48 protein-coding genes, 1 pseudogene and 1 riboswitch (2 of these 50 cut by a window edge) are annotated in these 57,315 nt (G+C 71.8%); of the genes and pseudogenes, 34 read left to right on the top strand and 15 right to left on the bottom strand.

The window, feature by feature from the left end:
* The 6 genes from ACZ7LY_RS01935 to ACZ7LY_RS01910 all read left to right on the top strand — a co-directional run.
* A protein-coding gene (locus ACZ7LY_RS01935; RefSeq protein ID WP_471622505.1) for a glycogen debranching N-terminal domain-containing protein crosses the window boundary here: on the top strand, positions 1 to 590 show its 3' portion. 1,348 nt of this gene lie to the left of the window's left edge; the window shows 590 of its 1,938 coding nt (coding positions 1,349-1,938); the start codon falls outside the window, past its left edge; it ends in the stop codon at positions 588 to 590.
* A 384-nt stretch (positions 591 to 974) separates the two neighbouring features.
* Positions 975 to 1,736, top strand: a complete 762-nt coding sequence (locus ACZ7LY_RS01930) for an NUDIX hydrolase (RefSeq protein WP_471622504.1) — start codon at positions 975 to 977, stop codon at positions 1,734 to 1,736.
* Between the two features lie 232 nt (positions 1,737 to 1,968).
* Entirely contained in the window at positions 1,969 to 4,122 is a 2,154-nt protein-coding gene (locus ACZ7LY_RS01925) for an ABC transporter ATP-binding protein (RefSeq protein WP_471622503.1), read from the top strand.
* Positions 4,123 to 4,285: 163 nt separating this feature from the next.
* Entirely contained in the window at positions 4,286 to 5,170 is an 885-nt protein-coding gene (locus ACZ7LY_RS01920) for a FadR/GntR family transcriptional regulator (protein ID WP_471622502.1), read from the top strand.
* A gap of 427 nt (positions 5,171 to 5,597) precedes the next feature.
* On the top strand, positions 5,598 to 7,139 hold the full coding sequence (locus tag ACZ7LY_RS01915; RefSeq protein ID WP_471622501.1) for an RNA polymerase sigma factor: 1,542 nt from the start codon (positions 5,598 to 5,600) through the stop codon (positions 7,137 to 7,139).
* Positions 7,140 to 7,418: 279 nt separating this feature from the next.
* Entirely contained in the window at positions 7,419 to 8,249 is an 831-nt protein-coding gene (locus ACZ7LY_RS01910; protein WP_471622500.1) for a S1 family peptidase, read from the top strand.
* 137 nt (positions 8,250 to 8,386) lie between these two features.
* Here the strand turns inward: ACZ7LY_RS01910 and ACZ7LY_RS01905 are convergent, their stop codons facing one another.
* Positions 8,387 to 8,617: a DUF7455 domain-containing protein gene (locus ACZ7LY_RS01905; protein ID WP_255970357.1), complete on the bottom strand. Its 231-nt coding sequence runs from the start codon at positions 8,615 to 8,617 to the stop codon at positions 8,387 to 8,389.
* A gap of 441 nt (positions 8,618 to 9,058) precedes the next feature.
* On the opposite strand from ACZ7LY_RS01905, the gene ACZ7LY_RS01900 reads away from it, so the two are divergent.
* The 6 genes and pseudogenes from ACZ7LY_RS01900 (at position 9,059) to ACZ7LY_RS01875 (ending at position 16,802) form a co-directional block, all read left to right on the top strand.
* On the top strand, positions 9,059 to 11,182 hold the full coding sequence (locus ACZ7LY_RS01900; protein ID WP_471622499.1) for a DNA gyrase/topoisomerase IV subunit B: 2,124 nt from the start codon (positions 9,059 to 9,061) through the stop codon (positions 11,180 to 11,182).
* A 325-nt stretch (positions 11,183 to 11,507) separates the two neighbouring features.
* Positions 11,508 to 12,014, top strand: a complete 507-nt coding sequence (locus tag ACZ7LY_RS01895) for a DUF1453 domain-containing protein (protein WP_471622498.1) — start codon at positions 11,508 to 11,510, stop codon at positions 12,012 to 12,014.
* A complete protein-coding gene (locus ACZ7LY_RS01890; RefSeq protein WP_471622497.1) occupies positions 12,011 to 13,168 on the top strand; it encodes a sensor histidine kinase in 1,158 nt (385 codons plus the stop codon). The genes ACZ7LY_RS01895 and ACZ7LY_RS01890 overlap by 4 nt, the downstream gene beginning before the upstream one ends.
* Complete coding sequence (locus ACZ7LY_RS01885; RefSeq protein WP_471622496.1) at positions 13,165 to 13,896, top strand: response regulator transcription factor; 732 nt, start codon at positions 13,165 to 13,167, stop codon at positions 13,894 to 13,896. Before ACZ7LY_RS01890 ends, ACZ7LY_RS01885 begins: the two co-directional genes overlap by 4 nt.
* A gap of 93 nt (positions 13,897 to 13,989) precedes the next feature.
* Positions 13,990 to 14,469: pseudogene (locus tag ACZ7LY_RS01880) on the top strand (DUF485 domain-containing protein); the annotation flags it as partial.
* 722 nt (positions 14,470 to 15,191) lie between these two features.
* Entirely contained in the window at positions 15,192 to 16,802 is a 1,611-nt protein-coding gene (locus ACZ7LY_RS01875; RefSeq protein WP_471622495.1) for a solute symporter family protein, read from the top strand.
* 10 nt (positions 16,803 to 16,812) lie between these two features.
* Here ACZ7LY_RS01875 and ACZ7LY_RS01870 read toward each other — a convergent pair whose 3' ends face one another.
* From ACZ7LY_RS01870 to ACZ7LY_RS01855, 4 genes are all read right to left on the bottom strand, one after another.
* Complete coding sequence (locus tag ACZ7LY_RS01870; RefSeq protein ID WP_471622494.1) at positions 16,813 to 17,490, bottom strand: response regulator; 678 nt, start codon at positions 17,488 to 17,490, stop codon at positions 16,813 to 16,815.
* Entirely contained in the window at positions 17,487 to 19,130 is a 1,644-nt protein-coding gene (locus tag ACZ7LY_RS01865; RefSeq protein ID WP_471622625.1) for a sensor histidine kinase, read from the bottom strand. The genes ACZ7LY_RS01870 and ACZ7LY_RS01865 overlap by 4 nt, the downstream gene beginning before the upstream one ends.
* A gap of 102 nt (positions 19,131 to 19,232) precedes the next feature.
* Positions 19,233 to 20,204 (bottom strand): sucrase ferredoxin, encoded by a 972-nt coding sequence (locus ACZ7LY_RS01860; RefSeq protein ID WP_471622493.1) that lies wholly within the window; start codon positions 20,202 to 20,204, stop codon positions 19,233 to 19,235.
* Between the two features lie 10 nt (positions 20,205 to 20,214).
* Entirely contained in the window at positions 20,215 to 21,492 is a 1,278-nt protein-coding gene (locus ACZ7LY_RS01855) for a citrate/2-methylcitrate synthase (RefSeq protein ID WP_471622492.1), read from the bottom strand.
* Between the two features lie 97 nt (positions 21,493 to 21,589).
* On the opposite strand from ACZ7LY_RS01855, the gene ACZ7LY_RS01850 reads away from it, so the two are divergent.
* Entirely contained in the window at positions 21,590 to 22,759 is a 1,170-nt protein-coding gene (locus ACZ7LY_RS01850) for a citrate synthase (protein WP_471622491.1), read from the top strand.
* Between the two features lie 116 nt (positions 22,760 to 22,875).
* Here the strand turns inward: ACZ7LY_RS01850 and ACZ7LY_RS01845 are convergent, their stop codons facing one another.
* Together ACZ7LY_RS01845 and ACZ7LY_RS01840 are read right to left on the bottom strand one after the other, a co-directional pair.
* The gene (locus ACZ7LY_RS01845; RefSeq protein ID WP_471622490.1) at positions 22,876 to 23,112 is read right to left on the bottom strand and encodes a hypothetical protein; all 237 of its coding nucleotides are present in this window, start codon (positions 23,110 to 23,112) and stop codon (positions 22,876 to 22,878) included.
* A 145-nt stretch (positions 23,113 to 23,257) separates the two neighbouring features.
* Positions 23,258 to 23,770, bottom strand: coding sequence for a DUF6082 family protein (locus ACZ7LY_RS01840; RefSeq protein ID WP_471622489.1), 513 nt, complete (start codon positions 23,768 to 23,770; stop codon positions 23,258 to 23,260).
* Positions 23,771 to 24,122: 352 nt separating this feature from the next.
* Here ACZ7LY_RS01840 and ACZ7LY_RS01835 point away from each other — a divergent pair, with 352 nt between their 5' ends.
* Complete coding sequence (locus ACZ7LY_RS01835) at positions 24,123 to 25,340, top strand: CobW family GTP-binding protein (RefSeq protein WP_471622488.1); 1,218 nt, start codon at positions 24,123 to 24,125, stop codon at positions 25,338 to 25,340.
* A gap of 66 nt (positions 25,341 to 25,406) precedes the next feature.
* Here the strand turns inward: ACZ7LY_RS01835 and ACZ7LY_RS01830 are convergent, their stop codons facing one another.
* On the bottom strand, positions 25,407 to 27,863 hold the full coding sequence (locus tag ACZ7LY_RS01830) for a DNA gyrase/topoisomerase IV subunit A (RefSeq protein WP_471622487.1): 2,457 nt from the start codon (positions 27,861 to 27,863) through the stop codon (positions 25,407 to 25,409).
* A 295-nt stretch (positions 27,864 to 28,158) separates the two neighbouring features.
* Here ACZ7LY_RS01830 and ACZ7LY_RS01825 point away from each other — a divergent pair, with 295 nt between their 5' ends.
* The 4 genes from ACZ7LY_RS01825 to ACZ7LY_RS01810 all read left to right on the top strand — a co-directional run bounded on the left by ACZ7LY_RS01825 (position 28,159) and on the right by ACZ7LY_RS01810 (position 33,243).
* Positions 28,159 to 29,514, top strand: coding sequence for a M16 family metallopeptidase (locus ACZ7LY_RS01825; RefSeq protein ID WP_471622486.1), 1,356 nt, complete (start codon positions 28,159 to 28,161; stop codon positions 29,512 to 29,514).
* Positions 29,515 to 29,531: 17 nt separating this feature from the next.
* Positions 29,532 to 30,899 (top strand): M16 family metallopeptidase, encoded by a 1,368-nt coding sequence (locus ACZ7LY_RS01820; protein WP_471622624.1) that lies wholly within the window; start codon positions 29,532 to 29,534, stop codon positions 30,897 to 30,899.
* Between the two features lie 335 nt (positions 30,900 to 31,234).
* Positions 31,235 to 31,399: riboswitch (cyclic di-AMP (ydaO/yuaA leader) on the top strand.
* 13 nt (positions 31,400 to 31,412) lie between these two features.
* Positions 31,413 to 32,225: a M23 family metallopeptidase gene (locus ACZ7LY_RS01815; RefSeq protein ID WP_471622485.1), complete on the top strand. Its 813-nt coding sequence runs from the start codon at positions 31,413 to 31,415 to the stop codon at positions 32,223 to 32,225.
* 331 nt (positions 32,226 to 32,556) lie between these two features.
* Positions 32,557 to 33,243, top strand: coding sequence for a GntR family transcriptional regulator (locus tag ACZ7LY_RS01810; RefSeq protein WP_471622484.1), 687 nt, complete (start codon positions 32,557 to 32,559; stop codon positions 33,241 to 33,243).
* A 350-nt stretch (positions 33,244 to 33,593) separates the two neighbouring features.
* On the opposite strand, the gene ACZ7LY_RS01805 is transcribed toward ACZ7LY_RS01810, so the two are convergent.
* On the bottom strand, positions 33,594 to 33,875 hold the full coding sequence (locus ACZ7LY_RS01805) for an HPr family phosphocarrier protein (protein ID WP_003993478.1): 282 nt from the start codon (positions 33,873 to 33,875) through the stop codon (positions 33,594 to 33,596).
* 188 nt (positions 33,876 to 34,063) lie between these two features.
* Here ACZ7LY_RS01805 and ACZ7LY_RS01800 point away from each other — a divergent pair, with 188 nt between their 5' ends.
* From ACZ7LY_RS01800 to ACZ7LY_RS01785, 4 genes are all read left to right on the top strand, one after another.
* Positions 34,064 to 36,982, top strand: coding sequence for a bifunctional acetate--CoA ligase family protein/GNAT family N-acetyltransferase (locus ACZ7LY_RS01800; protein WP_471622483.1), 2,919 nt, complete (start codon positions 34,064 to 34,066; stop codon positions 36,980 to 36,982).
* Positions 36,983 to 37,105: 123 nt separating this feature from the next.
* Positions 37,106 to 37,693 (top strand): DUF5998 family protein, encoded by a 588-nt coding sequence (locus tag ACZ7LY_RS01795; RefSeq protein WP_471622482.1) that lies wholly within the window; start codon positions 37,106 to 37,108, stop codon positions 37,691 to 37,693.
* Positions 37,693 to 38,880, top strand: a complete 1,188-nt coding sequence (locus ACZ7LY_RS01790) for an alkaline phosphatase family protein (protein WP_471622481.1) — start codon at positions 37,693 to 37,695, stop codon at positions 38,878 to 38,880. The genes ACZ7LY_RS01795 and ACZ7LY_RS01790 overlap by 1 nt, the downstream gene beginning before the upstream one ends.
* A gap of 106 nt (positions 38,881 to 38,986) precedes the next feature.
* Positions 38,987 to 39,631 (top strand): thymidine kinase, encoded by a 645-nt coding sequence (locus tag ACZ7LY_RS01785; protein WP_471622480.1) that lies wholly within the window; start codon positions 38,987 to 38,989, stop codon positions 39,629 to 39,631.
* A 142-nt stretch (positions 39,632 to 39,773) separates the two neighbouring features.
* Here ACZ7LY_RS01785 and ACZ7LY_RS01780 read toward each other — a convergent pair whose 3' ends face one another.
* Positions 39,774 to 40,550, bottom strand: a complete 777-nt coding sequence (locus ACZ7LY_RS01780; protein WP_471622479.1) for a VOC family protein — start codon at positions 40,548 to 40,550, stop codon at positions 39,774 to 39,776.
* 275 nt (positions 40,551 to 40,825) lie between these two features.
* On the opposite strand from ACZ7LY_RS01780, the gene ACZ7LY_RS01775 reads away from it, so the two are divergent.
* Positions 40,826 to 41,692 (top strand): sulfurtransferase, encoded by an 867-nt coding sequence (locus ACZ7LY_RS01775; RefSeq protein ID WP_471622478.1) that lies wholly within the window; start codon positions 40,826 to 40,828, stop codon positions 41,690 to 41,692.
* Between the two features lie 263 nt (positions 41,693 to 41,955).
* Here ACZ7LY_RS01775 and sepH read toward each other — a convergent pair whose 3' ends face one another.
* The gene (gene sepH / locus ACZ7LY_RS01770) at positions 41,956 to 43,035 is read right to left on the bottom strand and encodes a septation protein SepH (protein ID WP_471622477.1); all 1,080 of its coding nucleotides are present in this window, start codon (positions 43,033 to 43,035) and stop codon (positions 41,956 to 41,958) included.
* Positions 43,036 to 43,563: 528 nt separating this feature from the next.
* Here sepH and ACZ7LY_RS01765 point away from each other — a divergent pair.
* Positions 43,564 to 45,171: a hypothetical protein gene (locus tag ACZ7LY_RS01765; protein WP_471622476.1), complete on the top strand. Its 1,608-nt coding sequence runs from the start codon at positions 43,564 to 43,566 to the stop codon at positions 45,169 to 45,171.
* Between the two features lie 40 nt (positions 45,172 to 45,211).
* Here the strand turns inward: ACZ7LY_RS01765 and ACZ7LY_RS01760 are convergent, their stop codons facing one another.
* Both ACZ7LY_RS01760 and ACZ7LY_RS01755 read right to left on the bottom strand, forming a co-directional pair.
* Positions 45,212 to 46,540 (bottom strand): D-arabinono-1,4-lactone oxidase, encoded by a 1,329-nt coding sequence (locus ACZ7LY_RS01760; protein ID WP_471622475.1) that lies wholly within the window; start codon positions 46,538 to 46,540, stop codon positions 45,212 to 45,214.
* Positions 46,491 to 47,744 carry an MFS transporter gene (locus ACZ7LY_RS01755; protein ID WP_471622474.1) on the bottom strand — a complete coding sequence of 418 codons (1,254 nt, stop codon included), beginning with the start codon at positions 47,742 to 47,744 and terminating at the stop codon, positions 46,491 to 46,493. The genes ACZ7LY_RS01760 and ACZ7LY_RS01755 overlap by 50 nt, the downstream gene beginning before the upstream one ends.
* A 125-nt stretch (positions 47,745 to 47,869) precedes the next feature.
* Between ACZ7LY_RS01755 and ACZ7LY_RS01750 the strand changes: the two genes are divergently transcribed.
* Entirely contained in the window at positions 47,870 to 49,009 is a 1,140-nt protein-coding gene (locus ACZ7LY_RS01750) for a ferrochelatase (protein WP_471622473.1), read from the top strand.
* A gap of 88 nt (positions 49,010 to 49,097) precedes the next feature.
* Positions 49,098 to 49,874, top strand: a complete 777-nt coding sequence (locus ACZ7LY_RS01745) for an inositol monophosphatase family protein (protein WP_471622623.1) — start codon at positions 49,098 to 49,100, stop codon at positions 49,872 to 49,874.
* A 160-nt stretch (positions 49,875 to 50,034) separates the two neighbouring features.
* Here ACZ7LY_RS01745 and ACZ7LY_RS01740 read toward each other — a convergent pair whose 3' ends face one another.
* On the bottom strand, positions 50,035 to 50,208 hold the full coding sequence (locus ACZ7LY_RS01740) for a hypothetical protein (RefSeq protein WP_471622472.1): 174 nt from the start codon (positions 50,206 to 50,208) through the stop codon (positions 50,035 to 50,037).
* Between the two features lie 326 nt (positions 50,209 to 50,534).
* On the opposite strand from ACZ7LY_RS01740, the gene ACZ7LY_RS01735 reads away from it, so the two are divergent.
* The 4 genes from ACZ7LY_RS01735 (at position 50,535) to ACZ7LY_RS01720 (ending at position 54,180) form a co-directional block, all read left to right on the top strand.
* On the top strand, positions 50,535 to 51,188 hold the full coding sequence (locus tag ACZ7LY_RS01735; protein WP_018535991.1) for a response regulator transcription factor: 654 nt from the start codon (positions 50,535 to 50,537) through the stop codon (positions 51,186 to 51,188).
* A gap of 7 nt (positions 51,189 to 51,195) precedes the next feature.
* Positions 51,196 to 52,437: a sensor histidine kinase gene (locus ACZ7LY_RS01730; protein ID WP_471622471.1), complete on the top strand. Its 1,242-nt coding sequence runs from the start codon at positions 51,196 to 51,198 to the stop codon at positions 52,435 to 52,437.
* A 461-nt stretch (positions 52,438 to 52,898) separates the two neighbouring features.
* Entirely contained in the window at positions 52,899 to 53,195 is a 297-nt protein-coding gene (locus ACZ7LY_RS01725; protein WP_018535993.1) for a DUF4193 domain-containing protein, read from the top strand.
* Positions 53,196 to 53,208: 13 nt separating this feature from the next.
* Complete coding sequence (locus ACZ7LY_RS01720; protein ID WP_471622470.1) at positions 53,209 to 54,180, top strand: hypothetical protein; 972 nt, start codon at positions 53,209 to 53,211, stop codon at positions 54,178 to 54,180.
* A gap of 93 nt (positions 54,181 to 54,273) precedes the next feature.
* Here ACZ7LY_RS01720 and ACZ7LY_RS01715 read toward each other — a convergent pair whose 3' ends face one another.
* Positions 54,274 to 54,801 (bottom strand): DUF3093 domain-containing protein, encoded by a 528-nt coding sequence (locus ACZ7LY_RS01715; RefSeq protein WP_471622469.1) that lies wholly within the window; start codon positions 54,799 to 54,801, stop codon positions 54,274 to 54,276.
* Positions 54,802 to 54,859: 58 nt separating this feature from the next.
* Here ACZ7LY_RS01715 and ACZ7LY_RS01710 point away from each other — a divergent pair, with 58 nt between their 5' ends.
* The 4 genes from ACZ7LY_RS01710 to ACZ7LY_RS01695 form a co-directional block, all read left to right on the top strand.
* Positions 54,860 to 55,444, top strand: coding sequence for a PaaI family thioesterase (locus ACZ7LY_RS01710; protein WP_471622468.1), 585 nt, complete (start codon positions 54,860 to 54,862; stop codon positions 55,442 to 55,444).
* Entirely contained in the window at positions 55,441 to 55,968 is a 528-nt protein-coding gene (gene dut, locus ACZ7LY_RS01705) for a dUTP diphosphatase (RefSeq protein WP_471622467.1), read from the top strand. Before ACZ7LY_RS01710 ends, dut begins: the two co-directional genes overlap by 4 nt.
* A gap of 1 nt (position 55,969) precedes the next feature.
* A complete protein-coding gene (locus ACZ7LY_RS01700) occupies positions 55,970 to 56,740 on the top strand; it encodes a DUF3710 domain-containing protein (protein ID WP_471622466.1) in 771 nt (256 codons plus the stop codon).
* Positions 56,741 to 57,156: 416 nt separating this feature from the next.
* Positions 57,157 to 57,315 carry the start of an ABC transporter ATP-binding protein gene (locus tag ACZ7LY_RS01695; protein ID WP_471622465.1) on the top strand. The gene runs 567 nt beyond the window's last position, so 159 of the gene's 726 nt are visible here — the first part of the coding sequence; the start codon lies at positions 57,157 to 57,159; its stop codon lies beyond the right edge, outside the window.

Genomic DNA, 57,315 nt, shown 5'->3' with positions numbered 1-57,315 from the left:
ACACCGGACTGCTCGGCGGAGGAACCGTAGCCCCCGGCCTCTTGGACAAGGTGCAGACCGAGCAACTGGCACGCCTGTTCGGAGGGCCCGGCCTGGACTCGGGGTGGGGGTTGCGGACGCTGGGCGCGAAGGAGGCGCGTTACAACCCGTTCGGGCATCGCGCGGGTGCCGTCCGGGTGTACGAGACCGCTGTCGCCGTCACCGGTCTCGCCCGCGCGGGCTACGAGAAGGAGGTGACGCTGCTGCTGAGCGGAGTGTTCTCCGCGGCCGAGGCGTTCGACCACCGGCTGCCCGAGATGTACGCGGGGGAGCAGCGGACCGAGGGCGGTGTTCCGTTGCCCCACCCGGCGGCGTGCAGACCGGCCGCTGTCGCCGCTGCGGCCGGCGTTCAGTTGCTGGTCACGCTTGTGGGAATCCGGCCCGATGTACCGGCGCGCACCGTCACGTTGTCCCCGATGCGGGGCGCGCCGCTCGGGGAGGTCGGGATGACGGGACTGAGAGTCGCAGGTCAGGCGTTCTCGGTGCGGGTCAGTCGGCTGGGCCTCGCGATGGTGGAGGAGGCGGCTGACGAACTGCAGTTGGGGGTGTGATGGGGGTGTGAGCCGGGTGCGGGGTGTTCTGGTGCCAGCGGCGCCAGTTCCTGGCACATTCGAGGCGGACCTCGGTGTTCGGGACAAACCTCGGTGTTCGCGGCGGCCGCGTCCGGAGTTCCCTGCGTTGAATGCATGCAACGCAGGCGGGCATGCGGGCGGGCGTATGGCTTGGCCTCGGGCACACGGCGCACGTCCGACACCCGCGCACACAGCCCCCTGTGACTACACCCCGTGACGGACGGCACGGTCAGAGGACTCCCGCGCGCCCCTGAGGAAGCCGTTCGGGGTTCGCACGTGAACGGGTTCGAAAGCCCGGTGATCAAGTCTGACGACAACGGCGAAGGGAGTGTTTATCGTCAGGCAGACGACTATCATCGTTCCATGTCGCCCTACGACCCGTCGGCCTTTCCGCCTTTCGCTGTCACTGTCGATCTGGTCGTGCTGACCGTGCGCCGCCACGCTCTGTGCGCGCTGGCGGTCCGTCGCGGGGAGCCTCCGTTCCAGGGCCGTTGGGCGCTGCCGGGCGGCTTCGTACGGGACGACGAGGACCTGACGGAAGCAGCGGCCCGCGAGTTGGCCGAGGAGACGGGGCTGTCCGCTCACGACGCGGACACGCCCGCCAAGGACAACGGGGCGCATCTGGAACAGTTGGCGACCTACGGCGATCCCCAGCGTGACCCGCGCATGCGCGTGGTGAGTGTCGCCCACCTGGCGCTCGCCCCGGACCTGCCCGCGCCGCGCCCGGGCGGTGACGCGCACAGCGCTCGCTGGGCGCCCGTCGAAGAACTGCTCCACCACAGCGGCTACGGACGAGACGGAGAGCTCGCCGCGCCGCTCGCCTTCGACCACACGCAGATCCTTGCCGACGGGGTCGAGCGGGCCCGATCGAAGATCGAGTACTCGTCACTGGCCACGGCGTTCTGCCCGCCGGAATTCACCGTCGGGGAACTGCGCCGGGTCTACGAAGCCGTGTGGGGCGTCGCGCTGGACCCGCGCAACTTCCACCGCAAGGTGACCGGCACGCCCGGCTTCCTGGTCCCCACCGGCGGTACCACCACGCGCCAGGGCGGGCGCCCCGCTCAACTCTTCCGCGCGGGCGGGGCCACTCTGCTGAACCCGCCGATGCTCCGGCCCGAGGTCTGAGCAACTCCCGGCGGAAGTCGGCCTGTCGGGTCCGGGCGCGCCTGGGTTCGCGTCGTCGAGGCCCTCGCATAGGCGGTTCCCGTATGCCATGTCGCGTACGGCCACGCCCGCACGATGCCCGAAAAGGCTCAAATGTCGCGTTATCTTGCTGGGGTACCCACGGGGTTCGGCGCCACCTCGGTAGCGCTCGCGCTCCGGCCGCCGGGCGGTCGCCCATCCTGCGAGAGAAGCGATGATCCAGGCCATCGGACTGACCAGCAACGCCCGTAAGGAGCGCCCGTCCGCGGTCGACGACGTGTCCTTCGACGCGCACCCGGGCCGCGTCACCGCACTTCTCGGTCCTGCGGGTGCCGGCAAGACCACCACGCTGCGGCTCATGCTCGAACTTCAACAGGGCCGTGGCATCACCTACTTCAGAGGCCGACCGCTGCACCGCATCGCCCACCCTGCCCGCGAGGTGGGCGTCCTGCTCGGCGATGTGCCGGGGCATCCTGGGCGCACGGTACGGGGGCACCTGCGGATGCTCTGCGCCGCCGCGGGCGTCTCCGCCGAGCGCGCCGACGAAGTGCTCGAAGTGGTCGGCCTGGTGAGCCTGCGTGACCAGCGGCTCGGCACACTCTCCCGGGGCATGGACCGCCGTCTCGGCCTGGCCTGCGCGCTGCTCGCGGATCCGCACACGCTGGTCCTCGACGCCCCCGCGAACGGTCTGGCGCACCGCGAGAGCGTCTGGCTGCACAGCATCCTGCGCGCGCACGCGACGCTCGGTGGCACGGTCCTGTTCACCACCGACGACCCCAAGGAGGCGGCGCGGACCGCCGACCATGTCGTGGCGCTCGACCAGGGCCGAGTCGTCGCGGACCAGGAGGCGACCGCGTTCGCCCGGACGAGGCTGCGGCCCCGCGTCGCCGTCCGCACGCCGTACGCCGCGCGCCTCGGCGCCTTGTTGACCAAAGAGGCGCGCACGGACAGACGTTCCGTCGAGGTCGTCGCCGAAGGCGGCAGCCGGCTGTCGGTGTACGGCAGTAGCTGCGCCGACGTGGGGGAGGCCGCCTTCCGGCACGGCATCGTCGTACACCGGCTCGCCGACGAAGTCGGAGCCTCGGCGCCGGACGCCGCACCGTCGGCAGCTCCGCACGAGGGCGGGGCGGTGGCCCCCGGAGGCGGGGACGCGCAGGCGAGGCGGGGCGCCAGGCTTGCCCGGGACCCCGGATCCCCCCACGGTGACGAGGTAGCCGACACGTCTTACCTCGCAGGCGTCGCCGAAGACGGCAAGGGTCGCCCCGCATCCGCGCGGGCCGCCGACAGCGGGGCCACGCCCGCAGGAGACTTCTCGGTCCCCTCGTCCCCAGTCGCGGACTCCCCGGCCGACGGCGCGTCGCCCGCAGGAGACTCCCTGGCCCCTGCGCCCCTGGCCCCTGCGCCCCCGGGCGCCACCCCACCGCCCCCCGGCGCCCCCGCAGGCAGCGTCTACGTACCCCTGATGAGTGACACCGTGCCGCTGCCCGCCGTCACCGAATCGCAGCCCACCGGCGCCGCCGCCCGATCTGCCGGCTCCGGCCGCCGCGGCTCCCTGCGCGAGCCGTCGCTGCTGCCGCCCCCCGTCCTCGTGCAGACCGCCCGCAGCCCGCTCCGGCCCGTGCGCTACGAGGTGCGCCGGGTCACGGGCGTCGCCACGGCCTACCTCACTGCCGCCCTCGTCGTCGCCGTCTCCGCGCTCCTCTCCGTCGCCCTCGCCCGCGCCGGGCACACCGCGCAGGCCCGCCTGCTCGCCGCTTGGCCTGCGGAGCTGCCCCTCCCGCCCGCCGCGCTGGGCGCGGGACTGCTCGGCGCGTTCGCCTTCGGCGACGAGTTCCGGCACCCCGCCCTGGCCGCCGACCGTGGCACCGTCCCTCGCAGACTGTCCCTGCTCACCGCGAAGCTGCTGGTCGAAGCCGCGATCGCCGTCCTGATGGCCGCCCTCGTCATCGGGTGCGACGCCGCGCTGCTCCACCTCGTATACGGCCCGGAGCTCACAGAAGTTCCCGCCGACTGGCCCGCCCTCGTAGCGAGTTGGTTCGGGCTCGTCGTCGCGTGCGCGTGGGCGGGCGTGCTCGCCTCCGGTGTCTTCCGGTCGACGGCCGCCGGACTGGCCGCCGTGATCGCCGTACCGATCATCATCGTTCCGTTCGTACAAAAACTCGCGGCGGGCTCATCCGTGCGAACCGCGGCCGGGCTGCCGACACGGCTCCGCGACCTCGCCCTGGTGCACTGGCCGTTCGGATCGGAGCGGTTCGTCGTCGGCGCGCTGCGGATGGCCGCCCAACCCGTCGGCGGCGCTCTGATGTTGTCGCTCGGCGCTCTGCTCTGCGCATATCTGTTCACGGCGTTGCGCCCGCGCCTCCGTTGACAGGCGTCCGCCGCCTTCTGGTCGGCCGGTGCGCACAACTCTCCCTGGAACGCCCATTTCTTTCCGATAAGGCGTCAAGTGCGGCGAAGCGGGAGATCACCCTTTCGTGTGCTTTTCACCAAAGACCTCAAGGGAGTTGGAGCCAGCGCCGACAACAGATTCCGTGAGTACCCTTGCGCACACCATGATGACCGCCGCCCGCTCCGCCGACACCGGCCTCGCAGCACCGGGCGAACTCGACCGCTACCCCTACACGGACTCCGCCGCCGACCGTCTCGGCAGCCCCGTCTGGGACAGCCCGGACCAGGACCTCGGCCGCGTCGGCCGCCGCGCCGCCGGCAGCCGGGGCCGGGGCCTGCACGGGCAACTGGTCCAGCAGCTCGGACAGATGATCGTCTCCGGGGACCTGGGGGCGGACCGCCCGCTGGTGCCCGAGGAGATCGGCCAGCGCTTCGAGGTCTCCCGCACGGTGGTGCGCGAGTCCCTTCGCGTCCTGGAGGCCAAGGGCCTCGTCAGCGCCCGGCCGAACGTCGGCACCCGTGTGCGGCCGGTCAGCGACTGGAACCTGCTGGACCCCGACATCATCGAATGGCGCGCGTTCGGCCCGCAGCGCGACAACCAGCGCCGCGAGCTGAGCGAGCTGCGCTGGACGATCGAGCCGCTCGCCGCCCGCCTGGCCGCCGGGCACGGCCGCGAGGACGTGCAGCAGCGACTCGCCGACATGGTCGAGATCATGGGGCACGCGCTCGGGCAGGGCGACTCCATCACGTTCGCCCGCGCGGACGCCGAGTTCCACTCCCTGCTGATCCAGCTCGCGGGCAACCGCATGCTGGAGCACCTGTCCGGCATCGTCTCCGCCGCCCTCCAGGTGTCCGGCGGGCCCGTCACCGGCTGTGACCGGCCGAGCGAGGTGTCGGTGGCGCACCACGCGCGCATCGCCGACGCGCTCGCCGCGGGCGACGGCCCGAGCGCCGAGGCCGCCATGCGGCAGTTGCTCACCGTCCACCCCGAGGTCGAGCGCGTCGTCCCGGCTCCCCGGGAGCACTGACCGGCCCCGGCCGAAGCGGAGCGAGGGAGTACGCACCTGATGTCGCCGGACGACATGCCCGACACGCCTGCGCCACGCGCATGTGTAGAAGGCCGTCATCCGGCGACTCGGTCGTAGAGGGGCGTGGCTCGACACTGGGGGACACCCCGCGGGGTCGGCTCTGCTGCATGACCGACTCTGCCCGTATCCGTCAGTTTTTGACCGCTTACGGGGTGTGACTCGGGCCACGCAGATTGGGCGTAACGCTCCACGGGGCAGCGCGATGACCTAAGAGGTGACAGCCGAGGAAGGAATACAGCAGCCGTAAGCGGCGCTGTGCCTCTCCACAGGCCCCCGCCCGCGTCGTCGGCCCATCCCCAAGCCGTCGGTCGTCGGCTCCGGTCCACACAGGACGGGGCCGGAAGCCGTTTTCCAACGTTCCGAGAGGTTGTTCGTGTCGGCCAGCACATCCCGTACGCTCCCGCCGGAGATCGCCGAGTCCGTCTCTGTCATGGCGCTCATTGAGCGGGGAAAGGCTGATGGCCAGATCGCCGGCGACGACGTGCGCCGTGCGTTCGAAGCCGACCAGATTCCGGCCACTCAGTGGAAGAACGTTCTGCGCAGCCTCAATCAGATCCTCGAGGAAGAGGGTGTGACGCTGATGGTCAGTGCCGCTGAACCCAAGCGTCCTCGTAAGAGCGTCGCAGCCAAGAGCCCGGCGAAGCGCACCGCCACGAAGACCGTCGCGGCCAAGACGGTCACCGCCAAGAAGGTCGCGGCCACCGCCACCCCCGAGCCGGTGGCCCCCGAGGCCGCCGCCGAGGACGAGGCGCCCGCCAAGAAGGCCGCGGCGAAGAAGGCCACGACCAAGAAGGCCGCTGCCAAGAAGACGACGGCCAAGAAGACTGCGGCGAAGAAGACCGCTGCCAAGAAGGACGACGACCTTCTCGAGGACGAGGCGACCGAGGAGACCCCGGCGCCCGCGGCCGGCAAGGAGGGCGAGGAGCCCGAGGGCCAGGGCTTCGTCCTGTCCGACGAGGACGAGGACGACGCGCCCGCCCAGCAGGTCGCCGCCGCCGGCGCCACCGCCGACCCGGTCAAGGACTACCTCAAGCAGATCGGCAAGGTCCCGCTGCTCAACGCCGAGCAGGAGGTCGAGCTCGCCAAGCGCATCGAGGCCGGTCTGTTCGCCGAGGACAAGCTCGCCAACGCCGACAAGCTCGCCCCCAAGCTCAAGCGCGAGCTGGAGATCATCGCCGAGGACGGCCGCCGCGCCAAGAACCACCTGCTGGAGGCCAACCTCCGTCTGGTGGTCTCCCTGGCCAAGCGTTACACCGGTCGCGGCATGCTCTTCCTGGACCTGATCCAGGAGGGCAACCTCGGTCTGATCCGCGCGGTCGAGAAGTTCGACTACACCAAGGGCTACAAGTTCTCCACGTACGCCACCTGGTGGATCCGTCAGGCGATCACCCGCGCCATGGCCGACCAGGCCCGCACCATCCGTATCCCGGTGCACATGGTCGAGGTCATCAACAAGCTCGCGCGCGTGCAGCGCCAGATGCTCCAGGACCTGGGCCGCGAGCCCACCCCGGAGGAGCTGGCCAAGGAACTCGACATGACCCCCGAGAAGGTCATCGAGGTCCAGAAGTACGGCCGCGAGCCCATCTCCCTGCACACCCCGCTCGGCGAGGACGGCGACAGCGAGTTCGGTGACCTCATCGAGGACTCCGAGGCGGTCGTCCCGGCGGACGCGGTCAGCTTCACGCTGCTGCAGGAGCAGTTGCACTCGGTCCTCGACACGCTCTCCGAGCGCGAGGCCGGTGTCGTCTCCATGCGTTTCGGTCTCACCGACGGTCAGCCGAAGACCCTCGACGAGATCGGCAAGGTCTACGGCGTCACGCGTGAGCGCATCCGCCAGATCGAGTCCAAGACGATGTCGAAGCTCCGCCATCCGTCCCGCTCCCAGGTCCTGCGCGACTACCTGGACTAAGACGGCGCTCCCCTCTCGATGAGGCCCTGGCCTGCGGTGATTCCGCGGGTCAGGGCCTTTTCCGTAGGGCCGGGCCCGTCGGGTGCTTCCTGTACGTGGCTACGCGCGCGTGGCACGAAGAATTGGGGGAACGCCAGATCGGACGGGAGGGGGCTTTGCGTACGCGCCTGCCGCTGGACGACCCGATACGGCGGCGCGACACGCACGGTTCTCGGGTGCGTGCATGCGCCCGCTGAATCACTCTGGGTGTGCCATGACGACCCAGAGTGAGGAGACCCCATGCGTCGTTCCTTCGCGCGAGCGCTGATCGCGCCGATGACCGCAGTGGCCGCGGTGGCCGTGCTGCCCCTGGCCGCGCCGGTGCCGGCCGCCGCCGACGAGGGTGTGATCGGCGGGAAACCGGTGAAGGCGTCCGACAGCCCCTGGGCGGTGGCCCTCTCCAGCCGTGACCGGTTCGGGGGTACGCGGGCGGGCCAGTTCTGCGGCGGCGTCGTCGTGGGCCGTACGACGGTGGTCACGGCCGCGCACTGCATGGGCAGGGAAGTCCTCGGTGGGCCGCACGGACAGGTCCACGACCTGAAGGTCATCGCCGGACGCACGGACCTGCTCTCCGACGAAGGCGCGGAGATCCCCGTGCGCAGCTCCTGGGTGAATCCCGACTACGACCCTTCGACGAACGCCGGGGATGTGGCGGTCCTCACGCTGGCCACACCGCTGCCCGAGGGATACGTCATCCCTATGGCCGACGAAGGGGACCCCGCCTACCGCCCGGGCACGGGCGCGGCCGTCTACGGGTGGGGCGACACCAGCGGCCAGGGCGACTACTCACGCGTCCTGCGCGCGGCCCGCGTCCACGTGCTCGGGGACCAGGTGTGTGAGCGGGCCTATCCGGGCGACGCCGAAGGCACGTACGAGCCGAAGGCGATGCTGTGCGCCGGGGAGCCGGGCGGCGGCAAGGACGCCTGCCAGGGCGACAGCGGGGGCCCGCTGGTGGCTCAGGGGCGGCTCATCGGCCTGGTGTCGTGGGGGAGCGGCTGCGGGCGGGCCGGCAGCCCCGGTGTGTACACGAGGGGCACCGACGTGATCCGCGTGCTGCACGAGCGCCCCTGAGGGCGCACGGGCCGGTGCCGGAGTGCCTGGCCGCGCGCTGATACGAGGACGGGCGGCTGCCCCTGCTGTGATGTGGCAGGGACAGCCGCCCGATCACCGGCCTGATGCCGGAGCTGGCTCGTCGTGGGTGCGAGGCGTCAGCGTTCCTCGGTCTCGGCGTTTGCCGGAACGGCGGTGAGTCGCTCCGTCTCGTCCTGTATCTCAGCGGCGATCTTCTTGAGTTCCGGCTCGAACTTGCGACCGTGGTGGGCGCAGAAGAGCAGTTCACCACCACTGATCAGTACGACGCGCAGATATGCCTGGGCGCCGCAACGGTCGCAGCGGTCAGCGGCCGTCAGCGGGCTCGCGGGGGTCAGAACAGTAGTCACGTCGCCTCTTCTCTAGCTCGACGAGCTGTCGTACCAGGGTCAACATCCAACCAGGCCGAAAACGTTCCCGCTCGCGGCTTTTCCTCGAAAAATTTCTTCGAGACCGGCTGTCTGCTGCCGGGTGGCGGCGAATGTGCCGTATTGCGTGTCTTACGTGTCGTACGGGTTCGCGCGTTCTGTCAGGTCGGTCCTCCCGGCTGGGTTGCCGGTTGTTCATGAGGACGTGCCCGGAGCCTAAATGGTTCATGCCTGGAAGGGAACGTGATGTGTGCTTCACTCCAACGAAGGATCGAACATGCATACGAGCGTGGACTAGTCTGGGGAGAGGTCGAGGGTGGCGTGACAACGGCTCTACCAGGCATCGGTACCCTCTGAGCGGCGACCGACGCCGGCCCCTTACCCAAGAGGGACACCTTTGAAATTCAGCGAGGAGCGAACCGCGTGACCGCCGAAACGTCCGTGCCGTCCACAGCGCTGCTGACCGGAGCTGACCGGGACGGTTCCAACTACACCGCGCGGCACCTTCTCGTCCTCGAGGGGCTCGAAGCCGTACGCAAGCGTCCGGGCATGTACATCGGCTCGACGGACAGCCGCGGCCTGATGCATTGCCTCTGGGAGATCATCGACAACTCGGTCGACGAGGCCCTCGGCGGCTACTGCGACCACATCGAGGTCATCCTCCACGACGACGCCTCCGTCGAGGTCCGGGACAACGGACGCGGCATCCCCGTGGACGTCGAGCCCAAGACCGGCCTTTCCGGCGTCGAGGTCGTCATGACCAAGCTCCACGCGGGCGGCAAGTTCGGCGGTGGCTCCTACGCGGCCTCCGGCGGTCTGCACGGCGTGGGCGCCTCCGTGGTGAACGCGCTGTCCGCGCGGCTCGACGTGGAGGTGGACCGCGGGGGGCACACCCACGCGATCAGCTTCCGGCGCGGAGTCCCCGGAGCCTTCGCCAAGCCCGGGCCGGACTCGGCGTTCGACCCGTCGGCCCGGCTGAGCAAGATCAAGAAGGTCCCGAAGGCCCGCCAGGGCACCCGGATCCGCTACTGGGCCGACCGCCAGATCTTCCTCAAGGACGCCAAGCTCTCCCTGGAGCACCTGCACCAGCGCGCCCGTCAGACGGCCTTCCTGGTGCCGGGCCTGACCATCGTCGTGCGCGACGAGTTCGGCCTGGGCGACGGCGGCAGCAAGGGCGAGGAGTCCTTCCGCTTCGACGGCGGCATCAGCGAGTTCTGCGAGTACCTCGCCCAGGACAAGCCCGTCTGCGATGTGCTGCGCCTCACCGGGCAGGGCACCTTCAAGGAGACCGTCCCGGTCCTCGACGAGCACGGCCAGATGACGCCGACCGAGGTCCAGCGAGAGCTGGGCGTCGACGTCGCGCTGCGCTGGGGCACCGGCTACGACACGACCATCAAGTCGTTCGTCAACATCATCGCCACGCCCAAGGGCGGCACCCACGTCAGCGGCTTCGAGCGCTCGCTCACCAAGACGATGAACGAGGTTCTGCGGGCCCAGAAGCTGCTGCGCGTGGCCGAGGACGACATCGTCAAGGACGACGCCCTGGAGGGCCTCACAGCCGTTGTCACGGTGCGTCTGGCCGAGCCGCAGTTCGAGGGCCAGACCAAGGAGGTGCTCGGCACCTCCGCGGCCAACCGGATCGTCGCCAACGTGATCGCCAAGGAGCTCAAGGCGTTCTTGACCTCCACCAAGCGCGACGCCAAGGCGCAGGCCCGCGCCGTCATGGAGAAGGCCGTCGCCGCGGCCCGCACCCGTATCGCCGCGCGCCAGCACAAGGACGCCCAGCGCCGCAAGACGGCCCTGGAGTCCTCCTCGCTGCCCGCGAAGCTTGCCGACTGCCGCAGCGACGACGTGGAGCGCAGCGAGCTGTTCATCGTCGAGGGAGACTCCGCCCTCGGCACCGCGAAGCTCGCGCGGAACTCCGAGTTCCAGGCGCTCCTGCCGATCCGCGGCAAGATCCTCAACGTTCAGAAGTCGTCCGTCTCGGACATGCTCAAGAACGTGGAGTGCGGCGCCATCATCCAGGTCATAGGAGCTGGGTCCGGCCGGACCTTCGACCTCGACGCGGCGCGCTACGGCAAGATCATCCTGCTCGTGGACGCCGACGTGGACGGCGCCCACATCCGTACGCTGCTGCTCACGCTGTTCCAGCGCTACATGCGGCCCATGATCGAGGCCGGCCGCGTCTTCGCCGCCGTCCCGCCCCTGCACCGCATCGAGCTGGTCCAGCCCAAGAAGGGGCAGGACAAGTACGTGTACACGTACTCGGACCGTGAGCTGCGCGAGACGCTGCTGGAGTTCCAGCGCAAGGGCGTGCGCTACAAGGACTCCATCCAGCGCTACAAGGGTCTGGGCGAGATGGACGCCGACCAGTTGGCGGAGACCACGATGGACCCCCGCCATCGCACCCTGCGCCGGATCAACATCGGCGAGCTGGAGGCGGCCGAGCAGGTCTTCGATCTGCTGATGGGCAACGATGTGGCGCCGCGCAAGGAGTTCATCAGCAGCTCCGCGGCGACGCTGGACCGGTCCCGGATCGACGCGTAGCGCGTACGGGCTGGTGTTTGGGCCGGTGCCGGGTCGCAGCCGGGGCTGGGGTCGGCCCGAGCGCTGGGGGCGAGGCCGCGCGGTAGCGAGGAGTGGGTCCGGGGCGGGGTGTGAGGGCCGGCGGTCGGTCCGGACGGCTGGACCCGACGACCGGCGACCGGTGACTGACGACGGGCCAGGGGCCATGGGAGCGGGTGTCTCCACCTACGGGTGGAGACCCCCGCTCCACCTCGTTTCCACCCTCGCGCCGATCTGCTGACCTGTTGCTTTCCGTAGCGTCGAAGGCGTCGAACCGCACGCTCCCGACCGCTCCACGGAGGCCGTTATGTCCGCGCTCACCACCGTCCTGGGGGTCATCGCCGTCCTGGTGATCGTCCTCGTGCGCCAGTTCAGGACCGAGCGCCTTTCCCGCGATCGGTCCTGGTGGCTGCTGCCCGTCGTCCTCGGTGGCCTGGCCGTCAAGAACGGTTCGCTGACCGATCCGCGCCACGTCACGGGCTCGGCGGTCCTCCTCGCCGTCGAACTGATACTCAGCCTCGGCGTCGGTATCGCCTGGGCCTTCACCACCCGCGTATGGACGGACGATCAGGGTGACGTGTGGACCAAAGGCACCGCCGCGACCGCGGGGGCCTGGCTCGGTGGAGCCGTGGCCCGGGCCGGGGTCGTCGGTATCGGCCTCGCTGCCGGCGTCCACCTGGGTTCCTCGGCGCTGATGCTCGGCTTCGCCGTCTCTCTCCTCGTCCGCTCCGGGCTGCTGATGCTGCGGGCCGAGCGGGAGCGTCCGGCGTACGTTGGTGCTGGCCCGCAGTCGGCGTGGGAGGACCACCGGTGATCCGCAGGCAGTGGACGCAATGGCCGTCGCGCGAGGCCCTGTCCCGCGAGGGCGTGACCCGCGCCCGGCGCCTGCTCGCCGGTGCCGTGCGCTCGGTCGTGGGCATCGTCCTCGTCTGGACCGCTGTCACGCAGCGCGGTGTCAGCGACTGGGCCTTCGCCATGGCGCCCGTGCTGCTCGTGGCGTGTGCGGTCGCCGCGTGGGCCTTCTTCCACACGACACTGGACCACCGGCTGCTGCCCTCGCTCGGTCTGCTGGGATTTCTGCTCGGCGTCGCCGTCCTCGCGCAGGCGGCCGGATTCCTCGGGCCGGCGATCGTGCTGTGGTGCGGGTGCGCGGTCACGGCCCTGGAGAGACTTCCGATGGCCGCCTCCGTACCGGCCACCGCTCTCTGCCTCGCCGGCTTCGCCACGGTCAACGACGACAACTGGCTGACCACCGCGGTCGTCGCCGTGGGGCTCGTGCTCTCCGGATACGTGCTGCGTCTGGACGCGGAAGCGCGGGGGAGCACCCAGCGGGCGCTGGTCCAGGAGCGGGCCGCGCGAGCGGCGGAGGCGGAGTCGGCGGCGCTCGCGGAGCGTTCGCGCATCGCGCGTGAGATACACGACGTGCTGGCCCACAGCTTGTCCGCACAGCTCGTCCATCTGGAGGCGGCCCGGCTGCTCATCGAGCGGGGAGCCGATCGGGGCCAGATCCTCGACCGGGTCGTCGCGGCGCGCGGCATGGCCCGCGACGGCCTGGCCGAGACCCGGCAGGCGCTCTCCGCGCTCCGTGGCGAGATGACCCCGCTGGAGGACTTCCTGCGCGAGCTCGTTGCGTCCTGCGACGGTGCGACGCTCACCGTGGAGGGCGAGCGGAAGCCGATGTCCGCCGAGGCGTCCCAGGCCGTACGCAGGGTCGCGCAGGAAGCGCTGACGAACGTCCGCAAGCACGCGCCCGGCGCGAAGGCCGCGATGCGGTTGGAGTACCGGCCCGCGGAAGTGGCCCTGGACATACGGGACTCGGGTGCGACCCGCCCGCACCGGGAGCTCACTGTCAGTGGCGCCGGTTACGGTCTGTTGGGGATGCGGGAGCGCGCCGAACTGCTGGGCGGCACGCTGGACGCAGGGCCGTACGAGGAGGGTTTCGTGGTCACGTTGAGGGTTCCCGTATGAACGGGTCGCAGGGGCGGACGGGGGACGAGGAGAGCGGCGCGGGCGTTCAGCGGCCGGCTGCCCGGGTCGTGGTGGCCGACGACCAGACAGTGGTGCGGGAAGGCATCGTGATGCTGCTCGGTCTGCTGCCCGGCATCGAAGTGGTCGGTTCGGCGGGGGACGGTGAGGAAGCGGTCGCCCTGGTCGCCGAGTTGACGCCGGACGTCGTCCTCATGGACCTGCGCATGCCGCGGTGTGACGGGGTCGAGGCGACCAGACGCATCCGCGCCGATCACCCCGCGACGCAGGTCGTCATCCTCACCACGTACGCCGACGACGAGTCGCTCTTTCCCGCGCTCACGGCAGGGGCGCGGGGTTATCTGACCAAGGACGCCGGGGGAGAGGAGATCGTGCGGGCCGTCGAGGACGTCATGTCGGGGGACGCGGGTCTGTCGCCGAAGATCCAGCGCAGACTGTTGGAGCGGTTGTCGCAGCCTGAGGCCGGCGGCCCCGAGGAGCGGGGGGAGCTGCCGGACGGGCTCACCGCGAGGGAGGCGGAGGTTCTCCAGCTGATCGCCGACGGGCTGACCAACCAGCAGATCGCGCGGGCGCTGCACGTGTCGACGGCGACGGTGAAGACGCACATCAACAACCTGTTCGCCAAGACCGGCCTGAAGGACCGTGCGCAAGCGGTGCGTTACGCCTATGGGCACGGCCTGGCGAAGCCGCCGGGCGCCTCCATCACCTAATGGGGTGAAGGGGTTGCGAGGAGAGTCCAGGATCTTCCTGATCTGTCCATCCTTGGGCACGCGGCCGACGTGGCCGCGGACAAGGAGAGTTCGGTGGATAAGCAGGACGGGCGCGACACGGCGCAGCCCCGGGCCGGAGATCGCGGTGGCATGGGCGATCCCTGGAACGACGCGCTGGCCTCGGGGTGGAGTGAGTGGGACGGCACGGGCGGTCGGGTGCCTGCCGTGCCGGCCCAGTCCGCGCCCCCGGAGCGGAGCGCGGCCGGCGTCTATCTGGAGGTGCAGCGCAGCGCCGCGTTCCAGGAGGTACGCGGGCGCTACCTGAGGTTCGTCATGCCCGCGGGCGCGGCGTTCTTCGCCTGGTACGTGGCCTACGTCGTGGCCGCCACGAGTGCGCCCGGGCTGATGGCCCGTCCGGTCGTGGGAGCGGTGAACGTGGCGATGGTGGCGGGCCTCGGCCAGTTCGCCAGCACGTTCCTGCTGACCTGGCTGTACGCGCGGCACGCGCGGCTGCGCCGGGACCGGGCCGCGCTCGAACTGCGGTGGGACACGCAGGAGATGACCCGTGGCATCGACGCGTCCGCGCGTCAGGCTGCTGCCGCCGGTGTGGACGAGGCAACCGAGTCAGTTGTGACGCGTGCTGAGGCCGGGGCGGGCAGCGACGTCGTGGCGGGCGGTGTCCCCGCAGCACGCGAGGGCTTCGGGTCCGCCGGTCGGACCGTCCTGGAAGGGGACGGGGGCGTGGGCCACGGGCCTGCGGGCCAGGGGGACGACGCCGGGTGGAACCGGCAGGGCGGCGGCGCGGAGGGCACGCGGACGGACCCGGGCACCGGCGACGACGCCGGGCGGACGGGCCCGAGCATGGGGTTCCGCGGCCTCACGGACCCGGGCGGAATCGGCGGTGTCGCCGCCTCCGCGACCGTCGGGGCGGGCGGTGCTTTCGACCACCTCGCACCGGCGCCGGGCGCCGCTGCCTACGGGGGCTCCACGGTTGACGACGTCAGCGTGGCGCACGGAGTGACACATGGGGTGACGGTGGCGCCGTCCGTGCGCCGAACCGTCACCTCGGCGCCCGGCGCAGAGGTCGCCGACCTCGTCGCCGCCCCGGATGCCGAGGAGTCGGTTGCCCCCGGGCCCGGCGATCTGGGCCTGGCGAGCGGTGCCGTACGGGAGGACGCGGGCAGCGTGATCGAGACAGCAGGCAGGCCCGAGGCCGCTCGCAGCGAGCGCGTGGGCCGACAGTACGGGACAGTGGACCAGGCCCAGGGGCAGGTCCGGAGCGAGGGCGGCCAGCGGTGACCGGGACACATCAGACGTGGGCGCTCGTCCTGTTCAGCGTCTTCATCGCGGTCACCCTCGCCATCACGGCGCTGGTCAGCCGCAACAGGCATGGATCGGCGGAGGAGTTCTACGCGGGCGGCCGGCTGTTCTCGCCGATGGAGAACGGCTTCGCCATCGCCGGTGACTACATGTCGGCGGCCTCCTTCCTCGGCATCGCGGGGCTCATCGCCCTCTTCGGGTACGACGGCCTGCTGTATTCCGTGGGCTTCCTCGTGGCCTGGCTCGTGGTGCTGTTCCTCGTCGCCGAACTGGTGCGCAACTGCGGCCGGTTCACGCTCGCCGACGTGGTCGCCGCCCGGATGCGCGAGCGGCCGGTCCGTATCGCGGCGGGAACTTCTTCGGTGACCGTGTCCGTTCTCTATCTGGTGGCGCAGATGGTCGGCGCGGGAAGCCTCGTCGCGCTGCTGCTGGGAGGGACGAGCGGAGCCGCGCAGGCATGGACCGTGGTCGGCGTGGGCGCGCTCATGGTCATCTACGTGTCGATGGGAGGGATGCGGGCCACCACCTGGATCCAGATCGTGAAGGCTGTCCTGCTCATGAGCGGGACGGTCGCCCTGACGGTGCTCGTCCTGGCGCGTTTCCACGGGGACGTCAACCAGCTGCTGCGTACCGCCGCCGCACGCAGTGGGCACGGCTCCGACTTCCTCGCGCCCGGGCTGAAGTACGGCGGGAGCTGGACCGAGCGGTTCGACTTCATCAGCCTCGGGCTCGCGCTAGTCCTCGGCACGGCCGGGCTGCCGCACATCCTGTCGCGCTTCTACACCGTGCCGACCGCGCGAGCCGCACGCCGTTCGGTGATCTGGTCCATCGGGCTCATCGGCAGCTTCTATTTGATGACGATCGTGCTCGGCTTCGGCGCCGCCGCCGTGGTCGGCTCCGACGCCGTGCGCGGGTCGAACGCCGCGGGCAACACCGCCGTGCCGCTGCTCGCCCTCGACCTGGGAGGCGGCCCGGACTCCACGGGCGGCACGGTGCTGTTCGCCGTCGTCGCAGCGGTCGCGTTCGCCACGATCCTCGCCGTCGTCGCCGGCATCACGCTGGCCTCGTCCGCGTCGGTCGCGCACGACCTGTACGCGTCGCTGCGGATGAACCGGCGGGGGGAGCCGCGCGGCGGACGGCAGTTCAGCGAGGTCGCCGTGGCGCGCGTCGCCGCGGCCGGCATCGGCGTGCTCGCCATCGCGCTCGGGCTGCTGGCCCGCGATCTGAACGTGGCGTTCCTCGTCGGCCTCGCCTTCGCCGTCGCCGCGTCCGCGAACCTGCCGGTGCTGCTGTACTCGCTGTTCTGGCGCGGGTTCACCACGCGGGGCGCCGTCTGGTCCGTGTACGGCGGACTCGTGCCGGCGCTCGTGCTCGTCGTGCTGTCGCCGGTCGTCTCCGGGAGCCCGACCTCCCTGTTCCCGGGCGTCGACTTCCAGTTCTTCCCCCTGGAGAACCCCGGTCTCGTCTCCATCCCGCTCGGCTTCCTCGCCGGGTGGCTGGGCACCGTGACCTCCCACGAACCGCCCGACGAGGCCAAGCACGCCGAGACCGAGGTCCGCGCCCTCACCGGCGCCGGAGCCGTCTGACCACGCCCCCTCAGGGGCTGGCGGCCCACTCGTAGCGGTGCTCGGGGCGCCCCATGTCGCCGTACCTGAGACTCAGCCGGACCCGGCCGGTCCGTTCCAGCAGCTTCAGATAGCGCTGGGCGGTCTGCCGGCTGAGCCGGGTACGGTCCGCCAAGTCCTGCGCGCTGAGCGGCCCTTCGGCGTCCATCATGGCGCGCCGCACGAGCTCGGCGGTCGTCGGCGAATGCCCCTTCGGCAGCTCGGGTTCGGCCGTGGCGGACAGGGCGCCGAAAATGCGGTCCACCTCCGCCTGTTCGGCCTCCCCGCCGCCGTCGAGGGTGCGCCGCAGGTTCGCGTACGCCTCCAACTTGCCGCGCAGGCCCGCGAACGAGAACGGCTTCACCAGGTACTGCAGCGCGCCCTGCCGCATCGCCGCCTGCACCGTCGCCACGTCCCGCGCCGCCGTCACCATGATCACGTCGATATGGAGGCCGCGGTCCCGCAGGGCGCGTGCCACGTCCAGGCCCGTCTCGTCCGGCAGATAGTGGTCGAGCAGTACGAGATCGATGGCGAGGTCCTCGATCCGGGCGAGCGCCTCGGCCGCGCTGTACGCCTTCGCCGCCACCCGGAAGCCGGGAACCTTCGCCACGTACGCGGCGTTGACGTCGGCCACGCGCGCGTCGTCGTCGACGACCAGGACGTCGATCATCGGGCTTCCTCCACCGGGCTCGGGACGGTCTCGGCGAGCGCTTCCGGCAGGACGACCACGAACTCGGCCCCGCCGCCGGACGCGGCGCGCACGCGCGCGCTGCCACCCTGCCGTTCCGCGAGCCGTCTGACCAGGGCCAGACCGATGCCGCGTTTGCCGTGGGCGGGCGCTTCCTTCGTGGACCAGCCCTCCAGGAACACCGTCTCCCGCTGATCGTCCGGCACGCCCGGACCGGTGTCCCCTACGCGCAGTACCGCCGTGCGGCCCTCCGAGCGCAGATCGACCTCTACGCGCGCGTGGCGACCCGAACCGGACGCCGCGTCGATCGCGTTGTCGACGAGGTTGCCGACGATCGTGACGAGCCCGCGCGGGTCGACCAGCCGGTCCGGCAGCGCGCTGTCCGCCGAGATCCCGAACGCCACCCCGCGCTCCGTCGCCACCGTCGCCTTGCCCACCAACAGTGCCGCGAGCAGCGGGTCCTGGATCTTCTCCGTGATCTGTTCGGCGGTGACCCGGTGCGCGCCGGCGACCTCCCCGACGAACTCGGCGGCCTCCTCGTACATCTCCAGTTCCAGCAGTCCCAGAAGCGTGTGCATGCGGTTGGCGTGCTCATGGTCCTGGGCGCGGAGCGCGTCGATGAGGCCGCGCGTCGAGTCCAGCTCCCGCCCGAGCTGCTCCAGCTCCGTGCGGTCGCGCAGGGTGGCGACCGCGCCGCCGTCGTCGGTGGGCATGCGGTTGGCCACCAGGACGCGCTGCCCACGCACGGTCAGCAGATCCGTGCCGGTGACCCGGCCCGTCAGCACGTCCGTGGTACGGCCCGGGCCCAGCGCCGCGTCGAGTGGCCGGCCGATCGCCTCGCCGTCGAGCCCGAGCAGGCGCTGCGCCTCGTCGTTCAACAGCCGGATGCGCCCCGCCCGGTCCAGGGCGACGACGCCCTCCCGGATGCCGTGCAGCATCGCCTCGCGCTCCGCGAGGAGCGCCGAGATATCGGAGAACGCCAGGTCACGCGTCTGCCGCTGCACTCTGCGGGAGATCAGGTAGGCGGCGAGCGCACCCACGGCCAGGGCGCCGCCCGCGTACGCGAACAGGCCGGGGATCGCGTGGATGAGCCGCGCGCGGACGCTGTCGTACTCGATGCCGACCGACACCGCGCCCACGATGGCCCCGTCCGGGCCCCTCAGCGGCACTTTGCCGCGCGCGGAGCGGCCGAGGGTCCCGTTGTCTATCTCCATGACCTCGTGGCCCGCCAGCGCCTCGCTGGGGTCCGTCGAGACGATCTTGCCGATCTCGGAACGGTCGGTGTGCGACCAGCGCACGCCCTTCCTGTTCATGATCACCACGTACTCGGCGCCGCTCGCCCGCCTGATCCGCTCCGCGTCCGCCTGCACAGGCCCGTCAGGCGTGGGACGCGTGGCCAGCAGGTCCTCCGCGATCCTCGGCTGCGCGGCCGTCGTCTGCGCGATGGCCAGCGCGCGCCGCATCGCCTGGTCGTCCAATTGCGCGCTCAGCGGCGCGAGGAACAGACCGGTCGCCAGCACGGCCACCCCGGCGGCTATCGCCACCTGCATCAGCAGCACCTGCGCGAACACCCGCCTGGGCAGGCCGAAGCGGCGACGGCGGGCGGAGGAGAGAGCGCTCATCATGACCTGACGAACGGTACGGGCCCGCCCGCCCCCGACCGAAGCCCTTGTGGCGCGGATCTCGTACGTGGACTGCCCGCACCGCCCGGAAAAGACGCACCACTACCTGTACGACGCGGGAACCTCACGCACCGCTACGACATCCATGCGGGCCGGCGACCCCAGAGCACCGCCGCAGCTCTCCGGGCGGGCCGGCACGGACGCGCCGCGCGCCACCGTCACCCGCCACCGGCGCCCGTCCTCATGCGCGACGAGAACCTCCCACAGCGGCTCGTCCGCGCGGTCTGCGGTGGCGTCGGCGTCCGTGTTTTCTTCCACGCCCTTGTGCGTGATTTCCGTACGGACGACATGGAGGGCGTCGGCGGACGGCTCCTCGGCCACGCGGCGTACCGCGAGTTCGGCGGCCTGGGCCGGGCGGTCCCACGCGGAGCCCCCGCGGCAGCCCTCCGTGACGATCCGCCCCGCGGCGGCCGACTCCAGGACGTCCTTCACATCGGCGGCGCTCGCGCGACCGTACGCGTAGCCATAAGGCAGCACGAGGAGCGTGGGGGAGAAGCGGTGGCCGCCCAGGTGGGTGGTCTCCCAGACGCCCTCCACGCCGGACTCCGCGAGTTCCGCCGCGAGCGGGCGGCCGAGGAGGGCGCAGCAGCGGTCCCGCTTGCCATTGGTGCACACGAGGGCCAGCGGCGCGCCCTCGTGGGGCGCCCCGAAGCCGCCGTGTTCGCCGGCGCCCAGGGCCGTGAAGTCGAGCCGGAGCAGGGCCGCGGGGTCGTCGATCGTGGTGGACCGCACCCATGCGTTGCCCGGGGTCGTGTGGGCGACGTACACCTGGCGCCGGGCGACCTCGTGGCAGTCGGCGTGCCGGCCGGGGCGCCGGATGAGGGCGACGCGTACGCCCGTGCCGGCGGCGGCGGCCTCCAGGGCGCGGCCCACGGCGGGGTCCAGATGGCTGGAGGTCAGGGCCTTCGCTCCCCAGGGTCCCGGCTGCTCGATCAGCAGCCAGGTCCGGGCGGTGGCCGCGGTGCCCGCGAGCGGCTCGTCGAGATCCCGCGAGGCGGTGGCGCACGTACTCACATAGGTGAGCCTAGCCTGCCTGCTCGTCCCCCTCTGGGGCCGGGAGCGGCCGGGGCGGCCGGTGCCCCACGTAGTGGCCGGTGGGGCGCATGCGCAGCGGGCGTTCCTTGTACTCCTCCAGCGCGTGGGCGATCCAGCCCGCCGTACGCGCCACCGCGAAGATCGTCTCGCCCGCCTCGGCGGCCATGCCGGAGGAGGCCGTGAAAACGGCGAGCGCCAGATCGACGTTGGCGTGCAGGTCGGTGTGGCGGGCGGCCGTCGCCACCACGTCGCGGGCGGCCGCCAGCGCGGGGTGCGCGCCGGGCAGTTCCTCCAGGACGGCGAACAGGGCCCGCGCGCGTGGGTCGTCGCCCCGGTACAGCCGGTGGCCGAGCCCCGGGATCCGGCGGCCCGCGCGCAGCTCGTCGGCCACCACCGAGCGCGCGTCACCGCGGTCCAGGACCTCCAGGAGCATGCGGTGCGCGAGACCGCTCGCCGCGCCGTGCAGGGGGCCCTCCAGGACGCCGAGGCCCGCCGAGACGGCCGCGTACGCGTGCGCGCGGGCGGAGGCGGCGACGCGTACGGCGAGGGTGGAGGCCGCCAGATCGTGGTCGACGAGCAGGGCGAGAGCCGTGTCCAGGGCGCGCAGTGACGCCTCGTCGGGCTCCCGGTACGACAGTCGGCCCCACAGGCGCTGGGCGATCGGCGGGCCGTCGCTGTAGGTGGGCAGTTGCAGGGGCAGGGCGGCCGCGAGCGTCGGGATGAGGGAGCGTGCCGCGCCGAGGACGGACTCCTCGGAGAGGTCGTAGCGCAGCGGGTCGGCGGTCGCCGCCGCCACCGCCGCGACCCGCAACTGGTCAACGGGCGTGCTGTGTTCGGGCAGCGCGCCGACAGCGCGGCGGGCCGCCGTCAGGGCCTCCCTGGACGCGGTGAAGCGGATACCCGGGCGCAAGGCTCCCGTCCACAGCCACTCCGCGACCTCCTCGTACGAGTGACGGGTCGCCAGCTCGGTCGCGTCCACCCCCCGGAAGAAGTACCGGTCTTCGTCGATGAGGGTGATCCGGGTCCGCACGGAAAGTTCGCCGGGGGCCGAACTCGGGGCGCTCTCACGCCTGTTGCGGTGGGCGAGGGACTCGACCTCGGCGGCGTCGAAGGTGCTGCCCCGCGCGCCCTGGGCCCGCCTGCTGGTGAGCAGGCCGCGGCTGACGTACGCGTAGACGGTCTCGGGCTTCACGCCGAGCAGTTCCGCGGCCTCCTTGGTGGTCAGACGGCGGGTGTGGGCGGCCGGTGCCGGTTCTTGATCCCTCATGCGCGTCACCGTAGCGGCTGGCTTGATATTGATTCAATCAATATTGACAGAGATTGAGTCAAGCATAGACAGTCGAATCAAGTTCAGGGAGGAAATCATGCCGATCAACGGGACCACGACCGCCCCCGCCGTCGACGTACCGCGCGGGCTCGCGGGCGTCGTCGTCACCGACACCGCGCTCGGTGACGTGCGGGGCCGCGAAGGCTTCTACCACTACCGCCAGTACTCGGCCGTCGAGCTCGCGCAGACCCGCAGCTTCGAGGACGTGTGGCACCTGATGATCCACGGCGAACTGCCGGATGCCGCACGTTCGGCCGCGTTCGCCCGTGAGACCGCCGCCCTGCGCGACCTGCCTGCCGACGTGCGGGCCGCCCTGCCCGCCATCGCCCGGGCCGGCTCCGCCTCCGGCCCGCTCGCCGGGCTGCGCACCGCGCTGTCGCTGTTCGGCGCCGCACGCGGGTTCCGGCCCGTCTACGACATCGACGCGGCCCGGCGCCGGGAGGACACGCTCGCGGCGGCCGCCGTCGTCCCCACCCTGCTCACCGCCTTGCACCGGCTCGGGGAGGGTCTCGACCCCGTCGCACCGCGCGCGGACCTGTCGTACGCCGCGAACTACCTCTACATGCTGACCGGCGCGGAACCCGACCCGAGGCGCGCCCGCGCCATCGAGCAGTACCTCATCTCAACCATTGATCATGGCTTCAATGCGTCAACGTTCACCGGACGCGTCATCGCCTCCACCGGCGCGGATGTAGCCGCCTGCCTCGTGGGCGCGGTCGGTGCCCTCTCCGGGCCCCTGCACGGCGGCGCGCCCAGCCGCGCGCTGGACACGCTGGACGCGATCGGCACGCCCGACCGCATCGACGCATGGGTGCGGGAGCGTGTCCTGGCCGGCGACCGGATCATGGGGTTCGGGCACCCCGTGTACCGCACGGAGGACCCTCGGTCGCGCATGCTGCGGGGGATCGCGGAGGAGTTCGGCGGGCCGCTCGTGAAGTTCGCCGTGGAGGTCGAGCGGCACGTCGAGCTGATCCTCGCCGAGCTGAAGCCCGGCCGGGAACTGCACACGAACGTGGAGTTCTACGCGGGCGTGGTCATGGAGCTGTGCGGGCTGCCCCGCGCGATGTTCACGCCGACGTTCGCCGCCGCGCGGGTCGTCGGCTGGAGCGCCAACATCCTGGAGCAAGCGGCGGACTCGAAGATCATCCGTCCGGCGGCGCGGTACGTGGGGGAGGAGCCGCCGGTCCCGGTGCCCACCCTGGGCTGAGGCCGGCCGTAGCGCCGGTGCGGTCCGGAGGGGGGAGAGGGGGAGGAGAGGGCATGCGTCGGCCGCCGACCCTTCGAGGATCGGCGGCCGGCGGCGTGGCGGGCCCTGCGCCGGACTCAGGCGTCCGGGATGTCGCTCTTGGCGCGGACCAGCGTCTCCCTGTTCACGATGACGATGCGCTCATAGTCGGCGACGCCGGCGTCGGCGGGAAGCTCGTGCTTGAGGTCGGCGGTGGCCTCTGTGCCGATCACGGCGAAGTTGCCGTCGCTGAGTTCGAAGACATCGGGGCAGGTCGTGCCCGACGCGCTGCCGCGAGCGCTCGGGGGCACGCCGATGCGGCGCACGATCTTCAAGGAAACCGGTCCTTAGGGAGCTGGGAGAGTACGGCGTCACAGTAGTGCGTGCCGGGGCGCGTGAGGGCATCGAGTCCACGCTTTCCAGGGCGAGTTGAAGCCGGTTCACCGTCCCGGGTGACGCGCCTGCTCCGCACGGGCCCGGTCAGTCGCTCGGCGGCTCGCCGACGACCCACCACACGCCCGTGTCGTCCTCGTCCAGTTCGCTGAGGAGCGCGTCGGTGATCCGGCCCAGCCACGCCTCCGTCGTCCCCGCGTCCAGGGAGGCGCGATGGTGCCGGGTCGCCGCCCAGTACTCCCGCATGACGCGACTGCGGAAGAGTTCCCGCAGATGGCCGTGGACCGCGGCGGCGTCCATGAGGCCCGCCTCGTACAGATGGAGCGTATTGACGTACCAGGCGTTCGCGTACAGAAGTTGACGGCGCTTGGCGGGATCAACCTCGACGTCGTACGTGTCGATCACGTCGGCGAGAGAGGGGTCGTCGATCGCCTTGTTCAACAGTTCCCAGTGCATGCGCTGCTGATGGGCGCGGGTCGCGCGCCGCTCCCGCGCCTCCGAACGGTGCTGGGGCGTGCCGCACCCCCGCTGCTGGAGGAAGCGGGTCACCAGCGCACCCGCCACTCCGCCGGTGGCGGCGGCGACCGCGAGACGGCCCACCTCATAACTCCTTGTGATCATGACAACCCCCGACTCGGGCGACCGTCCGCCGGGGGTGTCGGTGCAGGAGCGACAGTGATGGGGACCGGCGAGCGGTGGCGGCGCGCTTGCCGTCTCCCAGGGTGCCGAGCGGCTCTGATCGGCGGGAAACGGAGAGAAGGCGCACGGAACCATGAGGGGCTCGCAAGAACCTGCGCCATGTCCAACGTGTGCCCAGCGAGCGCCGTTAGCAATCGTTCACTCAGGCGTCATCTCGCGCGCTCGTATTCTGGGGCGCCAGGCAATGTCGTAGGAGCCGGCCGGGCGCCGGCGCGGTCCTCGGTCCGAGGTCGCACGGAGAGAGGGGCGCACGTTGACCAGCACTAACCCGCGGCAGATCCCGGTCGTGGTCCTCGCGGGATTTCTCGGGTCGGGGAAGACGACCCTGCTCAACCATCTGCTCCACCACAGTGGAGGCACCCGCATCGGGGCCATCGTCAACGACTTCGGGGCGATCGAGATCGACGCGATGGCGGTCGCGGGCCAGCTCGGCGACTCGACGCTCTCACTCGGAAACGGCTGCCTGTGCTGTGCCGTGGACGCCAGTGAACTTGACGTCTATCTGGACAAGTTGACCCGACCCGTCAATGACATGCATTCCATGGACGTCATCGTGATCGAGGCGAGCGGCATCGCGGAACCGCAGGAACTCGTCCGCATGGTGCTCGCCAGCGAGAACCCCCGCGTCGTGTACGGGGGGCTCGTCGAGGTCGTCGACGCCGTGGAGTTCGACGCGTCCCGGGCCAGACACCCCGAACTGGAGCGTCATCTCGGCCTCGCGGATCTCGTCGTCGTCAACAAGGCGGACCGCGTGTCCGGCGACGAGCGCCGCCGCGTGCTGGAGCTGGCCCGCTCGTTCGCCGGGCCCGCCGCTGTCGTGTCCGCCTCGTACGCCCGCATCGACCCGGAGCTGCTGTTCGAGTGCCGGCCGTCGCGGGAGCGTATCGGGCAGTTGTCCTTCGACGACCTGCACCGGCACGCCGACGAGCCCACTCCCGGCGCCTCCGAGGGGCACGCGGCCGACGCGCACGCCGGACATCTGCACGCCGCCTACGACAGCGTCGCCTTCACCTCGGACGTCCCGCTGGACCCGCGCCGCACCATGGCCTTCCTGGACAGCAGGCCCCCGGGGCTCTACCGGATCAAGGGATACGTCGACTTCGGCGCCGCCGACCCCGGCAACCGGTATCTGGTGCACGCGGTCGGCCCGTTCCTGCGCTTCTACCCCGAGCCCTGGCCCGCCGACGAGCCGCGCCTGACCCAGCTCGTCCTCATCGGCACCGGCATCGACGCGGACGCCCTCCACGAGAAGCTCGCCGCCTGCAAGAGCGCGGCCCCCGACAGCGCCGACGAACACGCCATGTGGGGCGTCCTGCGCTACGTACAGGACAAGGGCGACGAACAGGACGGGCAGGACGGCCGGGGCGACTCGGACGGCCAGGACGACCCAGACGGGCAAGTCGACCCGAACGGGCAGGCCGACCCGGACAGGCAGGACGACCCCGATGGCCCACACGGCCACGAGGGATAGAACACCGGAGCGGCCGGCGCTGAAGCATCGCTCCGCACCGGCCGCCTCACGGCGACAGCCCGCGACCTACACCGGCCCGGCCACCACGGCCACCGTCTTCGGCAGGGACACACCCGAACCGTCACGCCTCGGGTCCATCTCCGGAAGCTCGGCCGCCATGCCGTTCTTCTGCGCCGCGCGCGCGGGCGCCGGACCCGCCCAGGCGACGCTCAGGCAGTCCTCGCCCTTCAGGAACCGCTGGCAGCGCACACCGCCCGTGGCCCGCCCCTTGCGCGGGTACTGGTCGAACGGCGTGAGCTTCGCCGTCGTCTGCACCGAGTCGTCGAGCGTACCCCGCGACCCCGCCACCGTGAACACCACCGCGTCCGCGGCCGGGTCCACCGCGGTGAACGAGATGACCTTCGCGCCCGTCGCCAGCTTGACGCCCGCCATGCCGCCCGCCGCGCGGCCCTGCGGACGCACGATGGACGCCTGGAAGCGCAGCAACTGCGCGTCGTCCGTGATGAAGACCAGGTCCTCCTCGCCGGTACGCAGTTCCATCGCGCCCACGATCCGGTCGCCGTCCTTGAGGGAGATGACCTCCAGCTCTTCCTTGTTCGACGGGTAGTCGGGGACCACGCGCTTGACGACACCCTGCTCCGTGCCGAGCGCGAGACCCGGCGACGACTCGTCCAGCGTCGTCAGGCACACGACCTTCTCGTCCGCGCCCAGGGACGACAGGAACTCGGAGATCGGCGCGCCCCCCGACAGGTTCGGCGCGCTGGCCGTGTCCGGGAGCTGCGGCAGGTCGATCACGTTCAGCCGGAGCAGTCTGCCCTCGGACGTCACGACGCCGACCTCGCCGCGCGCCGTCGCCGGCACCGCCGAGACGATCACGTCGTGCTTCACGCGCTTGGCGTCTTCGTCGGCGGCGAACGGCTCCGCGTTCGCCGTGCGCGCCAGCAGGCCCGTCGACGACAGCAGGACGCGGCACGGGTCGTCGGCCACCTGGAGCGGCACCGTCGCCACCGAGGAAGCGCCCGACTCCAGCAGCACGGTACGGCGGTCCGAGCCGAACTTCTTGGCCACCGCCGCCAGTTCCGCCGAGACCAGCTTGCGCAGCTCGGTGTCCGAGTCGAGGATGCCGGTCAGCTCGTCGATCTCGCCGGTGAGCCGGTCGCGCTCGCTCTCCAGCTCGATCCGGTCGAACTTGGTGAGCCGGCGCAGCGGCGTGTCCAGGATGTACTGCGTCTGGATCTCGCTCAGCGAGAAGCGCTCGATGAGGCCCTGCTTGGCCTCCGCGCTGTTCTCGCTGGAGCGGATGATGCGGATGACCTCGTCGATGTCGAGCAGGGCGACGAGCAGGCCCTCCACCAGATGCAGCCGGTCCCGCTTCTTGCCGCGGCGGAACTCGCTGCGCCGGCGCACGACCTCGAAGCGGTGGTCCAGATAGACCTCGAGCAGTTCCTTGAGGCCCAGCGTGAGCGGCTGGCCGTCGACCAGCGCCACATTGTTGATACCGAAGGACTCCTCCATCGGCGTCAGCTTGTAGAGCTGTTCGAGGACGGCCTCCGGGACGAAGCCGTTCTTAATCTCGATGACCAGGCGCAGGCCGTGCTCGCGGTCGGTGAGGTCCTTGACGTCGGCGATGCCCTGGAGCTTCTTCGAACCGACCAGTTCCTTGATCTTCGCGATGACCTTCTCGGGGCCCACCGCGAAGGGCAGCTCCGTGACGACCAGCCCCTTGCGGCGCGCGGTGACGTGCTCCACGGCGACCGTGGCGCGGATCTTGAACGTGCCGCGGCCCGTCTCGTACGCGTCCTTGATGCCGGACAGGCCGACGATCCGGCCGCCGGTCGGCAGGTCGGGACCCGGCACGTACTTCATGAGCGTCTCGAGATCGGCGCCCGGGTGCTTGATCAAGTGCCGGGCGGCGGCGATCACTTCGCCCAGATTGTGCGGCGGCATGTTCGTCGCCATGCCGACCGCGATCCCGGACGTGCCGTTGACCAGCAGGTTCGGATACGCCGCCGGGAGAACGATCGGCTCCTGCTCCTGGCCGTCGTAGTTCGGGGCGAAGTCGACCGTGTTCTCTTCGATGGACTCCGTCATCAAAGAGGCGGCGGCGTCCATGCGGCACTCCGTGTACCGCATGGCGGCCGGGCGGTCGTCGTTGCCCAGCGAGCCGAAGTTGCCGTGGCCGTCCACCAGCGGCACGCGCATCGAGAACGGCTGCGCGAGACGCACCAGCGCGTCGTAGATCGACGAGTCGCCGTGAGGGTGCAACTTACCCATGACCTCGCCCACGACACGGGCGCACTTCACATAGCCGCGCTCGGGACGCAGGCCCATCTCGTTCATCTGGTAGACGATGCGCCGGTGGACCGGCTTCATCCCGTCCCGCGCGTCGGGCAGGGCACGCGAGTAGATGACCGAGTACGCGTACTCCAGGTAGGAGCCCTGCATTTCGTCGACCACGTCGATGTCGAGGATCCTCTCCTCGAAATCGTCGGGCGGCGGGGTCTTCGTGCTGCGGCGGGCCATCGCTGCTGCGGCTCCTTCACCAACATGAACGGGTACGTGAACGGGGACTGTCGCGGTCCATTGTGGACCGCCCCACTGACAACGCCGAGCGCGACCCGTCCGTACCGGCCGGTCGCCGGGTCCGAACAGGCGCTCGGGGCGGGCCCCGCGCCGTCTGCTCGCTCAGGGCGTAGCCCCGGCGGGAACTTCGCCAGGTGTCAGCACGCTTGCATACAGTGGCAGCACCAGCGGCGGATATGCGCCTGCCGCACTGCCCGCTGCGTATTCTGCGCTCTCCGCGATCGAAGGGACGTACATGCCCATGGGTCACACGGCCACCGCCGAGCCCGGCTCCGGCGGCCTGACAGCGACCGAGCACCGGCTGGCCAACGGCCTGCGCGTGGTGCTCTCCGAGGACCACCTGACCCCGGTCGCTGCGGTCTGCCTCTGGTACGACGTCGGCTCGCGCCACGAGGTCAAGGGCCGTACGGGCCTCGCGCACCTCTTCGAGCACCTGATGTTCCAGGGCTCGAAGCAGGTCCACGGCAACGGGCACTTCGAGCTGGTCCAGGGCGCGGGCGGCTCCCTGAACGGCACGACGAGCTTCGAGCGGACCAACTACTTCGAGACGATGCCCGCCCACCAGCTCGAACTCGCGCTGTGGCTGGAGGCCGACCGCATGGGGTCGCTGCTGGCCGCCCTCGACGAGGAGTCGATGGAGAACCAGCGGGACGTCGTCAAGAACGAGCGCCGCCAGCGCTACGACAACGTGCCCTACGGCACCGCCTTCGAGAAGCTGACCGCCCTCATGTACCCCGAGGGCCACCCTTACCACCACACGCCCATCGGCTCCATGGCCGACCTGGACGCCGCCACCCTGGAGGACGCGCGGAACTTCTTCCGCACGTACTACGCGCCGAACAACGCGGTGCTCTCCGTCGTCGGCGACATCGACCCCGAGCAGACGCTCGCCTGGGTCGAGAAGTACTTCGGCTCCATCCCCGGCCACGACGGCAAGGACGCCCCGCGCGACGGCTCCCTGCCGGACGTGATCGGAGGTCAGGTGCGCGAGGTCGTCGAGGAGGAGGTGCCGGCGCGCGCCCTCATGGCCGCCTACCGGCTCCCGCAGGACGGCACGCGCGCGTGCGACGCCGCCGATCTCGCCCTCACCGTCCTCGGCGGCGGCGAGTCCTCCCGCCTGTACAACCGCCTCGTGCGGCGCGACCGTACCGCCGTCGCCGCCGGTTTCGGCCTGCTGCGCCTCGCGGGCGCGCCCTCGCTCGGCTGGCTCGACGTGAAGACCTCCGGCGATGTCGAGGTGCCCGTCATCGAGGCCGCCGTCGACGAGGAGCTGGCCCGGTTCGCCGAGCAGGGGCCGACGCCGGAGGAGATGGAGCGCGCGCAGGCCCAGTTGGAGCGCGAGTGGCTGGACCGGCTCGGCACGGTCGCGGGCCGCGCCGACGAACTGTGCCGCTACGCGGTCCTGTTCGGCGACCCGCAGCTCGCCCTGACCGCCGTGCAGCGCGTCCTGGACGTGACCGCCGAGGAGGTCCAGGAGGTCGCCAAGGCCCGCCTGCGCCCCGACAACCGCGCGGTCCTCGTGTACGAGCCCACCGCCCCCGCCGGTTCCGAAGACGAGAGCGACGACAGCGACGAGGAGGCGGGCCGGTGACCGAGCAGCTCGCAAGCATGGAGTTCCACCCGCAGCCGCAGGCCGGCGCCCCCAAGCCGTGGGCGTTCCCGGCGCCCGAGCGCGGGTCCCTCGGCAACGGCCTGACGGTGCTGCGCTGCCACCGGCCCGGCCAGCAGGTCGTCGCCGTCGAGATCAACCTGGCGGCGCCGCTCGACGCCGAGCCCGCCGGCCTGGACGGCGTCGCCACGATCATGGCGCGCGCCTTCTCCGAGGGCACCGACAAGCACTCCGCCGAGGAGTTCGCCGCCGAGCTGGAGCGCTGCGGCGCCACGCTCGACGCGCACGCCGACCACCCCGGCGTCCGTGTCTCCCTGGAGGTGCCGGTCTCCCGGCTGGCCAAGGCGCTCGGCCTGCTCGCCGACGCGCTGCGGGCGCCCGCCTTCGCCGACAGCGAGATCGAGCGGCTCGTACGCAACCGCCTCGACGAGATCCCGCACGAGAGCGCCAACCCGGCCCGCCGTGCCGCCAAGGAGCTCTCCCGCCAGCTCTTCCCGGCGACCTCGCGCATGTCGCGCCCGCGCCAGGGCACCGAGGAGACCGTCGGCGCGATCGACGCGGCGGCCGTCCGCGCCTTCTACGAGAAGCACGTACGCCCCGCCACCGCCACGGCCGTCGTGGTGGGCGACCTGACGGACGTGGACCTCGACGCCCTGCTCGCCGACACGCTCGGCGCGTGGACCGGCGACACCGCGCAGCCGCTCGCCGCCCCGCCGGTCACCGCCGACGACCGCGGCCGGGTCGTCATCGTGGACCGGCCCGGCGCCGTGCAGACGCAACTGCTCATCGGCCGCGTCGGGCCCGACAAGCACGACCAGGTGTGGCCGGCGCAGATCCTCGGCACGTACTGCCTGGGCGGCACCCTGACGTCCCGTCTCGACCGTGTGCTGCGCGAGGAGAAGGGCTACACGTACGGTGTGCGCTCCTTCGCGCAGGTGCTGCGGTCCACGGCCGACGGCACGGGCGCGGCGATGCTGGCGATCAGCGGCTCGGTGGACACGCCGAACACGGGCCCGGCGCTCGCCGACCTGTGGACGGTGCTGCGCACGCTGGCCGCCGAGGGGCTGACCGAGGCGGAGCGCGACACCGCCGTGCAGAACCTCGTCGGCGTCGCCCCGCTGAAGTTCGAGACGGCGGCCGCGGTCGCCGCCACGCTCGCCGACCAGGTCGAGCAGGAGCTTCCGGACGACTTCCAGGGCCACCTGTACCAGCGGCTCGCCGAGACGGGCACGGTGGAGGCCACCGCGGCCGTCGTGAGCGCGTTCCCGGCGGACCGGCTGGTGACGATCCTCGTGGGCGACGCCGCGAGCATCGAGGCGCCCGTCAGGGAGCTCGGCATCGGCGACGTGAGCGTCGTCGCGGGCTGAGCCGTCGCGCCACGCGCGCGTACGAGCAAGACGAGCGTCTGGAGCGCCAGAAACGTCAGGAGCGCCAGGGAGCCCCGGTGGTCACCGCGACCGCCGGGGCTCCTTCTGTCGCGTGGGGCTGAACCGTCTCGTGGGGTGGGACCGATCCGGCGCGTGGGACCGATCACGTCCGGCCGTACCCCCTATCGGATCACGTATGTCCGTTTTGATGGGGAGGTTGCCTGTCTGCTCTGTGGCATGCGCGACAAAAACAGCGATCTGTTTGTTGCGGGAACGGTGGCCCGCTTAGCGTCGGTCCGGCTGTTCGGCCAGACCCACGTCGCGCCCGCGACACCGGACAGTCATCGCCGAGTCCCCCTACGGCGCGAGCCAGGGGAGCCGGGGACCCATCGCAGTCCCTGGGGTGAATCGGGCGCGCTTCCCGCGAGGGGAGGGCCCCGTAGGAGACCTTCCTGCTCCGAACCCGTCAGCTAACCCGGTAGGCGAGAGGGAAGGAAAGGAACAAGCCCCTTCATGGCGTTCACCCGTGCCACCGGGAAGCATCGTCGTCCCAGCCGCCTCACCCGTACGACCGCCAAGGTCGCCGGTGTCGCCGCGCTCACCACGACCGGTGTCGTCGCGGGCCTCGCGGCCCCCGCCCTCGCCGCCGACGCCGCGGCCCCGGCCGAGCAGAACGGACTGACGCAGGCCGTCGCCATCGGCGACTCGCTCGCCGCCCAGATCGACGCCCAGGCCACCGCGCAGAAGAAGGCCGCCGACGAGGCCGCCGCCAAGAAGCGCGCCGAGGCCGAGGCCAAGAAGCGTGCCGAGGAGGCCAAGCGCAAGGCGGAAGAGGCCAAGCGCAAGGCCGAGGAGAAGGCGAAGCAGGAGCGCGAGGCCAAGGAGCGTGCCGCCCGCGACGCCGAGCGCAAGCGCCTGAACGCCTATGTGCCGCCCATCGCCGGCTCGTACGTGTCCACCGCCTACAAGGCGAGCAGCGGCCTGTGGTCCTCCGGCAGCCACACCGGTATCGACTTCCACGCCGCGTCCGGGACGAGCGTCCACGCGGTCGGCGCGGGCACGGTCGTCGAGGCCGGCTGGGGCGGTGCGTACGGCAACAACATCGTGATCAAGATGAATGACGGTACGTACACCCAGTACGGTCACCTGTCGTCCATCGGGGTCTCCGTCGGCCAGTCCGTCACCCCGGGCCAGCAGATCGGCCTGTCCGGCTCCACCGGCAACACCACGGGCCCGCACCTGCACTTCGAGGCCCGCACCTCGCCCGACTACGGCTCGGACATCGACCCCCTCGCGTACCTGCGCGCTCACGGCGTCAACGTCTGACCCCGGACCCGGACCCGGACCCGGACCCGGACCCGGACCCCGGTCCCCGCGCCTGAAGCGGCGTCACGACAGCCCCGGCTCCCCGCGAGCCGGGGCTGTCGCCGTATGCGGACGCCTGCCCCACGCGCGCGTAGCGGGCCGGTTTCTCCCGCCTGATTTCACCCCGCCAGGTATTCAGTGTCCCAAAAATGACCCCCGGCCGCCGCCTTCCGCCGGAATTCCGAGAATGGTGGAATAGAGTCGTCGGGCCGGTGCGCGGAAGAAGCGGACGCGCTTCGGCGCGGCGGAAATCGAGCGCGTTTTCGCGCGGGTCCAGGCGGAGGTTCGGGTCATGCGCATTCCCGCGCACTCGGTATGCACGGCGATCCGCGACGACATCGTCGCGGGAGTCTACGAGCGCGGCGGCAGACTCACCGAGGAGGTACTGGCGCGGCGCTACGGAGTCTCGCGCGTCCCGGTGCGTGAGGCGCTGCGCACCCTGGAGGCCGAGGGATTCGTCGTCACGCGCCGGCACGCGGGCGCGTGCGTGGCCGAACCGAGCGAGCGGGAGGCCGCCGACCTGCTGGAGATGCGCGCCCTGCTGGAGCCCCTCTGCGCGGCCCGCGCGGCCCAGCGCCGCACCGACGCCCACCTCAAGGTGCTGCACGGCCTCGTCAGGCTCGGTCAGGAGCGCGCCCGGCACGGTGGCGGCCAGGAGTTGGAGGCCCTGAGCGCCTGGTTCCAGGAGACGCTCGTCCAGGCGTGCGGCAGCCCGGGCCTGATCGCCGTGCTGACCCAGCTCCGGCACAAGATCGAGTGGATGTACGCGGTCGAGGCGCCGGAGCGGCCCGCCGACACCTGGGCCGAGCGCGGCGCCCTCGTCGACGCCGTGACCCGCAGGGACGCCACACGCGCCCGCGCGCTGGCGGCCCGCCACGCCGAACGGGTGACGGGCGCGCACCGACTCCGCATCCCTCGTCCGAGCGAACGTGTGAGGGCTTCGCAACATGCCGTCAACACGCCCCGGCTCCAGCATTAACAAAGGGACCGTATACAAGCTGTACGAGAAAGCGTCGGTATTCTCCGCGAGGCACTGTCGTGAGTTCCCTGACTTACCGGTCGGTGTTCTCTTTGATGCGGCCTGACGGGAAAGGGTCGAGTGGCGGGAGAGCGGGAATTTCTGCTATTCCTGCGCGTTCGGTTTCTGTGGTCCGTCAGCATGGAAGAAATGCTCCGCCGTCAGCAGTCCCGTACGCGAAGACCCTCACGGCTCGAACGCGTAGACGCCCGCACGCGCGAACGGCGGAGCCGCGCCTCCCCGAAGGGGTCGCGCGGCTCCGCCGTGATGCCGGGACGACTGCCGGCCTGGCCCCCGGAAGGGGCAGGGCGTCAGACGGTCTCGGGAAGCTCCTCAAGGCCCTCGGAGACCAGCTTGGCCAGACGGTCGAGGGCGGCGTCCGCGCCCTCGGCGTCCGAGGCCAGGACGATCTCCTCGCCGCCCTGGGCGCCGAGGCCCAGCACCGCGAGCATGGAAGCGGCGTTGACGGGGTTGCCGTCGGCCTTGGCGATCGTCACGGGAACGCCGGCGGCCGTGGCAGCGCGGACGAAGATGGAAGCGGGGCGGGCGTGAAGGCCCTCGGCCCAGCCGACGTTGACGCGGCGCTCAGCCATGTGATGCTGCCCTTCAGGTGACTCACGGTTGTCTAGACCATTCTCACATACCTCGGGACGTGCTCGCGCGGACCCAGGTCCCGATCCGCACCGCCCTTCGGCCCTCCATAGCCTGCCCCTCACGCGCGCGGGACGCGACCCGTGGGAGACCGCCGACGCCTGTCAGTGCCCGGCTCTACCCTTGCCGCATGGAGACCCCGTCGGACCGGCACGCCTACCCCGCCCACTGGGAGGCCGACGTGGTGCTGCGCGACGGCGGCACCGCGCGGATCAGGCCCATCACGACCGAGGACGCCGACCGCCTGACCAGCTTCTACGAGCAGGTCTCGGACGAGTCGAAGTACTACCGTTTCTTCGCGCCATATCCACGCCTGTCCGCCAAGGATGTCCACCGGTTCACCCATCACGACCACGTGGACCGCGTCGGTCTCGCCGCCACCGTGGGCGGCGAGTTCATCGCCACCGTGCGCTACGACCGCATCGACGCGCGCGGCATGCCCGCCTCCGCCCCCGCCGACGAGGCCGAGGTCGCCTTCCTCGTCCAGGACGCCCACCAGGGCCGGGGCGTGGCCTCCGCCCTGCTCGAACACATCGCGGCCGTCGCCCGCGAGCGCGGCATCCGCCGCTTCGCCGCCGAGGTGCTGCCCGCCAACACCAAGATGATCAAGGTGTTCCGGGACGCCGGATACACCCAGAAGCGCAGCTTCGAGGACGGTGTCGTCCGCCTGGAGTTCGACATCGAACCCACCGAACAGTCGCTCGCCGTGCAGCACGCGCGCGAGCAGCGCGCCGAGGCCCGCTCCGTGCAGCGCCTGCTCGCCCCCGGCTCCGTAGCTGTCGTCGGTGTCGGCCGCACGCCCGGGGGAGTGGGCCGCAGCGTTCTCGCCAACTTGAAGGACGCCGGCTTCACCGGCCGCCTGTATGCGGTCAACAAGGCGTTCCCCGACGACCTCACCGAGATCGACGGCGTCCCCGCCCATCGCTCCGTACGTGACATCGACCCCGCCGACCACGTCGACCTGGCCGTCGTCGCCGTCCCCGCGCCCGACGTGCCCGAAGTCGTCGACGAGTGCGGCGCGCGCGGCGTCCAGGGGCTCGTCGTCGTCTCCGCCGGCTACGCGGAGAGCGGCGCCGAAGGACGCGAGCGCCAGCGCGCGCTGGTCCGCCAGGCCCGCAGCCACGGTATGCGCATCGTCGGGCCCAACGCCTTCGGCATCGTCAACACCTCACCCGACGTCCGCCTCAACGCCTCGCTCGCCCCCCAGATGCCACGGCCCGGACGCATCGGCCTGTTCGCCCAGTCCGGCGCCATCGGCATCGCCCTGCTCTCCCGGCTGCACCGCAGGGGCGGCGGCGTCACCGGCCTGACCGGCGTCTCCACGTTCGTCTCCGCGGGCAACCGCGCGGACGTCTCGGGCAACGACGTCCTGCAGTACTGGTACGACGACCCCGACACCGACGTCGCCCTCATGTACCTCGAATCGATCGGCAACCCCCGCAAGTTCACCCGTCTGGCCCGCCGCACCGCCGCCGCCAAGCCCCTCGTCGTCGTCCAGGGCGCCCGGCACAGCGGCACCGCCCCCACCGGCCACGCCGTCCGTGCCACCCGCCTCCCGCACGCCACCGTCTCCGCGCTGCTCGGGCAGGCCGGAGTGCTGCGCGTCGACACCATCACCGAACTCGTCGACACCGGCCTCCTCCTGGCCCGCCAGCCGCTTCCCGCGGGCCCCCGCGTCGCCATCCTCGGCAACTCCGAATCCCTCGGCCTGCTCACCTACGACGTGTGCCTGTCCGAAGGGCTGCGCCCCAAGACGCCCCGCGACCTGACCACCGAGGCGTCCCCCGACGACTTCCGTGCCGCCCTCGAAGCCGCCCTGGCCGACGACAAGACCGACTCCGTCGTCGTCACCGCCATGCCGGTCGTCGGGGAGGGCATGGCCCAGGACGCGGAGCTGGCCGCCGCCCTCAGCGCCGCCGCGGCCACCGTCCCCACCAAGCCCGTCCTCGTCGTCCACGTCGAACTCGGCGGCCTCGCCGAAGCCCTCTCCGCCGCCGCCAGCACCGGCCCCAACGCGGCCGCGCCCGGCGCCGCGAGCCCCGACACCGCCGCCACCGACACCGCCGTCTCCGACGCGCCGGACGGCACCCCGCATCCTGCCCCCGCCGCCCAGGACGGCGCCCGGCAGCCCGCCCCCGCGCCCCGGGCCGCCGCCCCCGCGTCCGGCGCAGCACCGCGCCTCATCCCGGCCTACCCCGCCGCCGAGCGCGCCGTCCACGCCCTCGCCGACGTCGTCAAATACGCCCAGTGGCGCCGCGACCACGACAGCCCCGGCAAGGTCCCCGAGTACGACGACATCGACGAGTCCGGCGCCGCCGACCTCATCACCGCGCTGCTCGCCAAGGACGACGACCCGCGCGGCATCGAACTGGCGCCCGACGACGCCCGCGCCCTCCTCGCCCGCTACGGCATCGCCGTACGCCCCACCCTGCCCGCGCCCGACGCGGACGCCGCCGCCGAAGCGGCCCGCAGCCTCGGCTATCCCGTCGCCCTCAAGACCACCGCCCCGCACCTGCGCCACCGCGCCGACCTCGGTGGCGTACGCCTCGACCTCGCCGACGAGAGCGATCTGCGGCGCGCCTACGAGGAGCTGACCGAGCACCTGGGCGCCCCCGCCGAGCTGCGGCCCGTCGTGCAGGCCATGGCCCCGCGCGGGGTCGACACCGTCGTCCGCGCGGTCATCGACCCGGCCGCCGGCGCCGTCCTCTCCTTCGGCCTCGCGGGCGCTCCCTCCGAACTGCTCGGCGACACCGCGCACCGCCTGATCCCGGTCACCGACCGCGACGCCCAGGCGGTCGTGCGCGGCATCAAGACCGCGCCGATCCTGTTCGGCTGGCGCGGCGCCGCGCCCGTGGACACGCCTGCCCTCGAGGAGCTGATCCAGCGCGTCAGCCGCCTCGTCGACGACCATCCCGAGGTCGTCGGCGTCGCCCTCGAACCCGTCGTCGTCGCCCAGCACGGCCTCACCGTCCTCGGCGCCTGGGTCCGCCTCGCGCCCCCGCCCGCGCGCGACGACCTCGGCCCGCGTACGCTGCCCGTCGCGTACTGACGCCCGCCCACACGGCCCGCGCGCCCGATGTCCGCGCCCGCCCGACACGCCCGGGCGGAACGCGTGCCGAGCGTTGTCCACAGGCGAGACGTCAGCCTCGTCACGGGCTTTAGGATGGACCTCATGGCCAAGACCAGTACGACGACCCAGGGGCTGCGCGCAGCGATCGAGCGCAGCGGCTATTACCCGGCCCTCGTGGCCGAGGCGGTGGAGGCCGCGGTCGGCGGCGAGCCCATCTCGTCGTATCTGGTGCACCAGGAGACCACCTTCGACGCCAACGAGGTGCGCAGGCACGTCACCGTCCTCGTCCTCACCGGCACCCGCTTCATCGTGAGCCACACCGACGAGCAGGCCGCCGACAGCACCTCCCCGACGCCGTACGCGACCACGTCCACGGAGTCCGTGAAGATCGGCCGGATCTCCTCCGTGGTCCTCAGCCGCGTCGTCGCCAACCCGGAGAAGTACGTCCCCGGCACCCTCCCGCGCGAAGTCGTCCTCACGATCGGCTGGGGCGCCGTCTCCCGCATCGACCTGGAGCCCGCCGCCTGCGGAGACCCGAACTGCGAGGCCGACCACGGCTACACGGGCAGCTCCACCGCCGACGACCTGAGCCTGCGCGTCAGCGAGGCCGGCGACGGCCCCGAGACCGTCCGTCAGGCCCTCGCCTTCTCCCAGTCGCTCTCCGAGGCCACCGCGGACGCGGGACGCTGATGACTCAGGCCGCCTGGGACGACGTAGAGCCGCTGCCCGTCCACACCGCTCCCGTCCCGGCGTACGGCAGTGGGTCGCTCGCCGACCTGCTGCCCACCCTCGCCGCCCATCTCGGCGTCCCCGGCTGCACCCCCGCGATCCCCGAGCTGGCCCCGGCGGACCGCGCCTGCGTCTTCCTCATCGACGGGCTCGGCTGGGAGCAGCTTCGCGCCCACCCCGACGAGGCGCCCTTCCTCAGCTCTCTCATACCGTCCTCGCGCGGCGGCACCGGACGCCCGATCACCGCCGGCTTCCCGGCCACCACCGCCACCTCCCTCGCCTCTGTCGGCACAGGGCTCCCGCCCGGCGCCCACGGTCTGCCCGGCTACACCGTGCGCAACCCCGACACCGGCGAACTGATGAACCAGCTGCGCTGGACGCCCTGGACCAAGCCGCAGACCTGGCAGCCCTACCCGACGGTCTTCCAGCGCGCCCACGACGCGGGCGTGCACACCGCGCAGGTCTCCGCCCCCGCCTTCCAGTCCACCCCGCTCACCAAGATCGCCCTCAGCGGCGGCACGTTCTACGGCCGTCTCTCCGGCGAGGAGCGCATGGACCTGGCCGCCGAGCAACTGGCGGCGGGCGGCCGTTCACTCGTCTACACGTACTACAGCGAGGTCGACGGCAAGGGGCACCGCTTCGGCGTCGACTCGGACCCCTGGCGCGGGCAGCTCATGTACGTCGACCGGCTCGCTCAGCGCCTCGCCGAGCAACTGCCGTCCCACAGCGCCCTGTACGTCACCGCCGACCACGGCATGGTCGACATCCCCTTCGACGAGCAGTCCCGTATCGACTTCGACGACGACTGGGAACTGAGCGCGGGTGTCGCCCTGTTGGGCGGCGAGGGCCGTGCCCGTCATGTGTACGCCGTGCCCGGCGCCGCCAGTGACGTGCTCACCGTGTGGCGCGAGGTGCTCGGCGAGCAGTTCTGGATCGCCGGCCGCGACGAGGCCATCGCCGCGGGCTGGTTCGGTCCACATGTTGATCAACGTGTGTACGAGCGTCTCGGTGACGTGATCGCCGCCGCCCGCGACGACGTCGTCCTCATCGCCTCCCGCAACGAGCCGAACGAGTCGGCGATGGTCGGCAACCACGGCTCGATGACCCCCGCCGAGCAACTCGTGCCGCTTCTCGAAGCGCGCGCCTGAGCCCGCACCGACCGCACCGCACTCCACCGCACCGCACTCCACCGCGCCCCACGACCCGCCTTCGCCCCTCCCGCCCGCCGACCGACCGAAAGGTGCTCGACTCCCCATGCCCGAGCTGGTGTTCTTCTCCGGAACGATGGACTGCGGAAAGAGCACCCTGGCTCTGCAGATCGAGCACAACCGCTCGGCCCGCGGGCTCCAGGGGATGATCTTCACCCGGGACGACCGGGCGGGCGAGGGCAAGCTCTCCTCACGCCTCGGCCTGGTCACCGACGCCGTGGAGGTGGCCGATGACCTGGATGTGTACGCGTACGTGGTGGACCGGCTCTCGCAGGGCGGCAAGGTGGACTACGTGATCGCGGACGAGGCCCAGTTCCTCGCGCCTGAGCAGATCGACCAGTTCGCCCGGGTCGTCGACGACCTCGGGCTCGACGTCTTCGCGTTCGGCATCACCACCGACTTCCGCTCCAAGCTGTTCCCGGGCTCGCAGCGGCTCGTCGAACTCGCGGACCGTGTGGAGGTGTTGCAGGTCGAGGCGCTGTGCTGGTGCGGCGCCCGCGCCACACACAACGCCCGCACGGTCAACGGCGAGATGGTCGTCGAAGGCGCCCAGGTCGTCGTCGGGGACGTCGACCAGGCGGAGGACACGATCGGCTACGAGGTGCTGTGCCGCCGCCATCACCGGCGCCGTATGACGGCCTCGTCGGCGCACGCCGCGTCCCTGTCACCGGACGTCCTGCCGGTCGGCTGAGGGCACGCTTCGGCTGAGGGCACGCTTACGTGCCGCAAGAGCGCGCCACGCGGGGCCGCCCGGAGCGGACACGTCAGGGCGCCGGGAGCGGAGGCGGCGAGCCCCGGACCCCGCGAGCCCGGCACGGGAACCCGGGCCGCGGTCAGTCGCGCCGGGACTTCACCACGGTGAACTCTGCGCCCTCCGGATCGGCGACCGTCGCCACCCGTCCGTAGGTATCCTCGCGCGGCGGCTTGACGATGTGCCCGCCCAGGTCGGCGACCCGCTCCACGGCCTCGTCCACGTCCGCGACCTCGAAGTACGTCATCCAGTGCGGCCCGCGCTCACGCGGCAGCGCGTGGCCCACACCGTGCACCGACGCCACCGGCCGGTCCTCCACGTGCAGCGTCAGGAAGTCGAAGTCGGCGGAGACAACAGCCTCTTCGGCGTATCCGAAGACCGCCTGGTAGAACTTGGCGACGCTCGCCGTCTCGTGCGTCACCAGCTCGTTCCACGCGACCGTGCCCGGCTCCCCGGTCACCGCCATGCCCAGATGCGCGGACGCCTGCCAGATCCCGAACACCGCGCCCGCCGGGTCGGAGCCGATCGCCAGCCGGCCCGCCTCGCCGGCGTCCAGCGGCCCCACGCCCACGGTGCCGCCGCAGTGGCGTACGCACTCGGCCGTCACGTCGACGTCCGCGGAGGCCATGTACGGCGTCCACGCGATCGGCAGGTTCCGGTCGGCGGGCAGTTGCCCGATGCCGGCCACCTCCTTGCCGCCGAGGAGAGCCCGTACGTACGGGCCGAGCTGCTGGGGACCGGGTCTGAACTCCCAGCCGAACAGCGACCCGTAGAACTCCTGGGTGGCGGCCATGCTGTGGACCATCAGACTCACCCAGCAAGGTGTGCCGGGTGCGCGCCGGGCTGCTGCCTCGGTCATCGTCACTCTCTCCTCAAAAACGGGACCCTCGGGGCCCGTGATCGGGGACCCGCGTGTCACATCACGCCCGTGCTGATGGTGGCACTCCGTGCCGCGCAGCGCTCCTGGCCGCGCCGAACCCGTAGGACTCCCCGCAGAGAGTGCCCTGAACGGTGTCGCGCATGCGTGGCGGCGCCACGACCGGCACGTGTCCGGCAGGTGGACGCTCAGTAGTCGAGCGAGCACGCTAGCCGAACCCGGACGCTCGAGCCAGACCATGGGCAAGGATGGCCCTCATGAATGCCATCATCTCCGCATCCGAACTTGCGAGCGACTTGGCGGGCGACACCCCGCCGGCCCTGCTCGACATCCGCTGGCAACTGAGCGTCGCCAAGGCCGCCGGAGCCCCTGTCTTCGACGGCCGCGCGACCTACGCGGCAGGTCACATCCCGGGCGCGGTCTACGTGGACCTGGACAAGGAGCTGGCCGGACACCCCGGCGCGGACGGCGGCCGGCACCCCCTGCCGGACCTCGAAGCGTTCGGCGCATCGATGCGCGCGGCGGGCGTGTCGCCGGACCGCGAGGTCGTCGTGTACGACGGCGGCCAGGGGTGGGCCGCCGCGCGCGCGTGGTGGATGCTCCGCTGGACGGGTCACCCGTCCGTGCGAGTCCTCGACGGCGGGCTCGCCGCGTGGAACGGCCCGCTGGAGACGGGGGAGCGGACCGCGCGGCCAGGCACCTTCGTCCCTGCACCGGGTGCCACGGGCCTGCTGGACGCGGACGAGGCGGCCGCCCTGGCCCGTTCCGGGCTGCTGCTGGACGCCCGTGCCGCCGAGCGCTACCGGGGTGACGTGGAGCCCATCGACCGGGTCGGCGGGCACATTCCGGGCGCGGTCTCGGCGCCGACGACGGAGAACGTCGACGAGGACGGCCGTTTCCTGCCCGCGGGGAAGCTCGCGGAGCGGTTCCGGGCGCTCGGGGCGACGGGGGAACTGGGGGAGGCGGGGCAGGTCGGCGTGTACTGCGGTTCCGGCGTCTCGGGCGCGCACGAGGTGCTGGCGCTGGCTGTCGCGGGCATCGACGCGCAGCTCTACGTCGGTTCCTGGTCGCAGTGGTCGGCGGACGAGTCCCGGCCGGTGGCGAAGGGCCCCGACCCGCAGTGACGTGACCTGGTGAGCCTCTTGGTAAGCCTGTATGGGCGATCAGGCGCCCGCGCCGACCGACCACGAGGGACGGGCGGGCGCGGGCGCCTCTGCCACACCTGAGGGCCACTCCTGAGGGCCACACCTGAGGGCGTACGGCCTTGCCGTGCCCGCCCGCCCGTGTGCTGCCCTGCACGGCAAGTCGCGTACGTGTGTCTACGCGCGCGTAGCAGCAGAAGGCGCGGAGGGTGACGCGGCGGCCCCGGGCCGACACAGTCGCCGCGTCACTCCTGCTTCTTGCGGCGCGTGCCGAAGACAATCTCGTCCCAGCTCGGGACCGCGGCGCGGCGCCCGGGGCGTACCCCGTCGGCTTCGGCCTGTCGGTCGGTCGTGCCGGTCAGCCGGTCGCGGTGGCCCGCGACGGACCGGGGCATCAGGATGTCCGCGTACGCGGATCCCGCGCCGGCGGAAGCGGCGGGCGCGGCCGGCTCCTCGACCACCTCGGCGGCGGGCTCCGGCTCGTCCTCGGGCGGCTCGGGCGCGACCGTGGGGCGGTCGGGCACCACGATGTCGCCGCGGTAGCTCGGCACGGCCTCCAGGAGGCTCGTCAGCGAGTCGCGCTCCGAGGCCGAGGCGATGGCCGGCAGGTTCTCCTCGGCCGGCGGGTCTGCGGGCTCCGCCGGGGACGAGGGACGTTCGAGCTGCCGGTCCAGGGCGCGGTCCAGTGGTCGGTCGCGCGGCAGGCGGGCGATGCGCGGCACGAACGGGAACGTGGGCTCCGGGGCGCCGATGTCGTCGGACTCGCCGATGAGCGAACGGGCCTCGTCGTCGACGGCCTGCACGAGCCGGCGGGGCGGGTCATAGGTCCAGCTCGCGGAGTGCGGCTCACCGGCGACCCGGTAGACGAGCAGGACTTCCCAGGTGCCGTCGTCGCGGCGCCAGGAGTCCCACTGGACGGTCTCCTTGTCGACACCGCGCAGCAGCAGCCGCTCCTGGACGGCCTCGCCGAGCTGGGGTCCCGTGTTCTCCCCGGGGCGGCGTACGGGCGTCTTGCGGGCTCGCTCGGCCATGAAGGCGCGCTCCGCGAGCACGGGGCCCTCGAAGCGGCGGACCCGCTCCACGGGGATGCCCGCGAACTGGGCGACCTCCTCGGCGGAGGCGCCTGCCCGTATACGCGCCTGAATGTCGCGCGGGCGGAGGTGGCTCTCCACCTCGATCTCGATCTGGCCGAGACGCGGACGGTCGCCGCGCACGGCGGCGCGGAGTCGCTCGTCGATCGGAAGCGTGTACTCCGTGCTGTCCGCAGCCTTCAGCACCAGCCGTGTGCCGTCGTTAGAGACGGCCACGACACGCAGTTCGGGCATGGGGACCTCCCGGGTGGTGCCTGCCGACGTCACGTGCGTCGCTGCTTCCGCTAGTCGAGTGTGGCCTGCCCGGGTGCAGCCTGCCACAACCTTGCCGAGTTGCCCGGCGTGTCGGGCGTGGGCCCGAAAGCGCCGTTATGGCACGGTTACCTGTTCGCAACGCTAAGTGACCGTAGTCGTCACCCTGTGCAACGAGCCCCCTCCCGGCGGTCCTGGAAGGCCCCGGGCACCCTGGCGGGAGACCGGACCCAGGGCTCGCAACAGTACTCCATTCGGGCCACGCGCGTGGATCGGCACGCCGCCGAACTTCTCACGGGGGGCGGGAGTTGGGTGCGCCATCGGGGGAACAGTGCTGGTTCCGTGGGTGGTCCACGTGGCGTGCTTCACGGAATCTCCAGATCCGGAACTACGAACTACAGTCGTACGTCCTTTCTCGTGTGACAGGAGAAGTTCACGTAGCCTCGAGAACTTCACTGTGATTCAAGAGCTTTGGTAGTGGACGTCGAGAAAGGCAGGCAAGGTCCGGAGATGGGCGATAAGCCGGAGAACTCCGCAGGCGACCAGGGAGAGGCCAAGGAGAAGAAGCGGCTGGATCTGAGCGTTCCTCAGGTGGCTGGCAGTGCCGTCGCCGCCGTCGTGGCCGCGAAGCTCGCCTCCAGCTTCGGCGTCTACGGGACGATTCTCGGCGCCGGTGTGGTGAGCGCCCTCGCCACCTGCGGCGGCACGGTCTTCCAGCACTTCTTCAAGCGCACCGGCGAGCAGATACGTGACGTCGCCGTGCAGACCAAGCCGAAGGCGCGCCAGGTGCCCGTCACGGCGGAGGGCCGGCCCGTGCCGCGCACCTTCCGTTCCGACGCCTCCATGGACGCCACCAAGGCCATGGTCACCGGCGACCGCCCGCCCCTCGCCCGCCCCGGGCTCGACGCGCTGCCCACCACCACGACGTGGGGCAACCCCGGCGGGGCCGATAGCGACACCGGCGTAGGCGCCGCGAGCGCGCTGCCCGCGCGGCAGTCCGGGGCCGACGCGACCACGCGCTTCCTCGACACGGGCGCCGTCGCCGATCTGCTGCCCGACGAGACCGGCCGCCTGCCGCTGCCGGGCGCGGGGGAGACGGCCGACGCCGAGGAGACCCGCCTCCTGGACACGACGGGGGCCGGCTCGCCCGTTACCGGGGACACCGACGCGACCCAGATGCTGAACACCTCAGGCATCACCGGCACGTCGGGCGCCGCAGGGCCTACCGGCACCTCCGGCATCTCGAACACCACGGGCGACTCCGGTGCCGGCAGCCCCTCCGATGTCCCCGATCCGCAGAAGACGCAGTTCCTGGGTGCCCTGCCTCTGGACCCCGAGCGGACCCGGCTGCTCGGCACCGTCGCGGCCGGCGACACCGGAAGCACCCGCCGCCTCGGTGCCGCGGGGACGACCGGCGCCGACCGCACCCGCGTCCTTCGCGCGGGCGCGGGCGCGGTGACCGACGAGACCGGCGTCCCGGCCGACCAGGCCACCCGCGCGCTGCGCCCGCTGGACCCCGCCGAGGGTGCCGGCGTACCGCTGCCGGGCGACGAGGAGTTCACCGAGGGAACCGTGCACCGGTCCCGCGTCAAGAGCTGGAAGCGGCCGCTGATCGCCGCGGCCGTCGTCTTCGGCATCACCATGGGCGGCATCACCGTCTACGAAGTGGCCTCCGGCCACAGCTTCAGCGGCGACGACAAGAGCACGACCCTGCGTGACGCGTTCCGGGGCGGCTCCTCGTCCGGCCGCCACACTCCCGCCCCCGGTACCTCCCAGTCGCCCACGGACGGCACCGGCGCCCCCATGGACGGCGGCGGCGCGACCCCCGGCAGCGACGGCGGCACCGGCCCCGCGGCCACCCCCGACCGCAACGGCGGGAACGGCACGGGCTCCGGGACCGGTGACGGCACGGGCAACGGCACGGGCTCGGACCGCAGCCCCGGCACCGACACCGGCTCGGGCGACAACGGCGACGGCTCCGGGACCGACAAGGGCGACGGCGGTACGACTCCGGCCCCGACGCCCACCCCGACCCCCTCCCAGAGCGCGGGCTCCGGCACGGGCGCCGACGAGGGCGCGGCCACCGGCGACGCCGGCCGGCAGTCCCCGGCGCAGTGAGCCGGGGCCCGGGGGCTGCCCCTCGGGCCAGGCCCCCAGGTCAGTCGCCGAGGACCCGGCGCAGGTAGGCGTTGGCGAACCTGCGGTCCGGGTCCAGGCGGTCACGCAGCGCCGTGAACTCCGCGAAGCGCGGGTACGCGCGCGCGAAGTACTCCGCGTCGCGCGTGTGCATCTTGCCCCAGTGGGGGCGCCCCTCGTGCGCGGTGAAGATCTGCTCGGCGGCCGTGAAGTAGCGCTGGTACGGCGTGCCCTTGTACATGTGGACCGCGATGTAGGCGCTGTCCCGGCCGGACGCCGTGGACAGGGTGATGTCGTCGGCCGGGGCCGTGCGGACCTCCACGGGGAAGCTGATCCGCAGGTTCGACCGCTCCACCATCGCCTTCAGCTCGCGCAGCGTGTCCGCCAGCGCCTCACGCGGAATCGCGTACTCCATCTCCACGAAGCGCACCCGGCGCGGGGACGTGAAGACCTTGTACGGAATGTCGGTGTACGTCCGTGCCGACAGGGCCTTGCTGGAGACCTTGGCGATCGTCGGGATCGTGGAGGGCACCGCCCGGCCCAGCGAGTTCACCACCTGGAACAGGCCGTTGGAGAGGATCTCGTCCTCCCAGATGCCGCTGAGCCGCGACACCGGCGCCTCGGGGCCCGCGCTGCGGTTGTTGCGCTTGGTGTTGCAGTTGCCGGTGTGCGGGAACCAGTAGAACTCGAAGTGCTCGTTCTCCGCGTACAGCTCGTCGAAGTCGGCGAGCACCCGGTCGAACGCCATCGGCTCCTCGCGGGCCGTCAACAGGAAGATCGGCTCCACGGCGAACGTGATCGCCGTGACGATGCCGAGCGCGCCGAGCCCGATCCGCGCGGCGGCGAAGACCTCCGGGTTCTCCTGCTCGGAACAGGTCAGCAGCTCACCGCTCGCCGTCACCAGCTCCAGGCCCCTGATCTGCGCGGCGATGGACGCCGAGTCGCGGCCCGTGCCGTGCGTGCCGGTGCTGGTCGCCCCGGAGACCGTCTGCTCCATGATGTCGCCCATGTTCGTGAGCGACAGGCCCTCGCGGGCCAGAGCCAGGTTGAGCCTCTTGAGCGGAGTGCCGGCCTCGACCGTGACCGTGTGGTTCTCCCGGTCGATGCTGCGGATGCCCGTCAACAGTTGAGGGCGTATCAACACACCGTCGGTGGCCGCCGCCGCCGTGAACGAGTGGCCACTGCCGACCGCCTTCACGGTCAGGCCGTCCTCGGCCGCCTTGCGCACCGCCGCCGTCAGTTCCTCGACCGACGCGGGCGTCACCTCGCGCGCGGGCCGGGAGACGACGTTCCCCGCCCAGTTACGCCACGCTTCGCTGCTCTTCGTGCTGCCCGTCTGCGCCGTGCTCATGGGTTGTTCCTCCCCGCTGCGGAACCGGCCGCTTCAGCCGGCGGTAGCCGAGGAACCCGACCAGGACCGCGACGGCGCCGGAGACGACCGGCACCCCGTACCCGGCCCTCGCACCGTAGGCGTCGATCACCCAGCCGGCCACGGAGGAACCGAGCGCGACGCCGACCGCCAGGCCGGTGCTCACCCAGGTCATGCCCTCGGTCAGCTTCGCGCGTGGTACGTGCTGCTCGACGAGGGCCATCGTCGTGATCATCGTCGGCGCGATGGACAGGCCCGCAACGAAGAGCGCCACGGCCAGAAACGGCAGGTTCCCGACCAGTTGGAGGGGGATCATACTCACGGCCATCGTGACGACACCCACCAGCCACCGGCGGGCGGGCGCCCCCTTGAAGTGCAGCAGCCCGAACACCGCGCCCGCGACACAGGAGCCCGCCGCGTACACCGCGAGCACCACGCTCGCCCACGACTTGTGGCCCTGGTCCTCCGCGAACGCGACGGTCACCACGTCCACCGACCCGAAGATCGCGCCCGTGGCGGCGAACGTGGCCACCAGAACCTGCAACCCGCGCGCGCGGAGCGCCGAACCGCCGCCGTGCTGCGCGCGCGGGTGCGGCGCCGGCTCCGTGGCCCGCTGCGCGGTCAGCCAGAACACGCCGACCGCGAGGAAGCAGCCCGCGAGCAGCGGCCCCGCCTCCGGGAACCAGGCGGTGGACAGCCCGATGGAGATGATCGGCCCGAAGATGAAGCAGACCTCGTCGATGACGGACTCGAACGAGTACGCCGTGTGCAACTGGCGCGGAGCGCCCCCGTACAGCACGGCCCAGCGCGCGCGGATCATCGAGCCCACGCTCGGTACGCAGCCGATGAACGCGGCGCACGCGAACAGCGACCAGTCCGGTGTCTCGTACTTCGCGCACAGCAGCATCGCGGTCACCGCGGTGAGCGAGACCAGCGTCGCCGGGCGCAGCACCCGCCGCTGCCCGAACTGGTCGACCAGCCGCGAGATCTGCGGTCCGATCACCGCCGCCGACAGCGCGACCGTCGCCGACAGGGCGCCCGCGAGCCCGTAGCGGCCGGTGAGCTGCGAGACCATCGTGACGATCCCGATGCCCATCATCGACAGGGGCATCCGGCCCAGGAACCCGGCGACCGAGAAGCTCTTGGTGCCGGGCAGGGCGAAAATGGCGCGGTAGGGGCTGGGCAACGGAACTCCGGTCAGGCCAGGCGTAAGGGTTGATTCGGGGGTACAGCTGATACAGCTTACGCGTGTCATGAGCCCCTGGCATGGCGGTTTTCCGCCTGTCAGTGGCGGGTGGCAGGATCGAAGGCATGCCAGAAGCGCACGCTGTCACGCCCGATGCCCGCCCCTACGACGCCCTGCTGCTGCTCTCCTTCGGCGGCCCCGAGGGCCCCGACGACGTCGTCCCGTTCCTGGAGAACGTGACGCGGGGGCGCGGCATCCCCAAGGAACGGCTCAAAGAGGTCGGGCAGCACTACTTCCAGTTCGGCGGCGTCAGCCCGATCAACGAGCAGAACAGAGCGCTCCTGGACGCCCTGCGCAAGGACTTCGCCGACCACGGCCTCGACCTGCCGGTCCACTGGGGCAACCGCAACTGGGCGCCCTATCTGACCGACACCCTGCGCGAGATGGTCACCGCGGGGCACCGCCGCGTCCTCGTCCTCGCCACCAGCGCGTACGCCTCCTACTCGGGCTGCCGCCAATACCGCGAGAACCTCGCGGACTCCCTCGCCGCGCTGGAGGCCGAGGGCCTCGACGTGCCCGTCGTCGACAAGCTGCGGCACTACTTCAACCACCCCGGTTTCGTGCGCCCCATGATCGACGGCGTCCTGAAGTCGCTGGCCGAGCTGCCCGAGGACGTACGCGACAGCGCCCACATCGCGTTCACCACGCACTCCATCCCGACCGCGGCCGCCGACACCTCCGGCCCCGTGGAGGACCACGGCGACGGCGGCGCGTACGTGCGCCAGCACCTCGACGTGGCGCGGACGATCGCCGACGCCGTCCGCGAGGAGACCGGCGTCGAGCACCCCTGGCAGCTCGTCTACCAGTCGCGCTCCGGCGCCCCGCACATCCCGTGGCTGGAGCCCGACATCTGCGACCACCTGGAGGAGCGCCACGCCGCGGGCGTCCCGGCCGTCGTCATGGCCCCCATCGGGTTCGTCTCGGACCACATGGAGGTCCTGTACGACCTCGACACCGAGGCCACCGCCAAGGCGGCCGAGCTGGGCCTGCCCGTCCGCCGCTCCGCCACCGTCGGCGCCGACCCGCGCTTCGCCGCCGCCGTACGGGACCTGGTCCTGGAGCGCGCCGCGAGCGAGCGCGGCAGCGACGTCGCGCCCTGCGCCCTCGGCGCGCTCGGCGCAAGCCACGACCTGTGCCCGGTCGGCTGCTGCCCGGCCCGTACGCCCAAGCCCGCCGCCGCGGGCGCCGACAGCCCGTACGCGTGAGGACGACACCGTGACCGACGATGTGAACCAGAGCGCGGCCTCCTCCGCGCCCGACGCCCTTGACGCCTCCGACGTCCTCAAGGCCGAACTGCTCGACGTCGCCCTGGAGGCCGCGGCCCGCGCGGGCGCCTTCCTGCGGGACGCCCGCCCCGCCGACCTCGGCGTCGCCGCCACCAAGACCAGCGCCGTCGACGTCGTCACCGAGATGGACATCGCGTCCGAGAAGCTGATCACGGGCTACCTGGCCGACCGCAGGCCCGACGACGGTGTCCTCGGTGAGGAAGGCGCCGCCTCCGAGGGCACCAGCGGCGTCGAGTGGGTCATCGACCCCATCGACGGCACGGTCAATTACCTGTACGGGCGCCCCGACTGGTCCGTGTCCATCGCGGCCCGCAAGGACGGCGTGACGCTTGTCGGCGTCGTCGCCGCCCCCATGCGCGGCGAGACGTACCGCGCGGTCCTCGGCCAGGGCGCCCACGTCGACGACACACCCGCCCACGCGCGCGTGGCGCCGCCCTTCGCCCAGGCCCTCGTCGGTACCGGCTTCGGCTACCTGGAGAGCCGCCGCGCCCGGCAGGCCGACGTCGTGCGGCAGTTGATCCCGCAGGTGCGGGACATCCGGCGCGGCGGCTCGGCCGCCATCGACCTGTGCGACGTCGCCCTCGGCCGCCTCGACGCGTACTACGAACGCGGCCTGAACCCCTGGGACTTCGCCGCCGGCGACCTCATCGCCCGCGAGGCCGGCGCCCTGACCGGCGGCCGCCCCGGCCTGCCCCTGTCGCCCGAGCTGGCCGTCGCCGCCCCGCCCGGCCTCTTCGAGGAGCTGCAGAGCCGCCTGGAGGACCTGGGCGCCTGGCACGACTGAGCCCGCTCCGCGCGCGCGGCAGCACGCGGACACGAGAGAGCCCCGGCGCCCGCCTGGATCGAACAGGCGCCGGGGCTCTCCCGTGGTGCGATGAGACGTGCGCGGCCGGTCGGAGGTGCTACCGGTCAGGCGGGTGGGGCCGGTCGAGCGTGCGGACCGGTCAGGCGTGCGCGGCGTGGACCTCGACGCCGTGCTCGGCGGCAAGGCGGCGCAGGTCGTCCAACTCGCCCTGCTCGACCTCGGCAAGGAAGTCGTCGCCGGTCTCGCGCGCCCGCGTCAGGTCGGACTCGGCCGCCTTTATGCGCTGCAGAAGTCCTGCGGTGAATGCGTCCATGGTTGCGCCCCCTCGTCCTGGGTCGTGGGTCGATGGCACGGGGGTGTGCCCGGTGGAAGGGGCGATCACGTCTCGAGCCGCCCTGGACAAGCAGCTCGTGGCATGCCACATACAAAGCGTGATCGCGGGTGTAAAGCCGTCCTCCCCCCGCTCCCTTCCGCGGAAACCTCAACCCCGCCGGAAAGTCCGGCATTCCCCGGCCCGCAGGCCGTCTTACAGCCGGTTTATGGCCGAAAGGGGCAGGATGGAGGGCCACACCCCATGACCGGACTCGCCCGCGCGCGCCGAAGCGCTGCCCGCGGGCGACCAGAGGAAGGACAAGCGACGTGCGCGTACTCGTCGTCGAGGACGAGCAACTGCTCGCCGATGCGGTGGCCACCGGACTGCGCCGGGAGGCCATGGCCGTCGACGTCGTGTACGACGGTGCGGCCGCCCTGGAGCGCATCGGCGTCAACGACTACGACGTGGTCGTCCTCGACCGCGACCTGCCGCTCGTGCACGGCGACGACGTCGCCCGCAAGATCGTCGAGCTGGGCATGCCGACGCGCATCCTGATGCTGACCGCCTCCGGCGACGTCAGCGACCGCGTGGAGGGCCTGGAGCTGGGCGCCGACGACTACCTGCCCAAGCCCTTCGCGTTCAGCGAGCTGACCGCCCGCGTCCGCGCCCTCGGCCGCCGTACGAGCGTGCCGCTGCCGCCCGTCCTGGAGCGCGCCGGCATCAAGCTCGACCCCAACCGCCGCGAGGTCTTCCGCGACGGCAAGGAGATCCAGCTCGCGCCCAAGGAGTTCGCCGTCCTCGAAGTCCTGCTGCGCAGCGAGGGCGCGGTCGTCTCCGCCGAGCAGCTGCTGGAGAAGGCGTGGGACGAGAACACCGACCCGTTCACCAATGTCGTCCGCGTCACTGTCATGACCCTGCGGCGCAAGCTCGGTGAGCCCGCCGTCATCGTCACGGTCCCCGGCTCCGGCTACCGGATCTGATCCCTCCATGCCAGCCGCTCCCGCGCCCCCCACGGCGCCCCCGAAGCCCACCTGGAAGCCCGGCACCAAGGTCGAACCGCCGTTCCCCTGGCTGCGCCCCACGATCCGCATAAGGCTCACGCTGCTCTATGGCGGCATGTTCCTCATCGCCGGCATCCTGCTGCTGTCGATCATCTACCTGCTGGCGGCCCAGGCCCTGAACGTGGGCAGCGAGCTGCCGTTCAAGATCGTCGTCGGCCGCGTCTCCAGCAGTGTGTGCAACATCCCGGACAACACGGCCGTCCCCGCCAGCGAGCTGAACAGCGTCCTGAGCGACTGTGTGAACCAGCAGCGCCAGCACGCCCTCGACGTCCTGCTCAGCCGCTCCCTGATGGCCCTGCTCGGCCTCGCCATCATCGCGTTCGCCTTCGGGTACGCGATGGCCGGCCGCGTGCTGTCGCCGCTCGGCCGCATCACCCGTACCGCCCGCCGCGTGGCCGGCACGGACCTGTCCCGGCGGATCGAGCTGGACGGCCCGGACGACGAGCTCAAGGAGCTGTCCGACACCTTCGACGAGATGCTGGACCGCCTGGAGCGGGCGTTCACGGCGCAGCAGCGCTTCGTGGGCAACGCGTCGCACGAGCTGCGCACCCCCCTGGCGATCAACCGCACCCTGCTGGAGGTCCATCTCTCCGATCCGGGCGCGCCGGTCGAGCTCCAGCAGCTCGGCAAGACCCTGCTCGCCACCAACGAGCGCAGCGAGCAGCTCGTCGAGGGCCTGCTGCTGCTCGCCCGCAGCGACAACCAGATCGTCGAGCGCAAACCCGTGGACCTCGCCGAGGTCGCCTCGCAGGCCATCGACCAGGCCCGTACGGAGGCCGAGGAGAAGGGCGTCGAGATCCGCGGGGAGCGCAAGGAGGCGGTCGTCCAGGGAAACGGCGTACTCCTGGAGCGCATCGCGCTGAACCTCGTGCAGAACGCGATCCGGTACAACGTGCCGGAGGACGGCTGGGTCCAGGTCGACACCGAGGCACAGCACGGGCAGGCGGTCCTCGTGGTCGCCAACACCGGGCCGGTGGTCCCCGCGTACGAGATCGACAACCTCTTCGAGCCGTTCCGCAGGCTGCGCACCGAGCGCACCGGCAGCGACAAGGGTGTGGGGCTCGGCCTGTCCATCGCCCGGTCCGTCGCGCGCGCCCATGGCGGCCGGATCGCAGCTCAGCCGCGCGAGGGGGGTGGGCTCGTGATGCGGGTGACCCTGCCCATCTAGCGCCTGTCCTCCGGAGCAGAAGGACAGGCGGCAGAAGGTTTCGAGGTGCACGTGGCGTGCGGATCTGACATGCTTCCGCCGACGCGCTGACGGAGTTCGCTTTTAGCGGAATTTTCGGGACCTGAACCCGGGAGGCCCGTGTGTGATCGATCACATGGGCGATTTCCGTGCCTTCCACTCTCTGTGATCGCCATGACCGCCGGAAAGCCGGGAAAATCCGGGTTTTCGGGCGCCTTGATCACGGGAAGTACACGGGGTGGCGCCCGTGCAGTGCGACAAGAGGACCGTGTACGGTCCGGTTCGCCACCCAAGCCGATCACTCCTGCGGAGTCCGGTTGGGTGTCGATTGAGTAACAGACCTTGATGTGAGGCAAAATCTCCGCCTCAGGTCGGGCACAAGTCCGGCCTCTCATGCGTTACGTGCGCTGAGACACCGCATACACCCAGAGGGGGAGAGCGACATGGCAACGGATTACGACACCCCACGCAAGACCGATGACGACCTCAACGAGGACAGCATCGAAGAACTGAAGTCCCGGCGGAACGACAAGTCCGCGTCGAACGTCGACGTGGACGAGTTCGAGGCGGCCGAGGGGCTGGAGCTTCCGGGCGCCGACCTCTCGAACGAGGAGCTGGCCGTTCGTGTCCTGCCCAAGCAGCAGGACGAGTTCACCTGCATGAGCTGCTTCCTGGTGCACCACCGCAGCCAGCTCGCGCGGGAGAAGAACGGGCAGCCGATCTGCCGCGACTGCGACTGAGGCAGGGTCGGGCATGACTGGCTCGACCCCGCCCTGGAAGCGCCGTACCCGGAAGAAGCAGGACCGGGAAGCGGTGCAAGGCCCCGAGCGGGCCGCGCGTGACGACGAGCGAGGCTCTTCCGCACCTGGAGCAGCCTCGCTCGAACCGGCGGGCGGACCCGACACCACGGGCGAAGCGACGGCAGCCGGCGTCGTGGCCGCTCACGACGGCGACGCGGCCGGCGCGCCTCAGCTCGCCTCCGATCCCACCGCGGCCCCGGCGAGGCGCCGCATGGGCGCCGTCAAGAGCGGCGTCCGCAAGAGCGGGACCGTCGCGCGCACCGGCATGGTCAAGGGCGGTGCCGCCGCGAAGGCCGGCATCGGCTACCTCGCCGACCGCGTCATCGACATGGCCCCGCGCGTACCCGTACGCGACCTGGCGACCCTGCGCAAACAGTTCCCCGGCCTCGGCCCCGAACAGCTCGCCGACAAGCTCGTCGGCGGCGCGGCCCACGCCTCCTCCGCCGTAGGCGCCGGAGTCGGCGCCGCCGCCATGCTGCCCGTGCCGCCCGCCATGCCGACCGAACTCGCCGCCGAGATCACCGGCGTCGCCGCCGTCGAGCTGAAGCTCATCGCCGAACTGCACGAGGTCTACGGCGTACGGCCCGCGGGCAACCTCAAGGACCGCAGCACCGCCTATCTGACGTCCTGGACGCAGGAGCGCGGCATCGAGGTCACCAAGCCCCTCACGGTCAACGCGGCGCTCGGCGGCCAGATGAAGCGCGAGCTGCGCCAGCAGATCATGAAGCGCATGGTGCGCAACCTGCCGAGCCTCACCCCGTTCATGGTCGGCGCCGCCGTGGGCGCGGTCATGAACCGCAGGGACACCAAGAAGCTCGCCGAGCGCGTCAGGAAGGACCTGCGCCGCATGCAGGTGCCCTGGGACGAGCTGACCGCCCTGCCGCCCCTGGAGCGGCCCGCGGACGCCCTGGAGATCGAGGACTGAGGCCGGCCGCGTCCCGCGTACGCGCAGAGGGGTGCCCCGCCGCACGTAGAGAGACGCCCCGCCGCACGCCGAGGGGCGCCATGACGCGGAGCGCTAGAGCGTCGCGTCGGACGAGGTGCCGGGCGACGTGTCGGACGAGGGGCCTGCCGTCGTGTCGGACGGGGTGCCGGTCGCCGCGCCCCGCAGGGCCTTCGCCAGCGCCTCGGGCTCGCGGGTCGACACATACACGTACGGCGTCGGGTCCGCCGGGTCGACGATCTCCGCGCGGACCGCGGTCGGTACGTAACTGCGCAGCAGCATGAAGGCGCGCGGGTCCGACTTGTACGTGCGCCAGGCGCGCGCCTCCTCGGCGTCCAGGATCTCCACGCTCCCCAGCGCGGACAGCGGGATGCGCGCGTCGCCCGCCACCAGCGAACCGGCCACCACGCGCACGCGTGCCGAGCCGTAGGAGCTGGTGATCACCGCGGCGACCAGAAGACCGCCGACGAACCCGCCGAGCAGGGCGAGCGTGCCGAAGGGCAGCGCGATCAGGCCGCAGGCGATACCGACCAGGAGTGTGACGAGCCACCACGAACGGGGCGCGGTGAGGCGTTCTTCGTACGGCGTCGTCGAGTGCTCCATGGAGACAAGCTTGGCACGATGCGTGCGGGCACAGGGCGCGCGGGTAAGGTCTGCGCCTGTGAGTGGTACTTCAGCAGCTCTGACGCCCCCCGCCGACGCCATACCGCCCGTGCGGCACCCCGACGCTCCCGCTCCCGGCGAGCTTCTCGGCGCGCACTACGGGCACTGTTTCGGCTGCGGCGGAGAGCAGCCGCACGGCCTGCATCTGGAGGCGCGCGCCGGCGAGGGCGTGAACGTCGTCGCCGAGTTCACCGTCCGGCCCGAGCACCAGGGCGCTCCCGGCCTCGCGCACGGCGGCCTGCTGGCCACCGCGCTCGACGAGACGCTCGGCTCGCTGAACTGGCTGATCCAGACGATCGCCGTGACCGGCCGCCTGGAGACCGACTACGTGCGGCCCGTGCCCGTGGGCACCGTGCTGCATCTGTCCGCCGAGATCACCGCCACCGCGGGACGCAAGATCTACTCGACCGCGACCGGCCGCATCGGCGGCCCTGAAGGGCCCGTCGCCGTGCGCGCCGACGCCCTCTTCATCGAGGTCAAGGTCGACCACTTCATCGACAACGGCCGCCAGGAGGAGATCCAGGCGGCCATGAGCGACCCGGACCAGGTCCGGCGAGCCCGTGCCTTCGAGGTGAACCCGTGACGCTTGATGTGCTCATCCGGCGCGTCGACCCCGACGTGCCCCTGCCCGCGTACGCCCACCCCGGCGACGCGGGCGCCGATCTGCGCACCACCGAGGCGTGCGAGCTGGCCCCCGGCGAGCGGGCCGTCCTGCCGACCGGGGTGTCTGTCGCGCTCCCCGAGGGGTACGCGGCCTTCGTGCACCCACGATCCGGTCTCGCAGCGCGCTGCGGTGTCGCCCTGGTGAATGCCCCAGGGACGGTGGATGCCGGGTACCGTGGGGAGATCAAGGTGATCGTGGTGAATCTCGACCCGCGCGAGCGCGTGCGGTTCGAGCGCTTCGACCGGATTGCCCAACTGGTCGTCCAGCAGGTCGAGAAGGTCCGCTTCCAAGAGGTCGCGGAGCTTCCCGATTCGGCGCGGGCCGAGGGGGGCTTCGGGTCCACCGGCGGGCATGCCTGTGTGGGTGCCGTCGCCGAGGGGACGGACGGTCAAAAGGGTGGGAATCGATACGCTTCGGTCGTATCCGACCGGGAAGGACAGTGACGTGTTCGGACGTCGCAAGAAGAACGGCGCCGCCGAGGACGCGGCGGGCGAGGCCGAGCAGGTCGTCGACGCCGTCGACAGTGCCGACGCGGACGCCGACGGCGGGTCGGAGCGCGTGCGCCTTGAGCCGGAGCCGCGCCCTGACGGTCCCTGGGACGTCTCCGAGGTGCGCGAGCCCGGCGAGGGCCGCGTCGACCTCGGCGGACTCTTCGTCCCCGGTGTCGAGGGCATGGAGCTGCGCGTGGAGGTCGCGGGCGACGCGATCGTCGCGGCCACCGTCGTCCTCCAGGACAGCGCCATCCAGCTCCAGGGCTTCGCCGCCCCCAAGAAGGAGGGCATCTGGGGCGAGGTCCGCGAGGAGATCGCCTCCGGCATCACCCAGCAGGGTGGTGTGATCGACGAGGTCGAGGGCCCGCTCGGCTGGGAGCTGCGCGCCCAGGTGCCCGTCCAGCTTCCCGACGGCACGGGCGGCTTCCAGGTCGTGCGCTTCGTCGGCGTGGACGGCCCGCGCTGGTTCCTGCGCGGTGTCATCTCCGGCCAGGGCGCGGTGCAGCCGCAGGCCGCGGGGCTGCTGGAGCAGATCTTCCGCGACACGGTCGTCGTCCGCGGCGAGGGCCCGATGGCTCCGCGCGACCCGATCGTCCTGAAGCTCCCCGACGACGCGCAGATGGTCGCCGAGGGGGCCGCCGCCCAGGAACCGCAGGAGGGCTCCCGCTTCTCCGGCGGCATGGGCCAGCTCGCCCGCGGCCCGGAGATCACCGAGGTCCGCTGACGCTCTCCGCGCCGCTCGGCTGTACGTACCTGAACGCCGCGTGTCCCTCCGGGGCGCGCGGCGTTCGTTTTGCCTGGGGGCTGGCGTGCTCCGGCGAGCCGCGGGAGCTATGTGTGCGGGGCTGTGGGAGTGCCGCCGGGAGCCGGGAGCCGGGAGCCGGGAGCCGGGAGCCGGGAGCCGGGAGCCGGGAGCCGGGAGCCGGGAGCCGTGGGCTACGGGGTGCCGGGTGGGGGCAGCCAGGGGCGGGTGGCTGGGGTGGCGGCGGGCCGGGCGCCGGGGCGGAGGCTCGTAGCCCCGTGCGGAAGGCGCCCGTACCGGGGAGCAGTCCCCACCGGAGGCGCCGGGCATTGCCCGGGTCCGGGGCGCAGTACATACTGGCGCCGGTCGGCAAGGGGCGGGCGCGGGGGAGTGGGCGGATGAGCGAGAGCACCGAGGCGGGGACGGCCGTCCTCGCTCAGGACGGGCAGGGCCCGATGGTCGTCGTACGGGACCTGCGGCGCTCGTACGGCACCGGCGCAGCCGCCGTGCACGCCCTGCGCGGCGTCTCCTTCGAGGTGCCGCGCGGCGAACTCGTC

The sequence above is a fragment of the Streptomyces sp. NPDC107550 genome, assembly GCF_055639095.1.
Note: the sequence above shows the minus strand (reverse complement) of the source record. Positions and strands in the feature narration are given on the sequence as shown.

Bases quoted from the DNA above. Each gene is read 5' to 3' on its own strand.
- ACZ7LY_RS01800 (WP_471622483.1), top strand. From the start codon at position 34,064: ATGGAGACCCCGTCGGACCGGCACGCCTACCCCGCCCACTGGGAGGCC.
- ACZ7LY_RS01725 (WP_018535993.1), top strand. From the start codon at position 52,899: ATGGCAACGGATTACGACACCCCACGCAAGACCGATGACGACCTCAAC.
- ACZ7LY_RS01850 (WP_471622491.1), top strand. From the start codon at position 21,590: ATGCCGATCAACGGGACCACGACCGCCCCCGCCGTCGACGTACCGCGC.
- sepH (WP_471622477.1), bottom strand. From the start codon at position 43,035: ATGCCCGAACTGCGTGTCGTGGCCGTCTCTAACGACGGCACACGGCTG.
- ACZ7LY_RS01715 (WP_471622469.1), bottom strand. From the start codon at position 54,801: ATGGAGCACTCGACGACGCCGTACGAAGAACGCCTCACCGCGCCCCGT.
- ACZ7LY_RS01750 (WP_471622473.1), top strand. From the start codon at position 47,870: ATGCCAGAAGCGCACGCTGTCACGCCCGATGCCCGCCCCTACGACGCC.
- ACZ7LY_RS01895 (WP_471622498.1), top strand. From the start codon at position 11,508: ATGTCCGCGCTCACCACCGTCCTGGGGGTCATCGCCGTCCTGGTGATC.
- ACZ7LY_RS01885 (WP_471622496.1), top strand. From the start codon at position 13,165: ATGAACGGGTCGCAGGGGCGGACGGGGGACGAGGAGAGCGGCGCGGGC.
- ACZ7LY_RS01765 (WP_471622476.1), top strand. From the start codon at position 43,564: ATGGGCGATAAGCCGGAGAACTCCGCAGGCGACCAGGGAGAGGCCAAG.
- ACZ7LY_RS01720 (WP_471622470.1), top strand. From the start codon at position 53,209: ATGACTGGCTCGACCCCGCCCTGGAAGCGCCGTACCCGGAAGAAGCAG.
- ACZ7LY_RS01805 (WP_003993478.1), bottom strand. From the start codon at position 33,875: ATGGCTGAGCGCCGCGTCAACGTCGGCTGGGCCGAGGGCCTTCACGCC.
- ACZ7LY_RS01830 (WP_471622487.1), bottom strand. From the start codon at position 27,863: ATGGCCCGCCGCAGCACGAAGACCCCGCCGCCCGACGATTTCGAGGAG.
- ACZ7LY_RS01820 (WP_471622624.1), top strand. From the start codon at position 29,532: ATGGAGTTCCACCCGCAGCCGCAGGCCGGCGCCCCCAAGCCGTGGGCG.
- ACZ7LY_RS01910 (WP_471622500.1), top strand. From the start codon at position 7,419: ATGCGTCGTTCCTTCGCGCGAGCGCTGATCGCGCCGATGACCGCAGTG.
- ACZ7LY_RS01740 (WP_471622472.1), bottom strand. From the start codon at position 50,208: ATGGACGCATTCACCGCAGGACTTCTGCAGCGCATAAAGGCGGCCGAG.
- ACZ7LY_RS01870 (WP_471622494.1), bottom strand. From the start codon at position 17,490: ATGATCGACGTCCTGGTCGTCGACGACGACGCGCGCGTGGCCGACGTC.
- ACZ7LY_RS01810 (WP_471622484.1), top strand. From the start codon at position 32,557: ATGCGCATTCCCGCGCACTCGGTATGCACGGCGATCCGCGACGACATC.
- ACZ7LY_RS01795 (WP_471622482.1), top strand. From the start codon at position 37,106: ATGGCCAAGACCAGTACGACGACCCAGGGGCTGCGCGCAGCGATCGAG.
- ACZ7LY_RS01790 (WP_471622481.1), top strand. From the start codon at position 37,693: ATGACTCAGGCCGCCTGGGACGACGTAGAGCCGCTGCCCGTCCACACC.
- ACZ7LY_RS01925 (WP_471622503.1), top strand. From the start codon at position 1,969: ATGATCCAGGCCATCGGACTGACCAGCAACGCCCGTAAGGAGCGCCCG.
- ACZ7LY_RS01760 (WP_471622475.1), bottom strand. From the start codon at position 46,540: ATGAGCACGGCGCAGACGGGCAGCACGAAGAGCAGCGAAGCGTGGCGT.
- ACZ7LY_RS01775 (WP_471622478.1), top strand. From the start codon at position 40,826: ATGAATGCCATCATCTCCGCATCCGAACTTGCGAGCGACTTGGCGGGC.
- ACZ7LY_RS01730 (WP_471622471.1), top strand. From the start codon at position 51,196: ATGCCAGCCGCTCCCGCGCCCCCCACGGCGCCCCCGAAGCCCACCTGG.
- ACZ7LY_RS01930 (WP_471622504.1), top strand. From the start codon at position 975: ATGTCGCCCTACGACCCGTCGGCCTTTCCGCCTTTCGCTGTCACTGTC.
- ACZ7LY_RS01825 (WP_471622486.1), top strand. From the start codon at position 28,159: ATGCCCATGGGTCACACGGCCACCGCCGAGCCCGGCTCCGGCGGCCTG.
- ACZ7LY_RS01865 (WP_471622625.1), bottom strand. From the start codon at position 19,130: ATGAGCGCTCTCTCCTCCGCCCGCCGTCGCCGCTTCGGCCTGCCCAGG.
- ACZ7LY_RS01815 (WP_471622485.1), top strand. From the start codon at position 31,413: ATGGCGTTCACCCGTGCCACCGGGAAGCATCGTCGTCCCAGCCGCCTC.
- ACZ7LY_RS01785 (WP_471622480.1), top strand. From the start codon at position 38,987: ATGCCCGAGCTGGTGTTCTTCTCCGGAACGATGGACTGCGGAAAGAGC.
- ACZ7LY_RS01780 (WP_471622479.1), bottom strand. From the start codon at position 40,550: ATGACCGAGGCAGCAGCCCGGCGCGCACCCGGCACACCTTGCTGGGTG.
- ACZ7LY_RS01855 (WP_471622492.1), bottom strand. From the start codon at position 21,492: ATGAGGGATCAAGAACCGGCACCGGCCGCCCACACCCGCCGTCTGACC.